At 57.9% G+C, this 57,671-nt stretch carries 51 protein-coding genes (2 of these 51 cut by a window edge); 23 read left to right on the top strand and 28 right to left on the bottom strand.

The features are described 5' to 3' along the window. Positions 1-2,204: the 3' portion of an AarF/UbiB family protein gene (locus ABIE13_RS01340; protein WP_354440469.1), read on the top strand. The gene continues 511 nt to the left of window position 1, outside the view; 2,204 of the gene's 2,715 nt are visible here — the last part of the coding sequence; its start codon lies beyond the left edge, outside the window; its stop codon occupies positions 2,202-2,204. A gap of 80 nt (positions 2,205-2,284) precedes the next feature. On the opposite strand, the gene ABIE13_RS01335 is transcribed toward ABIE13_RS01340, so the two are convergent. The 5 genes from ABIE13_RS01335 to ABIE13_RS01315 all read right to left on the bottom strand — a co-directional run bounded on the left by ABIE13_RS01335 (position 2,285) and on the right by ABIE13_RS01315 (position 8,516). Beyond that, on the bottom strand, positions 2,285-3,847 hold the full coding sequence (locus ABIE13_RS01335) for a DHA2 family efflux MFS transporter permease subunit (protein ID WP_354440467.1): 1,563 nt from the start codon (positions 3,845-3,847) through the stop codon (positions 2,285-2,287). Between the two features lie 28 nt (positions 3,848-3,875). Next, the gene (locus tag ABIE13_RS01330; protein ID WP_354440465.1) at positions 3,876-5,222 is read right to left on the bottom strand and encodes an efflux RND transporter periplasmic adaptor subunit; all 1,347 of its coding nucleotides are present in this window, start codon (positions 5,220-5,222) and stop codon (positions 3,876-3,878) included. 37 nt (positions 5,223-5,259) lie between these two features. Continuing rightward, positions 5,260-6,702: an efflux transporter outer membrane subunit gene (locus tag ABIE13_RS01325; protein WP_354440463.1), complete on the bottom strand. Its 1,443-nt coding sequence runs from the start codon at positions 6,700-6,702 to the stop codon at positions 5,260-5,262. After that, positions 6,699-7,295 (bottom strand): MarR family winged helix-turn-helix transcriptional regulator, encoded by a 597-nt coding sequence (locus tag ABIE13_RS01320; protein ID WP_354440462.1) that lies wholly within the window; start codon positions 7,293-7,295, stop codon positions 6,699-6,701. The genes ABIE13_RS01325 and ABIE13_RS01320 overlap by 4 nt, the downstream gene beginning before the upstream one ends. Before the next feature lie 525 nt (positions 7,296-7,820). Beyond that, positions 7,821-8,516: a Crp/Fnr family transcriptional regulator gene (locus ABIE13_RS01315; RefSeq protein ID WP_354440461.1), complete on the bottom strand. Its 696-nt coding sequence runs from the start codon at positions 8,514-8,516 to the stop codon at positions 7,821-7,823. Positions 8,517-8,551: 35 nt separating this feature from the next. On the opposite strand from ABIE13_RS01315, the gene ABIE13_RS01310 reads away from it, so the two are divergent. From ABIE13_RS01310 to ABIE13_RS01295, 4 genes are read left to right on the top strand one after another with little or no spacing between them, the layout of a single operon-like run. Then, positions 8,552-9,688: an aminotransferase class V-fold PLP-dependent enzyme gene (locus ABIE13_RS01310; protein WP_354440460.1), complete on the top strand. Its 1,137-nt coding sequence runs from the start codon at positions 8,552-8,554 to the stop codon at positions 9,686-9,688. Continuing rightward, on the top strand, positions 9,685-10,158 hold the full coding sequence (locus tag ABIE13_RS01305; protein WP_354440458.1) for a hypothetical protein: 474 nt from the start codon (positions 9,685-9,687) through the stop codon (positions 10,156-10,158). Before ABIE13_RS01310 ends, ABIE13_RS01305 begins: the two co-directional genes overlap by 4 nt. Before the next feature lie 20 nt (positions 10,159-10,178). Next, positions 10,179-11,162 carry a Bug family tripartite tricarboxylate transporter substrate binding protein gene (locus tag ABIE13_RS01300; protein WP_354440456.1) on the top strand — a complete coding sequence of 328 codons (984 nt, stop codon included), beginning with the start codon at positions 10,179-10,181 and terminating at the stop codon, positions 11,160-11,162. Next, complete coding sequence (locus ABIE13_RS01295; protein WP_354440454.1) at positions 11,159-11,590, top strand: RidA family protein; 432 nt, start codon at positions 11,159-11,161, stop codon at positions 11,588-11,590. The genes ABIE13_RS01300 and ABIE13_RS01295 overlap by 4 nt, the downstream gene beginning before the upstream one ends. Positions 11,591-11,741: 151 nt before the next feature. Here ABIE13_RS01295 and ABIE13_RS01290 read toward each other — a convergent pair whose 3' ends face one another. Next, a complete protein-coding gene (locus ABIE13_RS01290) occupies positions 11,742-12,305 on the bottom strand; it encodes a cupin domain-containing protein (RefSeq protein WP_354440452.1) in 564 nt (187 codons plus the stop codon). A gap of 96 nt (positions 12,306-12,401) precedes the next feature. Between ABIE13_RS01290 and ABIE13_RS01285 the strand changes: the two genes are divergently transcribed. The 3 genes from ABIE13_RS01285 to ABIE13_RS01275 are packed head-to-tail and all read left to right on the top strand — an operon-like array spanning position 12,402 to position 14,703. After that, a complete protein-coding gene (locus tag ABIE13_RS01285) occupies positions 12,402-13,388 on the top strand; it encodes a Bug family tripartite tricarboxylate transporter substrate binding protein (protein WP_354440450.1) in 987 nt (328 codons plus the stop codon). A 5-nt stretch (positions 13,389-13,393) separates the two neighbouring features. Continuing rightward, positions 13,394-14,362, top strand: coding sequence for an alpha/beta hydrolase (locus ABIE13_RS01280; RefSeq protein WP_354440449.1), 969 nt, complete (start codon positions 13,394-13,396; stop codon positions 14,360-14,362). After that, complete coding sequence (locus ABIE13_RS01275; RefSeq protein WP_354440447.1) at positions 14,359-14,703, top strand: cupin domain-containing protein; 345 nt, start codon at positions 14,359-14,361, stop codon at positions 14,701-14,703. The genes ABIE13_RS01280 and ABIE13_RS01275 overlap by 4 nt, the downstream gene beginning before the upstream one ends. A 175-nt stretch (positions 14,704-14,878) precedes the next feature. On the opposite strand, the gene ABIE13_RS01270 is transcribed toward ABIE13_RS01275, so the two are convergent. The 4 genes from ABIE13_RS01270 to ABIE13_RS01255 form a co-directional block, all read right to left on the bottom strand. Continuing rightward, positions 14,879-15,736, bottom strand: a complete 858-nt coding sequence (locus tag ABIE13_RS01270) for an alpha/beta fold hydrolase (protein ID WP_354440446.1) — start codon at positions 15,734-15,736, stop codon at positions 14,879-14,881. A gap of 165 nt (positions 15,737-15,901) precedes the next feature. After that, entirely contained in the window at positions 15,902-16,537 is a 636-nt protein-coding gene (locus ABIE13_RS01265; RefSeq protein WP_354440445.1) for a cysteine dioxygenase family protein, read from the bottom strand. Next, complete coding sequence (locus ABIE13_RS01260) at positions 16,534-17,529, bottom strand: Bug family tripartite tricarboxylate transporter substrate binding protein (RefSeq protein ID WP_354440443.1); 996 nt, start codon at positions 17,527-17,529, stop codon at positions 16,534-16,536. The genes ABIE13_RS01265 and ABIE13_RS01260 overlap by 4 nt, the downstream gene beginning before the upstream one ends. Before the next feature lie 92 nt (positions 17,530-17,621). Beyond that, on the bottom strand, positions 17,622-18,023 hold the full coding sequence (locus ABIE13_RS01255) for a RidA family protein (RefSeq protein ID WP_354440442.1): 402 nt from the start codon (positions 18,021-18,023) through the stop codon (positions 17,622-17,624). Positions 18,024-18,450: 427 nt separating this feature from the next. Here ABIE13_RS01255 and ABIE13_RS01250 point away from each other — a divergent pair, with 427 nt between their 5' ends. Continuing rightward, complete coding sequence (locus tag ABIE13_RS01250) at positions 18,451-18,825, top strand: hypothetical protein (protein ID WP_354440440.1); 375 nt, start codon at positions 18,451-18,453, stop codon at positions 18,823-18,825. 274 nt (positions 18,826-19,099) lie between these two features. On the opposite strand, the gene ABIE13_RS01245 is transcribed toward ABIE13_RS01250, so the two are convergent. Beyond that, positions 19,100-20,044: a LysR family transcriptional regulator gene (locus ABIE13_RS01245; RefSeq protein ID WP_354440439.1), complete on the bottom strand. Its 945-nt coding sequence runs from the start codon at positions 20,042-20,044 to the stop codon at positions 19,100-19,102. Positions 20,045-20,883: 839 nt separating this feature from the next. Between ABIE13_RS01245 and ABIE13_RS01240 the strand changes: the two genes are divergently transcribed. Then, complete coding sequence (locus ABIE13_RS01240) at positions 20,884-21,069, top strand: hypothetical protein (protein ID WP_354440437.1); 186 nt, start codon at positions 20,884-20,886, stop codon at positions 21,067-21,069. On the opposite strand, the gene ABIE13_RS01235 is transcribed toward ABIE13_RS01240, so the two are convergent. From ABIE13_RS01235 to ABIE13_RS01210, 6 genes are all read right to left on the bottom strand, one after another. Continuing rightward, entirely contained in the window at positions 21,042-22,721 is a 1,680-nt protein-coding gene (locus ABIE13_RS01235; protein ID WP_354440435.1) for a ShlB/FhaC/HecB family hemolysin secretion/activation protein, read from the bottom strand. The two genes, ABIE13_RS01240 and ABIE13_RS01235, sit on opposite strands and share 28 nt — an antisense overlap. 769 nt (positions 22,722-23,490) lie before the next feature. Further along, positions 23,491-24,546, bottom strand: coding sequence for a 2-oxoacid:ferredoxin oxidoreductase subunit beta (locus tag ABIE13_RS01230; protein ID WP_354440433.1), 1,056 nt, complete (start codon positions 24,544-24,546; stop codon positions 23,491-23,493). 129 nt (positions 24,547-24,675) lie between these two features. After that, entirely contained in the window at positions 24,676-26,505 is a 1,830-nt protein-coding gene (locus ABIE13_RS01225) for a 2-oxoacid:acceptor oxidoreductase subunit alpha (protein WP_354440432.1), read from the bottom strand. Beyond that, positions 26,502-28,331: an FAD-dependent oxidoreductase gene (locus ABIE13_RS01220; RefSeq protein WP_354440431.1), complete on the bottom strand. Its 1,830-nt coding sequence runs from the start codon at positions 28,329-28,331 to the stop codon at positions 26,502-26,504. The genes ABIE13_RS01225 and ABIE13_RS01220 overlap by 4 nt, the downstream gene beginning before the upstream one ends. Before the next feature lie 123 nt (positions 28,332-28,454). Continuing rightward, entirely contained in the window at positions 28,455-28,931 is a 477-nt protein-coding gene (locus ABIE13_RS01215) for a VOC family protein (protein WP_354440430.1), read from the bottom strand. 132 nt (positions 28,932-29,063) lie between these two features. Further along, complete coding sequence (locus tag ABIE13_RS01210; protein ID WP_354440428.1) at positions 29,064-29,936, bottom strand: LysR family transcriptional regulator; 873 nt, start codon at positions 29,934-29,936, stop codon at positions 29,064-29,066. Positions 29,937-30,023: 87 nt separating this feature from the next. On the opposite strand from ABIE13_RS01210, the gene ABIE13_RS01205 reads away from it, so the two are divergent. From ABIE13_RS01205 to ABIE13_RS01195, 3 genes are all read left to right on the top strand, one after another. After that, on the top strand, positions 30,024-30,398 hold the full coding sequence (locus ABIE13_RS01205) for a DMT family transporter (protein ID WP_354440426.1): 375 nt from the start codon (positions 30,024-30,026) through the stop codon (positions 30,396-30,398). A gap of 2 nt (positions 30,399-30,400) precedes the next feature. Continuing rightward, on the top strand, positions 30,401-30,730 hold the full coding sequence (gene mdtI / locus ABIE13_RS01200; RefSeq protein ID WP_354440424.1) for a multidrug/spermidine efflux SMR transporter subunit MdtI: 330 nt from the start codon (positions 30,401-30,403) through the stop codon (positions 30,728-30,730). A gap of 189 nt (positions 30,731-30,919) precedes the next feature. Further along, on the top strand, positions 30,920-32,662 hold the full coding sequence (locus tag ABIE13_RS01195) for a dipeptidase (RefSeq protein ID WP_354440422.1): 1,743 nt from the start codon (positions 30,920-30,922) through the stop codon (positions 32,660-32,662). A gap of 14 nt (positions 32,663-32,676) precedes the next feature. On the opposite strand, the gene pncA is transcribed toward ABIE13_RS01195, so the two are convergent. Continuing rightward, positions 32,677-33,303: a bifunctional nicotinamidase/pyrazinamidase gene (pncA, locus tag ABIE13_RS01190; RefSeq protein WP_354440420.1), complete on the bottom strand. Its 627-nt coding sequence runs from the start codon at positions 33,301-33,303 to the stop codon at positions 32,677-32,679. A gap of 14 nt (positions 33,304-33,317) precedes the next feature. Then, positions 33,318-33,608: a DUF167 domain-containing protein gene (locus ABIE13_RS01185; protein WP_354440418.1), complete on the bottom strand. Its 291-nt coding sequence runs from the start codon at positions 33,606-33,608 to the stop codon at positions 33,318-33,320. Between the two features lie 73 nt (positions 33,609-33,681). On the opposite strand from ABIE13_RS01185, the gene ABIE13_RS01180 reads away from it, so the two are divergent. Next, positions 33,682-34,029: an IPTL-CTERM sorting domain-containing protein gene (locus tag ABIE13_RS01180; RefSeq protein ID WP_354440416.1), complete on the top strand. Its 348-nt coding sequence runs from the start codon at positions 33,682-33,684 to the stop codon at positions 34,027-34,029. Positions 34,030-34,069: 40 nt separating this feature from the next. Here ABIE13_RS01180 and ABIE13_RS01175 read toward each other — a convergent pair whose 3' ends face one another. The 6 genes from ABIE13_RS01175 to scpA all read right to left on the bottom strand — a co-directional run bounded on the left by ABIE13_RS01175 (position 34,070) and on the right by scpA (position 42,266). After that, on the bottom strand, positions 34,070-36,130 hold the full coding sequence (locus ABIE13_RS01175; RefSeq protein ID WP_354440415.1) for an acetyl/propionyl/methylcrotonyl-CoA carboxylase subunit alpha: 2,061 nt from the start codon (positions 36,128-36,130) through the stop codon (positions 34,070-34,072). A gap of 24 nt (positions 36,131-36,154) precedes the next feature. Further along, complete coding sequence (locus ABIE13_RS01170; RefSeq protein ID WP_354440413.1) at positions 36,155-36,577, bottom strand: PH domain-containing protein; 423 nt, start codon at positions 36,575-36,577, stop codon at positions 36,155-36,157. Positions 36,578-36,586: 9 nt separating this feature from the next. Beyond that, positions 36,587-38,119 (bottom strand): acyl-CoA carboxylase subunit beta, encoded by a 1,533-nt coding sequence (locus tag ABIE13_RS01165; protein ID WP_354440411.1) that lies wholly within the window; start codon positions 38,117-38,119, stop codon positions 36,587-36,589. A 40-nt stretch (positions 38,120-38,159) separates the two neighbouring features. Continuing rightward, entirely contained in the window at positions 38,160-39,167 is a 1,008-nt protein-coding gene (gene meaB / locus ABIE13_RS01160) for a methylmalonyl Co-A mutase-associated GTPase MeaB (RefSeq protein WP_436278365.1), read from the bottom strand. Continuing rightward, on the bottom strand, positions 39,160-39,840 hold the full coding sequence (locus tag ABIE13_RS01155; protein ID WP_354440409.1) for a GIY-YIG nuclease family protein: 681 nt from the start codon (positions 39,838-39,840) through the stop codon (positions 39,160-39,162). Before ABIE13_RS01155 ends, meaB begins: the two co-directional genes overlap by 8 nt. A gap of 260 nt (positions 39,841-40,100) precedes the next feature. After that, on the bottom strand, positions 40,101-42,266 hold the full coding sequence (gene scpA / locus ABIE13_RS01150) for a methylmalonyl-CoA mutase (RefSeq protein WP_354440407.1): 2,166 nt from the start codon (positions 42,264-42,266) through the stop codon (positions 40,101-40,103). Positions 42,267-42,411: 145 nt separating this feature from the next. Here scpA and ABIE13_RS01145 point away from each other — a divergent pair, with 145 nt between their 5' ends. Next, positions 42,412-43,053: a GntR family transcriptional regulator gene (locus ABIE13_RS01145; protein ID WP_354440405.1), complete on the top strand. Its 642-nt coding sequence runs from the start codon at positions 42,412-42,414 to the stop codon at positions 43,051-43,053. A gap of 33 nt (positions 43,054-43,086) precedes the next feature. Here ABIE13_RS01145 and ABIE13_RS01140 read toward each other — a convergent pair whose 3' ends face one another. Beyond that, positions 43,087-43,593, bottom strand: a complete 507-nt coding sequence (locus ABIE13_RS01140) for a bacteriohemerythrin (RefSeq protein ID WP_354440403.1) — start codon at positions 43,591-43,593, stop codon at positions 43,087-43,089. Positions 43,594-43,888: 295 nt separating this feature from the next. Here ABIE13_RS01140 and ABIE13_RS01135 point away from each other — a divergent pair, with 295 nt between their 5' ends. Both ABIE13_RS01135 and ABIE13_RS01130 read left to right on the top strand, forming a co-directional pair. Further along, on the top strand, positions 43,889-44,740 hold the full coding sequence (locus ABIE13_RS01135) for a peptidoglycan DD-metalloendopeptidase family protein (RefSeq protein ID WP_354440401.1): 852 nt from the start codon (positions 43,889-43,891) through the stop codon (positions 44,738-44,740). Between the two features lie 22 nt (positions 44,741-44,762). Then, the gene (locus tag ABIE13_RS01130) at positions 44,763-45,932 is read left to right on the top strand and encodes an acyltransferase family protein (RefSeq protein ID WP_354440399.1); all 1,170 of its coding nucleotides are present in this window, start codon (positions 44,763-44,765) and stop codon (positions 45,930-45,932) included. Between the two features lie 38 nt (positions 45,933-45,970). Here the strand turns inward: ABIE13_RS01130 and ABIE13_RS01125 are convergent, their stop codons facing one another. Next, positions 45,971-47,761 (bottom strand): ABC transporter ATP-binding protein, encoded by a 1,791-nt coding sequence (locus ABIE13_RS01125; protein WP_354440398.1) that lies wholly within the window; start codon positions 47,759-47,761, stop codon positions 45,971-45,973. 70 nt (positions 47,762-47,831) lie between these two features. Beyond that, entirely contained in the window at positions 47,832-48,509 is a 678-nt protein-coding gene (locus ABIE13_RS01120; protein ID WP_354440397.1) for an alpha/beta hydrolase, read from the bottom strand. Positions 48,510-48,834: 325 nt separating this feature from the next. Here ABIE13_RS01120 and ABIE13_RS01115 point away from each other — a divergent pair, with 325 nt between their 5' ends. The 6 genes from ABIE13_RS01115 to ABIE13_RS01090 form a co-directional block, all read left to right on the top strand. Continuing rightward, entirely contained in the window at positions 48,835-50,016 is a 1,182-nt protein-coding gene (locus ABIE13_RS01115; RefSeq protein ID WP_354440395.1) for an efflux RND transporter periplasmic adaptor subunit, read from the top strand. A gap of 22 nt (positions 50,017-50,038) precedes the next feature. Next, positions 50,039-53,152, top strand: coding sequence for an efflux RND transporter permease subunit (locus tag ABIE13_RS01110; protein WP_354440394.1), 3,114 nt, complete (start codon positions 50,039-50,041; stop codon positions 53,150-53,152). 187 nt (positions 53,153-53,339) lie between these two features. After that, the gene (locus tag ABIE13_RS01105) at positions 53,340-54,512 is read left to right on the top strand and encodes a TolC family protein (RefSeq protein WP_354441220.1); all 1,173 of its coding nucleotides are present in this window, start codon (positions 53,340-53,342) and stop codon (positions 54,510-54,512) included. A gap of 104 nt (positions 54,513-54,616) precedes the next feature. Continuing rightward, positions 54,617-55,321 (top strand): response regulator transcription factor, encoded by a 705-nt coding sequence (locus tag ABIE13_RS01100; RefSeq protein ID WP_354440392.1) that lies wholly within the window; start codon positions 54,617-54,619, stop codon positions 55,319-55,321. Then, positions 55,321-56,742, top strand: coding sequence for a HAMP domain-containing sensor histidine kinase (locus tag ABIE13_RS01095; protein WP_354440391.1), 1,422 nt, complete (start codon positions 55,321-55,323; stop codon positions 56,740-56,742). The genes ABIE13_RS01100 and ABIE13_RS01095 overlap by 1 nt, the downstream gene beginning before the upstream one ends. A 127-nt stretch (positions 56,743-56,869) precedes the next feature. Then, positions 56,870-57,671, top strand: the 5' portion of a protein-coding gene (locus ABIE13_RS01090; protein WP_354440389.1) for an LLM class flavin-dependent oxidoreductase. The gene runs 233 nt beyond the window's last position; the window shows 802 of its 1,035 coding nt (coding positions 1-802); the start codon lies at positions 56,870-56,872; the stop codon falls past the right edge of the window.

The following is a 57,671-nucleotide window of genomic DNA, read 5'->3' as shown; positions in this document are numbered from 1 at the left end:
TTGATCATTTGAGCAAGGAAAAACTAGTTGCCTCCTGCATCATATTGGCGGAAGACCCGTCCATGCTGCAGGAGGTCAGAGACAGTCTGACTCCAAACGACAAAGCCATCAGAAGGGTCGTCGATCACGAGACTCTTGAACTCATTGAAGCTTGGAAGTCCAAGTCTCCAACAGAAACAGCAAGGGTGGACTTTGAGCCGGCAGTAGAGGCAATCAGTGCCGATAAAATCAACTCCACTCAAACCAGGGATGAGAAGCGAGTTCGAGCCCTGTTCGCTGAAATTCTCTTCCCTGAAAATTCGTGGGAAGCGGACACCAGAGAGGATGGCTCGCGGTTGAAGTCCACTCTAGTTAATAACTCTGCTCTGCTCGCCGAAATTTACGCCAAGCCCGAACTCATTGATTCAGCGGAACTCCCTCCCGAGCTCGCCAGCATGGTCAAGGGATACATCGACAACCTCAAACGCGACATCAAACTCCCGACAGATTTTGTAAACCAACAAAATCTCGCTAGAGCGCTGAACGCCCTTCCAGAAAAAAGATATAGCGAAATTTCGGCGGATATTGACCATAGAATTGATTCATTCGAATTCAAGTCACTGGACAGTGTGAAAATGCTTTCAACCATTTCCACAATGGGCGAAGGCAATTTTCAGACTTTCATGGCTCGCATATTCGAGAATTATTTCGATGCACAGCCCGTCATGGACAAACGAGCCATGATGGCTTCCTATCTCACCAATTCCAAGTCCAATGACATGGGCGAGATGAAATTGGTGGCGCTACTCAAGGCTGGGGGGCCTTATATACAAAAGCTGCTGCAGCTATTCGGAGACAAGGCTGAAGGTGACCTTAAAAATGCGCTTGATGCATTAAAAACGGATCTCAGCCCCATCAAGCAAACTATCATCGAGTCGGTTTTGAGCGGCATCGTTGAAAGATCAAATGGGCGTATTTCCAGAATCGAAGTAGAAAAGAACCTGGGGGCAGCATCCATTGGCCAGACGGTGCTGGCCAAAATGTATGGAGAAGATCCAGATAAATTTCAAGAGGTAGTTATCAAATTACTACGTCCTGGAATTCGCCTACGCGCCGAGAGGGAGCTTCAGTTCTTCACTGACGTAGCCACCGAAATTCCTGGAATGTTGAAAACATTCGAAGGCATTTCAGCTCAGATACAGGTGGAAATGGATCTCTCCAAAGAAGGCAACTACGTCGAACTGGCGCAAGTCTACAGCGGAGCATCAACCAACCTTCAAGCCATGAAGTTGGCGGGAAATATTCCGCCGACTCAAGGATACCTGGTACTGGAAAGAGCACCCGGAAGCACGGTTAAATCTAACTTTGAAGATTTGGAAAAACCGCTTGCCGATGAAGAAATTTACAGTATAGCCAACGATCAAAAAGGCGTCAAACTAGCCTCTGGCATTCGTTCTCTAGCCAAAACCTGGCTAGAAGAATCCTTGTTTGGCTCAGGCTTTTATCACGGGGATTTGCACGCCGGAAACATCATGTTTTCTGCCGAAGCTGGCGAGAATGGTATGACGACGGTAATTGATATGGGCAATGCCTATATTCTGTCCATTGATCAGAGGAGCGCCATATTTAAAATGGTACTTGCTGCCGGATTGCTGAAACCTGAGGTTTTTTCTAAAAACTTTGAGAAAATTTTGTCGGATGACGGAAAATTACTTTTCGCCGACAATAAAGAAGAATTCTTTACCAAGATTCAAGAGGCCATGCGTACTGAGGAAGACCCAGGCGCTGTCATCGTATCCATACTCAATTCTGCGAATCAGCTTGGACTGGAAATTCCTGCAGCGATATCCAATTTCTCTCGCTCGCAGATCATGCTGCAAAACGCGATCACACGAATTAATAATATCAATATAAAAACAAGAAAAGATCGGCGAAAACGCATCGTCGAGCTTCTAGATAAGCATATCTTCGGCACAAAAAGCCTGGCAGAAGCTCGTCAACAGGCCGAAGAGTTCATCAAAACATTTCGTCAAGCACTTCCGGAATCTCCGCTTGGGCCAGTACAGACCGAACTAGCAGAATTGATCACTTTGATTGATCGACACCAACCATTCGACGAAATCGTCTTCTCAGAGATCGTCAACGAAATTGTGAGCGACCATAAGTTGAACACCGCCTGGCTGGTAACTGGAGATATCTGGAACATCTTGACGGGCAGGGTTTGACGCTTTTGGCGACACCCCTGCCTATCGCGTCTTGACATCAATCCGCGCAACGCCCCACGCGCACAGGCACGGGGGCTTGTTCAATGCGCCCCTGCTGCAGCATCTGCCGCAGATGCGCCAGACTTCGGCCGCTTGGCCAGCCACACCAGCGGAATCAGCATCAAGAACAAGAATGCTGAACCATAAAAAATCTCCTGCGTAGACAGCATGTACGCCTGCTGAGTCGTGAGATTGTTGATATAGCTCAGTGCTTGTTCATGGCTCATGCCGCGCGCCTGCAGGCCCTCAAGGGTAGACATCGCCACCTGACTGCCGTGGTTGATGTTCTCAGCCAGGTTCGCGTGATGCATGGCCGCACGGTCTTCCCACATGGTGGTCGCCACCGAGGTGCCAATAGCCCCGGCCGTAATCCTCATAAAGTTCGACAAGCCAGAAGCGGCAGGAAGCCTGGAAGGCTCGATCCCCGAAAGCGTAATGGTCACCAGAGGGATGAAAAAGAACGCCATCGCCACACCCTGAATCAGGGTGGGAATCATGATGGTGCCAAAATCAGTCTGCGTGGTGAAGTGCGAGCGCATCCATAGGATCAACGCAAACACCAGGAATGAGAAAGTGGCGTATCTGCGCGGATCCACCTTGTGCAGCGTGAGGCCAACGATAGGGGATAGGACGATGGCGAACAGTCCCACCGGCGCCATGATCATCCCGGCTTGGGTGGCCGTGTAGCCCATGAATTGCTGTAACCAAAGCGGCAATATCACGACGTTGCCAAAGAACACTCCATAGCCCACCGCCGTCGCCAAGGCGGCGGACCAGAAGTTGCGCCGCTTGAAAAGCGATAGGTCCACTATCGGGTGCTCCTCAGTGAGCTCCCATATGAGAAAGAATGCAAAACCCACCACTGCCACCACTGCAAAGGCAATGATCTGGCCAGAGTGAAACCAATCCAGCTCCTTGCCTTTGTCCAGCATCAGTTGCAACGCACCCACCCAAATGACCAGTAGAGACAAGCCCACCGCGTCAATAGGCACCTTCCTGGTCATGGTTTCGCGTTCGCGGTAGAGCGCCCAGGTGGCAGCAGCCGCCAGCAGGCCTACCGGCACGTTGATATAGAAAATCCACGGCCAGCTCACGTTATCCGTGATCCACCCGCCTAACAATGGGCCCATGATCGGCGCCACCAGTGTCGTAATTGACCACATGGCCATCGCAAGGCCGGCCTTGGCGGGCGGGTAGCTCGACAGCAGCAGGGTCTGAGAAAGCGGAATCAATGGCCCCGCCACAAAACCCTGCAACGCCCGAAATGCGATGAGCATGCCCATGCTCGGAGCCAGGCCACAAAGCCAGGAGGTCAGCACAAACAGCAGTACGCTGGCCATGAAAAGCCGGACTTGACCAATGCGCTGAGTCAGCCAACCAGTCAATGGCACAGATATGGCATTGGCCACGGCGAAGCTGGTGATCACCCATGTGCCTTGAACCGGGCTGACGCCCAGGTCACCAGCGATGGCAGGCAATGAGACGTTGGCAATGGACGTGTCGAGCACGTTCATGAAAGTAGCGGCAGATAAAGCCAACGTGCCAAGCACGCGTGCGCTGCCGGTGAGTGGCGGATGCGCCACTTGAGCTGAAGGGGAACTCATGACTTGCTCGGGTGAAGAAGAGCTTTCTTCAGACCGCCTTGCGAGCCGGCTTCACCTGCACGTGTTGTTCTGCACTGCTGTGCTGACCAGAAGGCGTTGCAGTAGTGGCCTTGATGGGGGCGAGCGGCACCGGCCGGCCCATGTTCTTGGCAATGATGCTCCTCACCTGTGCCTCTGCACCTTCGTCAGCCTGTGCGTACACCTGGGTCTGGGCCAACGGATTGGTCCCTGTCGCCTCTGCCAGAGACAGGCCAGTCTTGTCTGCCACGTCCACTTCAGCTTCCATGGACAGGCCTACGCGCAGAGGATGCGCCTTGACCTGCTCAGGATTTAGAGCAATTCGAACAGGCACGCGCTGAACCACCTTGATCCAGTTGCCGGTCGCATTCTGTGCAGGCAAAAGCGCTGAAGCCGAACCAGTGGAAATGCCCAGTCCTGCTACTTTGCCTTCAAATTTCACCTTGCTGCCATAGGCGTCTGCGGTCAGGGTCACAGGCTGGCCGACCCGGATATTTCGCAACTGGTTTTCCTTGAAGTTGGCATCCACCCACAACTGATCCAGTGGCACGATGGTCATCAATGGCGTGCCCGGCGCCACGCGTTGGCCCAACTGCACACTGCGCTTGCCCACGTACCCACTGACCGGCGCAGGCAGAGCCATGCGGTGCGCAGCAATCCACGCCTCACGCAGCTTGCCCGCAGCTGCCAGCACGCTGGGGTGCTGTTCAACCGGTGTTCCGTCAGTCAATGCCTGATTGCTGGTGAGTTGTTCCCGGGCTGCAGCCACGGCAGCGTTGGCGCCTTGCAGCGCACTTTGTGCCGCAGTCACCTGAGCATTGGCGTGGCTCAATTCTTCACCGGACACTGCGCCACCAGCTACCAAGCCCTGGCGACGTGCCAGATCTTCCCTGGCCGTGGCCAATTGAGAGCGGGTGCGCTCTACCTCTGATTCACGCAGCTTGATCTGGGCACTGAGCGACGAGTTGTTCACATACAAGGTGCGAACCTGGCGAACCGCCTGACCCAGGGCGGCCTCCGCCTGAGCCAGCATCACGTTGGCATCTTGCGGATCAAGCTTGATGAGTGCTTGGCCAGACTGGACTCGGTCGGTCTCGTCGGCCAGTATGGCGGTGACGGTACCGCCCACTTGCGGCGTGATCTGAATCACGTTGCCCTGTACGTAGGCATTGTCAGTTTCTTCGAAATGGCTGAGCACCATCCAGTCGTAAGCACCCCAGGCCAGCCCGGCCAGCACGACAACGCTGGCCAGCGCAATCAGCGCCGGCTTGCGTTTGGAGTTTTTGGAAGGCGCTGCAGAAGGAGCGGCGGAATCATTTGGCGCGGTGTTGCCCTGCGCTTGGTTGTTATCGGCCATGGCTTTGTCCTGGGAAAAAGTTATCTTGGGAATGAATTCAGTGTGTCGTGGCTTGACTTTGCAAGACCACGTTCTCGGGGGTGGGCTGCCAGCCCCCACCCATGGCTTGCGCCAGGCCCACCTGGCTGAGCAAGGCCTGCGCTTGCAAATCCACCTTCTGGCGGCGTTGCGCCAACACGGCGGTCTCCGCAGAAAGCACGTGTAAATAGGTGCCCAGGCCCGCCTTGTAGCGCTGCTGGGCAATGTCGTAAGCGCCCTCTGCCGCACGCAAAGCACTGGCTTGCTCGCTTTGCTGCAAAGCCACTGCGCGCACCCCTTGCGACTGGTCAGACACATCGCGCATGGCGTCAATCACGGTGGCGTTGTAGCTCTCAATAGCGGTGTCGACATCGGCACTCTTGCCTTGCAGATTGGCCCGCAAACGGCCTGCTTCAAAAATCGGCAGCCTGATCGCAGGGCCTACACCCCATTGCATGCTGCCCGCCTTGAGCATGTTGTCAAAGCCAATGCTCTGGAAGCCGACAAAGGCCGCCAAGTTGATGTTGGGATAAAACTGTGCACGTGCGACCTGCACTTCACCGCGCGCCGCCTCCACACGCCAACGCGCCGCAACAATGTCCGCGCGGCGCCCCAGCCAGTCTGCGGAAAGTTCGTCCGGAACCGCCATGGCCTTGAACTGACTGAGTTGTGGGGGAGTAACCCCTTCAGGCAGTCGCGGCAGCCCCATCAGTGCGGCCAGGGCATTCCGGCTGGCTTCAACCTGCTGCGCCAGTGCAGCAATGCTGGTGCGAGTGTCGGCTCGGCCCGTCTCGCTCTGGCGGACTTCAAGCTGGTTGTCCAGGCCTGCCTTGACGCGATCTTGCACCAGTCCCAGCATCTGCTGGCGCTGAGTCAATGTGCGCTCAGCGACATCTTTCTGCCCAAGCAGGCGCGCCCATTGCAGATAGGCCCGCACGACGTTGGAGGTCAGCAGCACGCGGGCAGCATCGCGCTCAGCTTCTGCGGCCCTCACCTGACCGAGCGCAGAGGCCAACTCTCCACTGTGCTTTCCAAAGAAATCCAGCTCCCACCCCATTGACGCCTGGAGGTTGCCAATGTTCTGGACAGATCCACCCAAGGGGGCCGGGTAGATGTAATTGGAGGAAAACTTCTGCCGATTCAAGGACAGTTCGCCGTTGACCTGAGGCCAATCGGTCGAGCGCGCGAAAGCAACGCCTGCCTGGGCCTTGCTCACCCTCGCAGCGGCCACCCGGAGGTTGGGGTTACCCGCCACGGCATCTGCCACAAACCTGTCGAGTTGAGGGTCCCCGAAATTGGTCCACCAATCTGCAGCAGGACTCAGTGCTTGAGTGTCCGTGGAAGCAGCCAGACCCAACTCGCTGGCCTCACGCAGTTGTGCGCCTGGGCCCATGTTCTTCATATCCGCACAGCCTGCCATCAACAAGGCAGCAGCGGTCAATATGGTCAACGTCGTTTTCATTCACCCCGCTCCTCGGCGGCTTTGCCGCTCAATCCTTCAGCGTTTTCAATCAAGCGTCCAAGCAAGTGCTGAAACGTTTGCCATTCCTCTTGACTGAACCCTTCCAGCGCGGCGTTGTAGACACGGCTCAGCACCACGGGTACCTGTTCGGCTGCCGTCACACCCTCTGGGGTAAGCTCAATATTCACCACGCGCCTATCGCTTTCGGAGCGCACACGGCGACACAGCCCCTTGGTCTCCAACCGGTCGAGCAGTCGCGTCATGGCCCCGGTGTCCTGAGCACATTTACGTGCCAGTTCGGCCACTGTGTTGGCATGGCCCAAATGCACCTTATGAAGAGGCACCCATTGAGGAAGGCTGGTCCCGCCCAAGTCAGTCTGCTCGTTGACCGCCTGATTGATGCCAATCATGGCTCGGCGAAGCTTGTAAAGCAGGCTTTCCTGCGGGTCATAAGTCTCAGCCGAGAAAAAGCTGGGTTGCCCCCCCTCCTCCGCTGCTTTGATCTCACGGCGAACGTGATCCTGGGGCGGCGAGTGGACGACAGAACGCCCGTCGGACGGTGAGTCCGCGGGCGGAGATGGACGGGAAATCATCGGCAAACCTTGAATTAGTTGCCGTTAATTTATTTGCCTATGCAAATATTGTCAAAGCAGTGTTTGTAATGGCACTATTTTCACAAGGGTTTTCCCGGATTTCTCGGGAACAATCGAATGTTGCTTGAGGTGCAGCAGACACCATCGCGCGCAATTATTCCCTGGGAGCGTCAAAATCCTGCTCTGCACGACGGCGCCAGCAACAGCCTCGATGCTGGTTACGCAGATCGCGTACGGTTGTCGCTTTGCGGATGCAGCCTACTTCAGACTGGTGTTTCGCAAGCGCCATGGGAGTACGCCGCGCGCCTATGCCAGCGCTCATGCATCAGCCACACAGGGCGACGAAGCCATGGACAGGCGAGTCGCTGCTTCTGAGGTGAACACCCCATCGCACACGGTCGCACCTCTGAGAAAGGGGTCACCGCCTTTGATCAGCAAAAAATCCCTTGGCTTGTAAAGCCGTTGACATACGGCTTCGCACGGTCGTCCTAGACTGGCCCTCAGTACGACGCGTCCGCCAGCCATTCAAATGACAGCAGCGCGTTGCCTCAGTCCTTGCATGTCCCGGATGACACAATGCGATTTGTCCTTGTCGGTCAGTCCTTGTTCGTGAAGCTGGATCAGCACGTTCGAGACCATGACCCGGCTCAGGCCCGTGATGTTTGCCATTTCCTGGTGGGTGAAGGCGATGCCGATGCGCGTACCGCCTTCTTTCTTCGTCTCGCCATAGGTGTCGGCCAGCTGCACCAGGTGATGGATCACGCGCTGCGCGGCCGTGCCCTCGCTCAGCAGCAGGTTCTGGTTCGCAAGAATGCGCAGCTTCACGTTAACCAGCCAGAGCACCTGGCGCATGCACGTTGGGTGGCGAGTGATACCGTCGAGCAACTGCTGGTAGCCGATGGGCCGCGCCACAACGTCCGACGAGGCCACAGCCGTCACCGAATGCCGGCCGTCGAGGAACGCGCTGCATTCACCCACCATGCCGTGTGTGCCGACGATGGCCATGTGCTTCTCGTGGCCGGCGGCCGACAGCAGCAGCAACCTCACGCGGCCTTCTTCTACGACGTAGACCTGGCGCACCACGTCGCCCTGCGAGAACAGCGTCTCGCCCTTGCTGAAGCGCGCCGTCGGTGTGTCCTCGGCCATCAGCGGTCCCCAGTCGAAATGCGGCAACTCGATCCATGCAGAGGGAGACGCTGCCGCTTCGGTACTTTTATTCACCGTCTCAAGCCTTTTGTTTTGCGCAAGGCAGTCTCATGAAACATCCATTCTCTTCTTACCGAAAACTGTTCCCCATCCTGGAGCGAACGGCGCAACTATCGAGCTGCTCGCAGAGCGCGCTCAGTTTGCCGGTGCGCGGCGCCATCGACGACTACCTCGAGGTCTGGTTGCAGCGCGGCGCGGACTGGGGCTACTGGATGGAGCAGGTGGAGCTAGCCCGCGCCGAGTTCGCACGCATGATCAATGCCAAGCCCGACGATGTGGCAGTGCTGGGTAGTGTATCGGACGCGGCTTCCAGCATTGCATCAGCGCTGACGTTCGAGGGTGACCGACGCGAGATCGTCACCACCACGCTAGACTTTCCGTCGCTGTGCCATGTGTGGCTCGCGCAGCAGCCGCGTGGCGCGAAAGTGCGCTTTGTGCAGGCCGAGGCCGGCAGCACGCGCACCACGGCGCAGATTGCAGAGGCGGTCGATGCGCGCACCGCGCTGGTGTCGGTGTCGCAGGCCTGCTACTACGACGGCCAGATCATCGACATCGCAACCACGGGCCGTGCAGCGCGTGAGCAAGGCGCCGTTCAGTTCGTGGATGCCTACCAGTCGGCCGGTTCGATTGCCATCGACGTGCGTGCGCAAGAGGTGGACATGCTGGCCACCGGCGCGCAGAAGTACCTGCTGGGCATTCCGGGCATTGCCTTTCTCTATGTGCGGCCCGAGCTGGCGCAGCGGCTCACGCCGAAAGTCACGGGCTGGTTTGGCCGCGTGAATCCGTTTTCCTTCGATCCGGAGCATCTCGACTTCGCCGATGGCGCTGCGCGATTCAACACCGGTACGCCACCGATGATGTGCGCCAGCGTGGCGCGCGCGAGCATGAGCCTGCTCAACGAGATCGGCATTCCGTCCATCGAGGCCTACTTGGCAGAGTTGTCTGCCGTGGCCCTTGAAGAAGCCGCACGCCTCGGGCTTTCAGTAGCGAGCCCTGCCACACCTGCTGCGAAAGGCGCGAACACGGCCATCCGCATTCCGAATGCAGCAGAGGTCGAGGCCCGGATGCTGCAGTCGGGCTATGTGGTGTCGGCCCGCAACGACGTGATCCGCGTGGCGCCGCACTTCTACAACACGGCCGATGAAGTGGTTGGCGCCCTGCGCGAACTGACGCGGCTGACCCAATGACCGCGATGAATAACACCATGCACCTCAAAGCGTCGGTGCACTGCGCATCGGTTCTGTGCCGCGTGCCGGCCTCGCTGGCGCTGGCCTTCCTGGCCGACGGGCGCCAGCTTGGCCGGTGGGCACTGGGATGCTGGCAAACCGAACCAGCCGCCGAGGGTGTGGTGCGCGGCCACTCGCTCTTCGACGGGGAGCTGACCTGGGTCCGGCCCGTGGCCGATTCGCAAGCCCTGAGCGTGGTCTATCACGTCGGGAGCTCGGCGCAAGAGCTGTCGCCACGCATTCGCGCCACGGTGCAGCCCGAATCCGACGGTGCTGCCTGCCACATCAGCCTGCATGCCGAGCGCATGCCCGACATGAACGACGACCGCTGGCTGCGCCTGGTGCGTTGTCACGAGGTCGAGGTACTGCTGATCGACGCGCAACTGTGTGCGCTGCACCCCACCTCGCAGCCACCCATCGCCCCTCTTTGAAACCACCCGGAGAAGCCCCCATGAATCGACGCGATTTCAGCCAAGTCTTGGCTGCCACCCTGCTGACGCCAGCGTTGGCCGCGCCTCTGGCGGCCAACGCCAAACTCCACAATGGGCCAATCCGCGTGCTGGTGGGCTTTCCGCCTGGCGGCGCGACGGATGTGGTGGTGCGAGCCCTCATCGACAAGCTCAGCAAGGCGATAGACGGGCAGGTCTTCGTCGTCGAAAACCGACCCGGCGCGGGCGGACAAATCGCCGCGCAGTTGCTGAAGGCCGCGCCGCCCGATGGCTCTACCATCATGCTGTCCATTGATCACACGCAGGTGATCGTGCCGCTCACCATAGCGGCCGCGACCTACAACCCGGTGACCGACTTCACCGCGCTGGCCGGCGTGGCCACGTACTACAACGCGCTGGCTGTGAGTGGGAGCACAGGCATCAAGAACCTGTCCGAGTTGGGCGCCTGGGTGAAGGCCCGCCCGACCGAAGCTAATTTCGGTGTGCCTGCATCCGGCAGCGTGCCACAGTTCATCGGCGATATTGTCGGGAAGTCCTTTGGTGTGACGATGAATCCTGTGCCATACAAGGGCGGCGCGCCCATGGTTCAAGATCTGCTTGCCGGCCAAATTCCGATCGGCATTGCGTCGATGACCGAGCTCATCGAGTACCACCGCGCGGGCAAGGTCCGAATCCTTGCGAGTTCGGGTGCCGAACGCAGCCGCACTGCGCCGGATATTCCCACGTTTCTCGAACTTGGCTTCAAGGGCATTGACAAGAATCCCTGGCTCGCTTTCTTCGGGCCGAAGGGAATGTCGCCCGAATTCGTGGCGCAGTTCGACCGCGGCATGAAGACCGTGCTGGCCCAGCCCGACCTGCAGGAGCGCCTGGCCAAGATGGGCAACGAGGTGGCGCCCGTGTCGTCGAAAGAGGTGCGGCAATGGGTGGTAGACGCCTCGCTGCACTGGAGCCGCGTGATCCGTGAGTCAGGGTTCAAGCCGCAATGAGTCGTACCACAGACACCCAACCAAAGCCCGAGGTCCGCTTCATCCAGAGCGGATCGCGCTGGGAAGAGCTTGCCGGCTATTCGCGCGCCGTGGTCGACGGCGAATGGATCATGGTGTCCGGCACCATCGGCCAGGACTTCGCGACCGGCCAATTTCCACCCACGGCCGACGCGCAGTGCGAGCTGGCGCTCGACACCATTGCGGCGGCACTGGCCGAGGCGCAATCGAATCTAGGCGACGTGGTGCGCGTGCGCGTGTACGTGCCCGACCGCGCCGACGTGATCGCCGTCAGCCAAGTGCTGCGGCGCCGCTTCGACCCCAACCGCCCGGCCAACACCACCGTGTGCTGCGCGCTCGCGGTCGAAGGCGCGAAGGTGGAGCTGGAGGTGACCGCGCGGCGGCGCCGCGACGCTCCGTCCACTGCCTGACCACGCGCTTGCTTCTTTCATCCTCCTTTTTCTTCCTGAAGGGATCCCGGCGTTAGCAACCAACGTGCGTCGAACGTTGTGCACGCTGCCGGGTCAACCTAAATAGCCATGCGGATTCCCGCAGCCGCACCTGCGTTGCAACCACAGAATGTCAACCGACATTCACCCAAACAACCTCTGCAAGCGTATTTCCAACGTTTCTGAACGCGTGTGGCGTGGTGCTGGAAAACCGAAAACTGTCTCCGACAGCCAGCCGGTATTCCGTCTCCGCAATGTTCAGCACAATCTCCCCCGCCAACACGTAACCTGCCTCTTCCCCCTCGTGGGTATATAGCGCGTCGCCGGACGAGCCTCCAGGTTCGATCTGCATCACATACATCTTAAGCACGCCTTCGTTCCGAGGGGTCAAAACACGTTTGCGCGTTTGCTCTCCACGAAATGGAATAAAGCTGCGATCAGCGTCACGCCGCACCGGTGGGTGCGTATCCGCTGAAGGCGTGTCCGTCAGCAGTGACACCATGTCCACGCCCAGGACTTCAGAAAAAAGGCTGAGCTCTCTCAGCGTGGGGGAAGAGATACCCCGCTCCACCTGGCTGACATATCCGACAGATTTCCCGCTGGCCTTGGCGAGAGCCATCAGTGAGATCTTTCTCTGCTGACGCAGCGCGCGCAGCCGCGGGCCCAGGGTTATTTCCAAGTTTCGGGTGATGTCCATATCCCGATTATGCATTTCATGTACATGAAAATTCTATATCGTTTTCATGAAAACGCTGCTAGACTGAAGTCGTCTGCATACACACCAAGAAAAGCCATGTCATTCAGTCATCGGAGGGGTGCCTTGCGCGCCTTGATCGCAGCTACTTTCCTGGCCCTGGCCAGCGTGCCCTCGCTTGCGCAGGATTCATATCCCAATAAGCCTGTACGCATCGTCGTCGGCTTTGAACCAGGCGGGCTCACGGACACCTACGCTCGCCTGTTCGCCACGCACCTCCAGACCAAGTTCGGGCAACCCTTCCTCGTAGAGAACAAGCCAGGCGCGGCAACCATCATCGGCACCCAGTTTGTGGCCAAAGCACCTGCCGACGGGTACACGCTGTGTTTCTGCGTCAGCAACGTGTATACAAACAAGTTCTTCCGTGCGCAGCTTCCCTACAAGATGGAAGACCTCACAGCCATCGGTCTGGCTTTCCGTTCATCGTCCGTGTTGATCGTCCCAGAGACATCACCTTTTCAAAACGCCGAACAATTGGTTGATTTTGCGAAGAAGAACCCGGGCAAGCTGAACTACTCCACCACAGGTGCTGGAGGCGCCACGCACATCACAGGTGAGCTGTTTTCCTCCCTGGCCGGCATCCGCGCCACATCAGTCCACTACAAAGGGGCGGCACCCGCGTCCATGGCCGTAGGCACGCAGGAAGTCGATTTCGCCTTCTCAGCCATCGCAACGGCACAGCCGCTACTGAAACAGAAAAAGGTCCGTGCACTGGGCGTTTCAAACGACGTGCGCACGCCCGCCCTGCCCGATGTCCCAACCCTGGGTGAAGCTGGTTTCAAAGGCATCGTGACTGGCGTCTGGTATGGACTGATGGCACCTACGGGGACGCCAGCCTCCGTTATCAATCTAATGAACAAAGAGCTCAACGCTTTCTTCACCAGTCCGCCCATCAAAGAGCGCCTTCAGGTAGGCGGCGAGACCCCTATGGGCACCATGACTCCGCAGCAGATGACAGAGTACGTCGCCAAAGATACGGAAATGCTCCGTAAAGTCATTGAACCCTTGAACATCAAGTTGGATTGAGCACCATGAGCGTTGAATTCGAACCAGGGATCCAGGCCTATATCGACAAGATTCGGGAGACGGTGGCAATTCACCCCGTTCCCCGCAATATCGAAGAACGGCGGCGCAACACCGACCGCACCCATTCGGTATGGCGGCGCCCGGCACCAGAGAGCATCGACATCGTGAACTGGTGGGTCAATCTGCCAGGACGTGAGGTGCCCATCCGCATCTACCGCCGCAAGGACGTGACCGGACCAGCCCCGGTCGTGATCTACATACACGGTGGTGGCTTTGTGGCCAGCAGCTATGACACCCATGACACCATCACCTGGGGTCTGGCAGAGGAAACCGGCGCCATTGTCATCAGCGTTCATTACCGCCGAGCGCCTGAGAACCCCTACCCTGCCGCACCGGACGATTGCTTTGGTGTGCTTCAGTGGGTGCACCGCAATGGCGACTGGCTGGACGCAGATGTGTCCCGCATCGCCGTGGTGGGAGACAGCGCAGGTGGATGTCTGGCGGCCGCATTGACCATGCAAACGCGAGACCACGGAGGGCCGCCCTTGCTTTTTCAAGGCTTGCTGTACCCTGGCATCGACCCCATCAAAAACAGGCCATCGCACCAGCGTGGACTGGACCCAATGCTCCGCGCAGACATGATGGATTATTTCTGGGACGCCTACCTTCCAGGTCAAAGGCACACCAAGGACCCCATCGCCGCGCCCATACGCGCTACTCGCTTCGACGGCCTGCCTCCGGCGTTCATTGCGGTGGGTGAGTACGACCCCCTGCACGACGAATCAGTTGAATACGCCCGCTTGCTCCGTGAAGCAGGTATTCCCACTGAGTTTCAGGTGGTGCCCCGGTCTATCCATGGGTTTCTTCGAGCCCGCTTTGTGAGCCCAGGTGCTCGAGCAACTTTCGAAGCCCTGTCCGCCGCCATTCGCAACGCCTTGGGCTCCACAGCCCCTTCCAAACCTACGACACCATGAGCATCCAGCACGTTTCCAATACTGTCACCAGAACACTCAAAAGCATAGGGCCGGTCGGTGTTCCTCTGAGCGAACCCGCTTGCCAACTCACTGGCGAAGACTTCAAGATCCCAGGCAAAGAAGCCACCTCCACCGGCATCTGGGAATGCTCGCCAGGCCGTTTCCAGCGGCAGGTAGTGGCTGGAGAATTCATGCACTTTCTGGCGGGCCGCTGCACCTTCACACCGGATGACGGTCCTTCGATCACCATCGCCGCAGGTGACACCTTGTTCTTTTCCCCGAACACAACCGGGATCTGGGACATTCAAGAGACCGTCAGAAAAGTCTACGTTCTCCTGTAGACCGTATGCCAGGGATGGACCAGGCCCGCTGCGCCTGACCTGGTATTCCCCTGGGACCGCCGAGCTCCTGCTCGGCATGACAGCGCCAAATGAACCCAAGATGCCGAGCAGGAGCTCGGCGCTCCCAGCGGGCAGCCCTTCAAGCAAGACCGCGCGGACTTGGTCCAAGGACTCTTCAGGCCGGCTCGCCCACTGAATCCAACATCTCCACCAGCGCATTCGCCGTGAACTCCGGGTTATCGCCCCAGATCGAATGCCCCGCATTAGGCACGTCCACAATGCGCACCCCTTTGAATTCCTTCTTCAGCCGCTCCACGGTAGACGGAATCAACACATCGCTATCCGCCCCCCGCAGAATCGTGGTAGGAGCGCGCACCGCCCGAACTGAATCCCACATATCGCGCGCCGCGCAACGCAGTGTCTCAATCGCCGCGTCCTTCTCGTAGCGCCATTCCAGAGTGCCATCTGCGTGCTTCTGCAGATCCCCTTCCAATGTCAGCCGATGAATTTCATCAGTGAAGCGAAGCCGCTGAGGCAAGGTCTTGGAAAAAGCCACGGCCTCTTCAAAATTGGCGAATGTACGCGGGCGGGTAACGTGTGCATGCACCATGTGCTCCGATGCCGCTGTAGGCATCTCGAAGCTGAGATCCAGCAATCCCAGGGAATCCACGCGCTCGGGGTGCTTGGCCGCATAGAGCAATGCCACACGTGAGCCCAGAGAAGAGCCGACGATAGAGAAGTGATCCAGCTTCATGGCGTCAGCAAAGGCTTCCAGGTCGGCGCAGTAATGATCAACTGTGTACTCCCCAGGCTTTGCACGGTCAGAATCTCCGTGCGAGCGTTGGTCCAGGCCAATCAGACGGTATTCCCGAGGCAAGGCCTGAGCCAGCCAGTACCAGACCTTGCCATGCAGTGAAGTGCCATGAAGGGCCACCACCGTTTTAGGGCCGTTGCCCCATTGTTCGTAGTGCAACTTCAATGCACCCGCTTGCACATAGCCGTCGCTGTGTTGGTTGATGATCGAGTTAGTCATGTGGTCTCCGTTTAAGAAAAGTGAAATCTGACTGGCCGAGCTTCGCCCATGCCCCCGCTCCGAATTCGGTGCCGGGCCTGCTCTCTGCCTTGATGCTTGGTCTAATGCGTATTGCCAGCGTAAAAGACGCCTGGGTGAAATCTTTTAAAAAACGTGCTTCAGGGTCTACTTGATGCCCTGAATGGTGGGAAATGGGCGTCCTTCTCCCGACTCAAGATCAAAAATCCGTCTGTCGTTCAAATGAGCGAAGCCCTTGCCATACAAGTGAAGGTGCAAGGCTTCGTCCGGACCCAACACTTCAATGGAATGAACGTCATCAGGCCCCATGGCAATCACCCGGCCGTGATCCACGGTGATATCAATCAAATGCCGCACACGCGCATGAGGCTGTGCCGGCTCACGCACGTACAGCCTGTTTTGCTCGCGCCCCCTCACGCCTGCAATAGCTGCCCAGGTGGTGTGGTTGTGTGGAGGTTGCTGATGCCCCGGCTTCATGGCCACCGCGTACATGGCATAGGAGCCATCCGGTTCTTCGTGCAACTGGTACGCCTGCCAAAGCTTGTCTTCCGGCACCGGAAAATCATCGCTCTCCCACAGCGGTAGATCAGCCGCCAACTGGCCCATCAAGTCGCAGATGCCTTGAGAGGTGGCAATACCAATATGCTGATGACCCGAGACCAGCGCCTTGACCTGTTCAATCGTGCGCTGGACCGCTGCGGCCCTTCGAAGAGAAGGCGTGCCACTCAGCCCATCACTGCGCCGACTACTCAAGTCATGGATTGCTTCAACGCTGGCCATCATTCCACCTTCACATTTGCACTTTTCGCGATGCGTTTCCAGGCATCTATATCAGCACTCACGAGTTTCTGGGTTTCCTGCGGTCCCAGGTACATGGGAATGAAGCCGAGTTGAGCAAGGTGCTTGCGGAAGTCTGCAGAAGCAGAAAGGGTTTCAATCGTCTTGCTCAGGTTTTTGACCACTTCCTGATTGACCTCTGCTGGCGCAAACAGTCCAAGCCACGTGCCCTGATTGAACGGCACGCCTGATTCAGACAAGGTGGGAACTTGCGGAAACGTGGGGTGCCGGACGGGTGACGCCGTCGCCAGTATCCTGGCTTTGCCAGCCTGCACGTGGGGCGCCATGGAGAACGCATCCACGACACAAAAATCGAGCTGCCCGCCAATGAGGTCGGTCACCGCCGGTGCAGAACCCCGGTAAGGAATGTGCCGCATGGGCACGCCAAGCTCGGACTTCAGGACCTCCCCCGTCAGATGTCCAAAGGTGCCTTGGCCACCCGTTCCAAAAGTCAGCTCTTGTCTTTCCTTGACCAGGGGAATCAGGTCTTTGATCGTTCGGCAGGGGCTGTTTGCCGCGACAGCCACCACCAGGCCACCTTGCGCAAAAACGGCGATAGGCGCCAGGTCCTTCAAGGGGTTGTATTGCAGGTTTGGATTGACGGCGGTCTGTACAGAGATGGTGGCCGCAATCCCCAACACCAGAGTCTGCCCATCAGGTGCGCTTTTCACTACGGACTGAACCCCGATGGCACCACCCGCCCCGGCCCGGTTCTCCACAATGAAGCGTTCGTTCTGCACTTTGTTCAGAGCGTCTGCGAGCAGGCGCGCACTGGAGTCCACCGATCCACCGGGTGCCGTGGGCACCACGATTTTCACCACCTTGCCGGTGCCCGGCTGGGCTTGGACAACAGGTACCCACGTCACAGCTGCGGCAAGCGCGCCAGCCTGCTTGAACCATGTGCGCCGGTGAACCAAATGGCTTTTTCCGCTCTTCATGTTTGCTCTCTTCCAATGGTGAATGCAGTTGCGAATAACGTGGTGAATGCAACGCGCGGTGGACTATGTCTAACCATCTCGCGCCGTACGGCTCAGCCCGGCCACAAGGCAGAAATATCCACCTCAAGCCGGTAAGCGGGGTTGAACAGCTTGGACACCACCAGACCAGTGGACGCCGGCCTTGCGTTGCCGAGATATTTGGCGCGAACCTTGGCGTGAGCTGGGGCATCCAGTGGGTCAACCAGGTAAGTCACCACGCGGAAAATGTTGATGTAGTCCAGCCCTGCTTCTCTGAGCACAATCCCCACCCGCTGCCACACCAACTCCGCCTGAGCTTCTATCCCTTCGGGAATGGACCCATCTTCTCTGAGCGGCGTCTGCCCAGACAGTTGCAGAAGTTGACGTCCGGCAGGCACGATCACCGCCTGGGAGTAAGGTCCGAGCGGGGCACCCAGCTCCTTCGGATTGATGCATTCAAATGGATACGCACTCATGGGTTCAGAACCTGTTGGGAAACCAAGCCGTGCTGCTCAGCCCCTCCCGCTCCGCCCACGCTCTACGTGTTGAGAAAAAGGTCTGCCTTGCAACACCAATGCCCGCAGCTTAGGCCTCTTCCCTGATTCACCATAATGCTTTTTTTTGTGATCTATATGCCAAAAATGGATCACCTGATGAAAGCCGCCAACCCGGAGGTAAAACCTAGGGAACACAAGGCCGCCGCACAAGCCGGACCCGATAGGACGCCTTTTGAAATGATCAACCCAAAGCTGCCATCCCAACTTGGAACGAATCACATGGGGGTGTTACCAATGCCAAGGCTGGCTTGCAAGTTGGCGCTCAAAGGCTTCTGGCTCGCGGAGCGGCAGGCACGGCATTTCCCGACTCGCCCTCGGGGCCTCATAAAAGGAGACTAGACAAACCATGCAAAGACCGATTCCACCAGGAGCTTCACCTTCTCCATCACTGGCTTTTTTTCTGGCTCAGGCTCAAGATGCCGATGCGCATCTGCAGCACACGGACGAGGAGAGTCGGCCAATCCAAGTGGGAAACTCGCAAACGAGCAGCACAATCTTCCACGGCAGAAGCTTCAGTGAGTCGGCTATCGGCTACTCCAGCGCTGATTCACAAAGCCCCATCATGGAACGGGTGCACCATTTATTCCCGGCGGGCGGACAGATCCCCCACTCGTACGACGCCGATGCCACCCATCAAGGGGTTGATTCCGAATCGTGGCAGTCGCAAGCCGACTCCCAGCCAGATTCCCAAGCAGAATTGATGTTCCGCATGGAGCCTTGAAAGATTCTTTGGCGAGGGGCTGTCTCCTGGGAGCGCCAAGCTCCAGCTTGGCAATTCGGCTTTTGTGGATGCCCAGAGTTGCAAACTGGAAACTGGCGCTCCCAGGAAGGGCCTATCCACCATCCCATTTTCTAAGCTCCGGTTGACCGCAGCTCTCGACCCAAGCGCCGGCTTGCAGGCCTGCGCACGTCGCAAGGGGTCGCCACGCCGCCTCGTCGTGTGCCCTACCGCGCCGGCCCTCCAGGCGGTGTCTGGCAAAGCCGATTTCTCTGCTTCACTGGACCAGACCCGTCAGAGTCTCCAAAAATGCCGTCATCGCGGGTGAGCGGCTTCCATCCTTTCGCACAGCCACCACGTGCGGCCCCAGAGGACTTCCGAGCGACATCGGCAGAATACGCAGCACCCGCCTCTGCTCATAAGTCTGAGCGACCGTCCTTTGCATGAAGTTCAGATAACCGTAGTGCTCAATGAGCATCAGATTGGTCGCGAGCGAAGTTGTGGACTCCACCACGTTGGAAGGAATGCGGCCCGCCTGCGTTAAAAACAAGGCGCGGACATGCTCATACAGAGCGCCACTGGAGTGCGGCAACACCCAGGGCGCGTCGATGATGTCGCTCATCGCAACAGTTTTCGCTTTCGCCAACTTGTGCGTACGCCCGCAAACCAACACAAAGTCATCATCGAACAACACCGTCTGCACCAAATGATCCGCGTCAGTCGCATTGGTCACGACCCGGCACAAAATGACATCAAGACTGCCTTCCCGTAGCCGGGAGATCAAAGGTGGCTGGGGCAGTTGTTCCAGAGATATTCGCAAGTTGGGGTGCTTGCGCTTGACCTCCCCAATGGCCATAGGCAGCAACTTCACCGCCGACGATAGCAAAACCCCGACCCTGACCAGCCCATGCGAGCCTGACCGCAATGCTTGAACCTCTTCATGCGCGCGCTGAACGTCAAACAGCAACTGCCGCGCATGACGGATCACAGCCTCCCCGAACACGGTGGGCGCCATGCCGCGGTGAGAGCGTTCAAACAGCAGAACGCCAAATGCAGACTCGAGCTCTGAGATCGCCCGCGTGGCAGCCGGTTGAGTCAGATGGGCGACCTGAGCAGCCTTGCGCAGCGACAGAGATTCCCCCAGGGCGTCGAGCAGCACCATGTGCCTGAACTTGAGCCTGAAAGGAAGCGCGGCAACGTCGGGGGATAGATTGGAATCCATAAGTCATCGCAATCTAATTCAAATACGGCTCGCTCGCTCTCTCACGTCCGTAATGCAAGGCTCAGCCCCAAAAAAAAGGAGCGGATGGAGCTTGTTCAATCCCCCTGCCTTTCGGTTGTGCACAGAATCGCTCCAAACGAAGAGCGCCTCCATTAAAATAACACTTTAGATTTATTTAAAACGCCATATTGAATGGCCGAGTGCACTTTTTTACCGTTCGCTATGCAGAAACCCAATTCAACCAGCAGCACCCCTGTGCTGCCCATTCCTCCCTCCGCTTTCACCCCCTCCACTTCTTTGGATTCATACCATACGGCAACTCCGTCCAACGGAGACAGGCATATCGTCATCGGAGATTCGAGCGCCACAGACTCACTGCCTTGGGCACTGAGCTTTCACAATTTCGACCTTGAAGACCTTGACTTCGAAGACCTTGAGCTCCAAAACCTGGATGAAGGGCAACCATTGGCCCATGGCGATCTGAATGCGCCACACCCAACTCAATCAGTCATGCCACCGAGGCTTCTGGTGGGCACATTGCAGTTCCCTTCTCTTTCCAACTCTCTAACGCAAGATTCTTGCAACGGGGCCTCCAGCGCTGAGCCCTCATTAAAACCAACGCCTCCCGAGCTGAACAGATCCGGTCGATAAGAATCTATGGCGGCGTCCCAGACTCCTCAGCAAGGCGCCGCTCACCTGATACCCAGCATCGATAGCCGTTCCCCCGCCAAACGGACGCCTTAGCGACGTGCGCCTCATGCGCTCATCTGCATCACGATACCTATAGGGAAAATCCATGAAATATCAACTTTAAACACCATAAATTCGTTGATATAAAGATGAAAACCCTTACTACCGGCAAACACCAGGTGCGGATGGTCCAGCGCTTTGACAGAGCTCGCAATCCATTCAAGCCAACGCGCAAGCTCTACGCCAGCGCCCACACAGTATTGCGTTTGCGTCTTGATGCAGTCAAAGGGGACCCGGAGCGCTCAACTCAGAACACGTACGACAACGACAGATAGGGGGACAGACGGGCGCTTCTATAACCTGAAGGCTTGGAAAGCGGCTTTGCCAGGGAAGCGTCAAAATGAAATTGACGCCATTGCGAACGAACACCTAGAGCAGCGCCAGCCAGGCGCTTTCCGGAGAGCTGGCCACTGGAAGGCCCCCAGACCCGGCCAAGGTCGACAACCACGTAGCCGAGAGCAGGCAAGCTAGCGATCTGCATCGGCATGGTCCACTCGTTACGCCAGGCAAAGCCGTTTTCTGCGAGCAATGAAGCGGTGCCATCGAAACCGCGCACAGTGCCTCGGCTGCCGATGCTGAATTGATCAATCGTGAGCGTGGTGTCTTTGGTGTACTGAAGCCGGATGCTGCTGCGCAAACCTATCGGGCGCACTGCCTGCCCGGGTTGTGCGCTTGCGCGCCGATTGAACACGTCAGGCGCATCTACCGCTACGCTGGCATTCCAGATCTGTGGACGCAACGTGAGCCCCTGCGAAACCTGGGGGTCGTAGTCTGGCTCTGCGCCAAACCAGCCCAAGCCTTGGCGCAGCGACAGTTCACCATCCAGACTGGCGCGCTTGAAAAGGTGTTTGTAGTGAACGCCCAGATTAGCGAAGCTGTTGCGTCGTTTCTGCACGAGCAACTCAACGTCACCCAGAAAGCTGTTTGAACGGCGAATCGACGCACCGGCAAACACACCCATCTTGCTGGATTGGTTACGCCAGACGGTGCGGTCCCAGCGCAATTCAAGACCCTGGCTGCGGCCGCTAGAGACCACCGCTGCCGTGGTAAGTTGTATTTGCTGTGCGAACCGAGCGCTGTAGGCGCTGAGTGTGAACAAGTTGTATCCCCACGGAATGCTGTAGTTCGCAGACAGCGATTGGCTGCGGTGGTCCGCGGCCAAGCCTTTCAGATTGGTGTTGATGCTGGCGCTGATGAGATCGTTCAGGCCGGTTGGGTCATCGAGCGCCATGTTGGCACTCAACTGAGGCCGACCGAGACTGGGAGAACCGGAGTTATCAAACGTGAAGCCGCCACGTAATCGGGAACCAGACGGGTTGCTTTGAATGCGGACGATGCTGGTGTCAGGCTCTGGGCCAGGGGCAAGCTGAGTCTGAACCGTGCGGCTGGGCAGCCGGTTCATCTGCTCTACGCCTTGGTCAAGGTCTCGAACGTTAAGCAATTCGCCGGGACCCATAGGGAACGCACCGGCCCACAAAAGGCCAGGCGTGCTTTCGACGGCGGCGATGCGCCCCGCATGCAAGTTGATCTGTAGCGTGCCGTCTGCCAGGTTTTGCGGGGGAAGGGTTACTTTGCTGGTGACAAAGCCAGCCTCCAACAAGGCGGCATCCAAAGCAGACGTGAGCTGGCCAACACCTTTTACGCCCAAACAATGGTTCATCCAGGGCTCGGCACGAGCGTGCAACCAGTCAAACTCCTTCGCCATGGCACCCAGCAAAGCGATGCGCTGGACGTTAAAACAGGGGGTCTCCTGAGGAATCTCAGTTGAAACTGCTTGCGACTCAGCCGGACGCAGAGCGTCACGTACCGGATCAGCGGCTTGCTCCTGCAGGCGCTGGGTTTCCCGTCTCAATCCTTCTTCGATGATTCGAGAAGGAGGAAGAGGCGGAGCTTCTTGCGCGAAGGCAGGAGTCAGGAACCAAGCCATCGCCAAGAATCGGATAAGCGCAGTCAGCGCTTGGTTTGGCGAAGTTTTGGGATGTGACCACTGATCGGTGGTAAAGGGGCAGCTTCTAGAATTCAAAATCAAAAAAGAACGAACTTGTGATTTCTGTACGGAGAAGCTGCTCCTTATTCCATTGATATGAATACTTTTTTTTATTTTATTCAATCAGCTTCAGAAGATTAAGTAACAATTACTACCAAAGAGTTCAAAAAAATTAGGGCACGTGAAGTTCTGCCAAGTGAAACGGGAGTTGCACGTAAACAAGCCGCCCCTGGAGCAGGCGGTTCCTCCTGGGAGCGCCAAGCTCCAGCTTGGCAATTCAGAGCTTGCAGAGACCCCCGAATTGCCAAGCTGGAGCTTGGCGCTCCCAGGAAATACCAGATGCTTCCAGCACGCGTAGGCAAGTGCGCTGGGATGCGCGCCAAAGTCACATTACGCGCGGCGGCCAACGATCACATGGCGATGTTGGAGCCCCCCCCGAGCGCGTCATGAGTTACTTCAAGGGTGGCCGCAGGCGCTATGTTGGTTAGAAACTCACAGGGCAGGATGAAGCCGGAGTCGCGCGCCAATAAGCCGTGCCTTGAGCCGGCTGTTCCTCCTCGGAGCGCCAAGCTCCAGCTTGGCAATTCAGCGCTTGAAGAGACCCCCGAATTGCCAAGCTGGAGCTTGGCGCTCCCAGGAAATACCAGATGCTTCCAAGAAGCGTAGGCAAGCGCTTTGAGGTGCGCACCAAGGTCAAATTTGGTTCGCTCTAGCGGAACCCAGCGTTGATCTTCTCCAGCGCCGCTGCGCCTGGACAGAGATCCGTTGTGCCTAATCCATTGAGTGGTTTGGCGGAGGTATTCAAGGAAGCATGCAGATCGTCGGTCTGGCCTTCAACAAAAAGCAGGCCGGTCAGTAGTTCGCCTTCTGCGGCTCTGGCGTTCATGTAGCCCATGGCGCTCACCCGATCAGTGGGATCGTAGTCAGCGTGCAACTTGCGCAATCGCAGCACGGTGCCGTCATGTTGCTCCACATCCCTGACCTCACCTGGTGCAATGGTGGCGGTGATCTCCTCGCGCCCGGTAATGAAATCGATGCGGCTCACAGCCTCGTTGTGCTCGCGCACCCAATCGTAGCTACGCGTGGAACCTGCGTGATTGTTAAAGGTCACGCAAGGACTGATGATGTCGATGAACGCGGCGCCTCCATGGCCGATGGCAGCTTTGATGAGCGGCACCATCTGCGCCTTGTCTCCAGAAAAGCTACGGGCGACGAAGCTGGCGCCAAGCTGCATAGCTAAACCGACAAGATCTACCGGGCTATCGTTATTGACCACGCCTTTCTTGCTCTTGCTTCCCTTGTCTGCCGTTGCCGAGAACTGGCCTTTGGTCAAACCATAGACACCGTTGTTCTCGACGATGTAGACCATGTTCACGTTGCGCCGCATGGCATGTGCAAACTGGCCCAGGCCGATAGAGGCGGAATCACCATCGCCGGAGACCCCCAGATACAGCAGATCGCGGTTGGCCAGGTTGGCTCCTGTGAGCACGCTGGGCATGCGCCCATGTACGGTGTTAAATCCGTGGCTCGCGCCCAGGAAATAGTCTGGCGTTTTAGAAGAGCAACCTATGCCCGATAGCTTGGCTACGCGGTGCGGCTCTATGTCCAGCTCCCAGCAGGCTTGAATGATCGCTGCAGAAATGGAGTCGTGCCCGCAGCCGGCGCACAAGGTAGAGACCTTGCCCTCATAGTCGCGGCGGGTGTAGCCCACCTTGTTGCGAGTGAGCGATGGGTGATGCAAGCGGGGTTTGGCAATGTAGGTCACGGCTGAACCTTCATACGAGAATTGATCGCGCGCCCAGGGCTACGCGCCCCGGACTATAGTGAGAACCGCCTGAGCGGCGTGAATTCGCCTTCCTGCAGTCTTGATGAAGATGAGCTTCTGTTGGCCGCTTCAAGATTTCACCTCCTGGGGAGCCACCACGGCTTCATGTACATGGTCGGTGATCCGAGTGGTAATGAAGCGCGCCGTGATCGGAGTGCCGTCGTAGTGCAGCATCTTCTGCAGCTTCGCCGGGTTCACCTCCAATTCGTTGACGAGCAGGGAGCGCATCTGCGCGTCGCGGTTTTGCTCCACCACGAACACCAGTTCGTGCGCGTCTATGAACTCTTTCACCGAAGCAGGGAACGGGAATGCGCGCAGGCGCAGGGCATCCACATGGATGCCCTGGACAGCCAGGTCGTCCAGCGCTTCGTGCATGGCCGGGCTGGTGGAGCCGAAGAAAATCACCCCGAAGCGCGTACGCTTGGCCGCGGGGCGCGGAACGGGCTGAGGAACAAGCGTGGCTGCAGTGGCAAACTTGTGCAGCAGGCGCTGCACGTTGTAGATGTAATCTGGTCCGCGTTCTGAATACCTTGCATAGGCGTCCCGAGTGGTGCCACGTGTGAAATAGCTTCCTCTTGTGGGATGCGTTCCGGGCAGCGTTCTCCAGGGAATGCCATCACCGTCCACATCCTTGTACCGGCCGAAATCCTTTTGCTCCAGATCTTCGGCCGTCATCACCTTGCCGCGGTCATAGCCGCGGGCGTCGTCCCAGGTAAGCGGCTCACACAAGCGCTGGTTCATGCCGATATCCAGATCGGTCATCACAAACACCGGCGTTTGAAGACGATCAGCCAGATCAAGTGCCATGGCCGTGTGCTCAAAACATTCACGCGGGTCTTCCGGCAGCAGCAGCACATGCTTGGTGTCGCCATGCGACGCATAGGCACATGCAGTGATGTCAGCCTGTTGCGTGCGCGTGGGCATGCCTGTGGAGGGGCCGCCGCGCTGCACATTGACGATGGTGACGGGTATCTCCGCGAAATAGGCCAAGCCAATGAATTCGGTCATCAGCGATATGCCGGGGCCAGAGGTGGCAGTGAATGCGCGGGATCCATTCCAGCCGGCGCCCACCACCATGCCTATGGAGGCCAACTCATCTTCACCCTGCACAATGGCATAGTTGTGCTGGCCTTGCGCGTCTACTCGGAACTTGGCGCAATACGACATGAAAGCCTCGGCCACGGAGGTGGACGGTGTAATGGGGTACCAGGCACACACCGTGGCTCCCCCGTAGACCGCTCCCAGACCAGCTGCGGTGTTGCCGTCCACGAAGATCCTCTCTCCCACGCGGTTCGCCTTCGCTATCTTGATAGGCAGCGGGTGAGTCAGGTGTTCTTTGGCAAAATCGCGCCCAAGGTTGAGTGCTTGCACGTTGGATGCGAGAAGTTTTTCCTTGCCCTTGTATTGCTCCGCCAGCAAGTTTTCAATAACCTGCGCATCCATCTCCAGCAACACGGAAAGCGCCCCCACGTACATGATGTTCTTGAAGAGCTGGCGCTGGCGCGGATCGCTGTAGACCGCATTGCAGATCTCAGTGAGTGGCATGCCAATGACTGTGATGTCATCCCTGAACTCCGAAGCCGGCCTGGGGCGCGTGCTGTCATAAAAGAGGTAGCCACCCGGCTCGATTTCTTCCAGATCAGCCGCCCAGGTCTGCGGGTTCATTGCCACCATCAGATCGATTCCACCGCGTCGGCCCAGGTAGCCTTTCTCACTCACCCGCACCTCATACCAAGTGGGCAAGCCCTGGATATTGCTCGGGAAAATGTTTCTTGGGCTCACGGGGACACCCATGCGCAAAATGACCTTGGCAAACAGCTCGTTGGCACTGGCTGAACCAGACCCGTTGACGTTGGCAAATTTGATGACGAAGTCGTTGGTAGCTTCAACCTGCTTCATGCCAGCATCCTTTCTGCCGTAGCGGCGATGGGATTGGCCTGGCTTCCAGCCTTCGCCGTAATCAGCAAGAATTTCTGCATGTCCCACGCGCCGGTTGGGCATCGCTCTGCGCAGAGCCCGCAGTGCAGGCACACATCCTCATCCTTGACCAGCACCCTCTGGGTTTTCAGCTCAGGAGAGACAAACAGCGCCTGATCCAGGTTGTCTGCCGGAGCGTTCAGCTCCTGGCGAAGCTGGGGCTCGTCGGCATTGCCAGTAAAGGTAATGCAATCCATGGGACAGATGTCTACGCAGGCATCGCATTCAATGCATAGCTTGGGCTCGAACACCGTCTGCACATCGCAGTTCAGGCATCGACTGGCCTCCTTCAGCGCCGTGCGCGCGTCAAAGCCCAGTTCCACTTCGATCTTGATGCTGGAAAGTGCCTTCTCCGCATTGGCCCATGGCACTTTGTAGCGCAGGTCATTCGATGGGTCCTGGTCGTAGCTCCACTCATGAATACCCATCTTCTGCGACATGAGGTTGGTGCGCGGACCAGGGCGCGCGCTCACATCCTCGCCGTTCAGCATGAGATCGATCGAGACCGCCGTTTCATGCCCTTGCGCCACAGCCGTGATGATGTTCTTGGGGCCAAAAGCGGCATCGCCAACGAAGAATACCTTGGGCTGCGAAGACTGAAAGGTACCCTCGCCAAGCACAGGTAGACCCCATTTATCAAACTCGATGCCGCAATCTTCCTCGATCCATGGAAACGCATTTTCCTGACCCACGGCGATCAACACTTCATCGCAGGCAAAGAACACTTCCGGCTCGCCTGTAGGCACCAACTGGCGCCTGCCCTTCTCAACATGCTCAGCGCGCACGATCTCGAAGGTCATGCCGGTCAACTTGCCGCCTTCGTGCACGAAGGCTTTAGGTACATGCATATTGATGATGGGAATGCCTTCGTGCTGCGCGTCTTCCTTCTCCCAGGGAGAGGCCTTCATCTCGTCGAACCCAGAGCGCACGATGACTTTCACATCTTCTCCGCCCAGGCGCCGCGCCGAGCGGCAGCAATCCATGGCGGTATTGCCGCCGCCCAGCACGATCACGCGCTTGCCGACTTTGCTCACGTGTCCGAACGACACTGACGCCAACCAATCAATGCCAATGTGAATGTTCTCCGCGGCTTCTTCGCGGCCGGGGAGTTCAAGATCACGTCCACGCGGCGCGCCACTGCCCACCACGACGGCGTCATAGCCCTCGGCCATCAACGCCCTCATGGATTCGATTCGATGGCCCGCCTTGAACTCAACTCCAAGCGCGAAGATGTAGCCGGTTTCCTCATCGATCACGCTCTCAGGTAGGCGAAATCGGGGAATCTGCTGGTGCATGAAACCGCCGGCCTTGTTGCGGCTGTCAAACACTGTAACGTGGTAGCCCAACGGCGCCAGATCCCGGGCGACGGTAAGCGATGCGGGGCCAGCGCCCACACAGGCTATTCGCCTGCCGTTTGAGGCAAGGGGCCGTGGCATGCGGGGCACCACATCCTCCTTGAGGTCGGCTGCGACTCGCTTCAAGCGGCAAATGGCAACGGGCTCGGGTTTCTCTGCGTTGTGCTCTTCCACCCGGCCACGCCGGCATGCGGGCTCGCAGGGGCGGTCGCACGTGCGCCCAAGAATGCCTGGAAACACATTGGACACCCAATTGACCATATAGGCATCGCCGTAGCGGCCCTGGGCAATCAGGCGTATGTATTCAGGAACGGGGGTATGCGCTGGGCAGGCCCATTGACAATCAACGACCTTATGGAAATAAGCCGGATCCGCAGTATTGGTTGGCTGCAAGTCTTGTCTCCTAGCCCCGTGGGAATCGCCGCGTTAGCGCGGTCTATATTGGCGGAGCAAGACGTAGTCTACGCCTAACAGTTCAGATTCGACGCGGGACAGGAGACGATTGCGGGAAATCCCTCAGTGCTTGGCAATGACTGCAAACGCGTCCACGACCTCTGCCGGCGCTTGCACAAGTTCAATCAGAACGCCCTCTCCGGCAATCGGAAATTCATCGTTGGACTTGGGGTGCAGGAAGGTGATGTCGTAGCCTGCAGCCCCTTTTCTGATACCGCCTGGTGCGAACCGAACGCCCTGTCCAGTCAACCATTCAACGGCCTTCGGCAGATCATCAATCCACAAACCAATGTGATTGAGCGGCGTGGTGTGGACGGCGGGTTTCTTTTCTGGATCCAGTGGCTGCATAAGATCCACCTCAACCTTGAATGGGCCCGAACCGATGGCGCAAATATCTTCGTCCACATTCTCACGTTCGCTCTTGAATGTGCCGGTTTTTTCCAGACCCAGCATGTCGACCCATAGGCGCTGAAGCTTGAGTTTGTCTGGGCCGCCAATGGCGACTTGCTGTATGCCGAGAACCTTGAAAGGACGGGTCATTAAAGCTCCTGAATTTGATGATTGAGTGTTCGTCACTTAGTACTTTAACGCTGATGCGCCCCAACCCGGACTCGGCTGTTTCCTGGGAGCGCCAAGCTCCAGCTTGGCATCTTCCAATCTCCACAATCCGCGCTAAGTCAACTCACGAAGCAATTGCCGCAAGCGGTTTTCCACCCACTCTGCTGACCTGCCCAAGGAGCGCCCTTGCGACCAAAGCATTCGCACCGACAGCAGAGGCAATGCCAATGACGAACAGACAACTTGCTTCAATGGCTTGGAATGACCATCTGCGGCGATATTGACGGGCAGGATGGCCCAGCCGAGATCGTCTGCAACCATCTCAGCAATGGTGTAGAAACTGTCAGAGCGCCAAAGCTTGGTGGACACCACAATCTCTTGTATGTCTTCGGCATGCATGACCAACTGGCGATAGCGCGCCAAGTCAGTGCGCCGAACCACGGCTTTTTCCAAGAGTGGATGTCCGAGCGGAACAAAAACTCCTTGGGCCAACACCCCCACATGTCGTTGATCAAAACTGTCTTCCAGCGGTCCACGGTCCAGGTGGAAAGCCACGTCCGCGTGTTCCTGACGAACGTAATCGGTAACTTCAGTGGCGGTTCCATTGAGCAGGGTCAGCTCAAGGTCTGGAAAATTCGCCGCAATATCGCGAATCAATGATTTGATGGCGCTGAACGGCAGGGCCTCATCCAGGGCCAAACTCAGCTTGGCTTCGCTTCCTTTGGACAAGGATTGAGCACGCTGGTCCAGCGCGTGAGCCTGCCGCAGAAGTTCTCTAGCCTCTAAAAGCATGAGATGTCCTGCGTCTGACAAGGTCGCCCTGTGCTTTGAACGGTCAAACAACTCCAAATCCAGGTCTGCCTCCAGCAGCGCAACGGCGGTACTTACCGCGGATTGAGCCTTTCCGATGCGCCGGGCAGCCGCGCTGATAGACCCCTCTTCCGCAGTGATCACGAACTGGCGAAGTTGATCAAGATTCCATTGCATAAACAACTCTATCAATAAATCAGATAAATATCGACTTTATAAATCAATAGTTCAGCTAGACAATCCAAAAAACACCGAAGAAAAACAATGCAACGCCGCCCCTGGATATTTCTCTCAGCCGCTGTCGCCTCCGAAGTGGCTGGGCTCACCGTGATGAAGATCGCTTCTGATACCGACTCGCTCTTCGCCCTGCTTTTCATGTACACACTGATCGGCTTGTCGTTCTGCTTTTTCTCCGTGGCTGTCAGGCGCCTTCCGCTAGCCCTGGCCTACGCGACCTGGGAGACGCTTGGTCTTGTCAGCGTCACCGCAATAGGGTTCCAGTTCTTTGGTGAGCACATGACCCCGCAGCGATTACTCGGCGTATCAGCTCTGTTAGCCGGCGTTTTAATGCTCAATTTCAGCCCTGATCCCCCTGATGCTGAGGGTAGGAACCGTGGCGCCGCGAAGCCCGGAGAATAAGCATGCAGAACGCTGAATTAAGTCACTACGTATTCATGGCTATTGCCATCGCACTGGAGGTCGCTGCCAACCTTTTCATCAAATACTCAGATGGATTCCGCAAACGCGCCATCGGTGTAATGGGCATCGTCTCCATCTTGGCGTCGTTTACAGCGCTGTCGCAAGCCGTAAAGGGAATCGATCTTTCCATTGCATATGCACTCTGGGGGGGTACCGGCATCATCTTTACCGCTTCAGCCGGGCGCGTTCTCTTCAAGCAACGCTTGAGCCGAATGGGTTGGTCTGGGATCCTTGTGATCGTGCTTGGAATGATCACACTCAAGCTTTCATAAGCTGCGTTGACAGGGAGCGCCCGCCCTACCCGGTTTCCACGCACCCGAGCAGATCAGAATGCGCTAGGGATCCAACTGATTGGCAGTGGAGTTCAAGGCCGTCTGATACGAAAAAAACAGGTCTCCCGTAGCTTGGGCTCCAGCAAAACGACTATTCTTTTCGTTTTTCAAGAATAAGAGATCGTGCCCATGAAAGCCAAACTCCACCACACCGCGATTGCCATCAGCATGGGACTGGCCATGGCAGGCGTCCAGGCTGATACGCTTAAAAAGCCCGCACTCGATGCGATTGCTGCCCAAGCAGTCAAAGCGCAGTCCACCTTCCCACAGTTTTTGAAGAGCGTCGCCGAGCAGGACGCGAGCGTAGCGGGTGCTGTCAGGCGCTATGTGGCGGGCGAAGCGCTGCAGGGGGATGACCTGACCAATGTGGCACGCTTACTTGGTCTGTACACACGGCTGACCCAGGAGACTCACGTGGTGCGCAGCATCACGGAAATGGTGGCCCTGCCCACGGTGCGCGACGCCAAAATCCCGCCCCATGAACACAAAGCCATCATCGACTTTGGCGCCATGGTAGAAAAAATGGCCAAGGACTTTGGCCTGAAGTACCGCAATGTGGACAACCGCGTTTTCGAAGTCACGTTGCCGGGTACTGGCGCAGATGAGTTCGGAATACTCACCCATGCCGATGTGGTGCCGGTAGTACCCTCTGAATGGATACTGGAAGGCCAGCAGCTTGATCCTTTCAAAGTGACCCGTGTGGGCGACAAGCTCTATGGGCGCGGCACCATCGATGACAAGGGCTCGATTGCCACCGTGCTGTATGCGATGAAGGCCGTAAAAGAAGCCAGGCTGCCTGTGCAGCGCAGTATCAGGCTGATGATCGAGACCACGGAAGAAACCGGTGGCGAAGCGATGAAGTACTACCGTGAGAAGACTCAGCTGCCTGAGTACAACATCGTGCTGGACAGCAAGTACCCCGCCGTTGTGGCCGAGAAAGGCACAGGTGCAATCAAGGCCTTTTTTGCAGATATGCACACGGATGCGCAGCGGCCCATCATCACCGCTTTGGCGGGAGCTGCATCTTCCAACGCGATCGCACAGACCGCCACTGCTTCCATCGAAGCTGGCGACGCGGCCATGCTGACGGCCGTGATGCAAAAGCTTCAAGCAGCCAAAGATGGCTTTGTGGCGCAGCACCAGAGTTCTGGCAAATTCGGGATTGACGTTCTACCGAGTGCAGGCAAGATTGAGATCAAGGTGACGGGCAGCTCCGCCCACGGATCGCGCCCGGAGGAAGGTGTGAATCCTGTGCCACGCCTGAGTCTGTTTCTGCAACAGACCCTGCAACTGGATGGCAGCCAACCCATGGTGCAGGCCAATCAATACAGCCGGGCGCTGCGCTACATCAACGGCGTCTATGGGGTGGATTATTTTGGCAAAGCTTTGAACGTAGCTTATGCCGATGATTTCATGGGGCCACTGACCATTTCACCCAACTTCATCAAGGCAGGGAATGGCCAGCTGGAAGTCACGGCCAACGCCCGCATGCCACGCGGAAAATCGCCAGAGCAGTTGAAGGCTGAAGTAGAAAAGGGTATTGCCAGCTGGAGCGCGGCCACCCAGGTTCCGGTGAAGATTGAATACACCCAAGGCAACTGGATGGCACGTGACCCGAAGGGCGCCTGGCTCGCCACCCTGCTGAACATATTTGGGGACACCACCGGTCTTGACGCTAAGCCCGTGCCCACTGCGGGCAGTACTACCGCCAAGCTCATGCCTAATGCGATCAACTTTGGTCCTGCCATGCCGGGCAAGAAATACACCGCGCACAACGCGCTGGAGTACAAGGAGTTGCCAGATTTGCAGGCCGATATGCAGATGTTTACCGAGATGCTGGTGCGTATTGGGAATCTGAAGCAAATGCAATAGACGTCTGACTAGGTTCAGGGTTGCATAAGCTCACTTGAGCTGATGCGCCCTACCCCCGCGTCAGCCATGGTGACCCACGCCTTTTGAAGCGAACCGTTGAGATCTATGGCCCGGCACGCGTCTTCAATTAAGGTGGCTTCAAATCCCGCAGCGCGGGCATCGAGTGCACTCCAGGCTACGCAGTAATCAGTGGCCAAGCCGCACAGATACACCGAAGTGATATTTCGCGCCTTCAAGTAGGCCGCCAGACCAGTAGATGTTTTGCGATCAGCTTCCATGAACGCCGAATAGCTGTCCACACTTCTGTGGAACCCCTTACGAATGATCAGCTGCGCCTGCGGTACGTGAAGCTCATCGTGCAAGGCTGCATCGCGCGTGCCCTGTACGCAGTGCGTAGGCCATAGCACCTGCTCTCCGTAGGGCAAGTCTATCGTCTCAAAGGGCTGACGCCCCGGATGGTTTGCAGCAAATGAAACATGATCGGCTGGATGCCAGTCCTGGGTAAATACCGCGTTAGTGAAAAGTGGTGCAACCCGATTGATGACAGGCACCACGGCATCACCGTCTATGACGGGCAAGCCTCCGCCCGGCATGAAGCCGTATTGGACGTCAACAATGAGCAGTGCAGTAGAAGGATTCATAGTTGAGGCGCGTTCTACGCTTTCATCCAGCCAGATAGAAGGCTCTGTGATGCGGCCAATTCTGCCTCGGTCTCAAACACTATACCCAGCAGCTTTTGCCTGCTTGTTTCGCCGCGGAGCAACTGAACGCGGCTTTTTGAAACTCCGAATGCTTCCGAAGCCCAATCGATGAGAGCCGCATTGGCTTTGCCGTCTACTGGCGGGGCGGCTAGGCGCACGCGCAGCGCCTGAGCATGGGCCCCCGCGGCCTGCGTACGCTTGGCACCAGGTACGGCGTGGATTGAAATTTTCAGTTCGTGGGCCATGCAGAAAAGTAAGCTAAAGTGTCGGCTCGCTTCTCTCGAGTTTTATGTAGCGTCGCTTATCGCGGTCTGAACCATGCAAATTTTCATCAGAATTATTGTCGGCGCGGATCAACTCAAAACCATCGCAATTGAGGTTGAAGGCAGCGACTCCGTCCAGCAAGTCAAGCAAAAAATACAGGACAAGGAAGGTATTGCGCCGGACAAACAGCAGTTGTTCTTCGCCGACCAACCATTACAGGACGGCCGGACCCTGGCTGATTACAACATTCAGAGGGAATCTACCCTGCAGTTGGTTTTGGCATCACCTTCGAGTGTCAATGCAGTGCCCGCATTGTCGCCTGCGGGGTTAGGGGTCGCAGCGGCTCTGGTAGGCCTGGGGGCGGTGTTGATCCGGCGGCAGCGGATCGAAGGGCGCCGCTAGATCTACGCACCCCATAGATAGCCCCCTTCAGGCTTTCAGATTATTCAAACTCCACAATGACCTGATCCACGGAAAGGCTGTCGCCTTGCTGTGCTTTGATCTCCTTGACGACACCATCCGCGCTGGCAAACAACACGTTCTCCATCTTCATGGCTTCAATCACGGCCACGCGCTCGCCTGCTTTGACCTCTTGACCGTTTTGCACGGCCACCTGGACCAGCAGGCCCGGCATAGGAGAAAGCACAAACTTGCTCATGTCGGGCGGTGCCTTGTAGGGCATGAGCTGGTGCAGTTTGGCAGTATCCGGATGCATCACGATCGCATCCAACTGGGTGCCGTTGTGTACCACGCGTGTGACCAGCGGATTGCGGTTTTTGCCGCGCTCCATCTGCGCCGTGAACGCTTCACCATTGGCTACACCGTGAATGCGAGCATCACCCATGCCCTGTTCAACGGCGAGTTTGTAAACCTTCTCTCCGTCAGGCGTTTGCACTGTCACGACCATGGGTTGCCCGGGAACGTCTTCTCCCACGCTGGCATTCACGTATTGATTGCCGCCTTCCTTGCCCAACACGCAAACCGTGAAGTCACGCTTGTGTACGCGTTTGAAGCCTTCCCAAAACTGGCCGCCCAGCCCCTGCGCCCGATCTCGATAGCGCATATGCAGGCTGGCAACCAGAGCCACCAGGAAATGAGGGTCCTGGTGCGGGACATCCTCCGCTTTGAAGCCTTGTGAGTAGTGCTCAGCGATGAAGCCGGTGTTGAAATCTCCAGAGACGAATTTGGGGTGCGCCAGCAGCGCAGCCTGGAATGGAATGTTGCTCTGCACACCCTTGATGACGAAGCCATTGAGAGCTTCACGCATGCGGGCAATGGCGTCCATGCGGTCCTTGCCGTGCACAATGAGCTTGGCGATCATGGAGTCGTAGTGCATGGGGATTTCACCGCCATCGACCACTCCGGTATCCACACGCACGCCCTCATCCGTCGTGGCCTGGCCTTGGAAAAGTTGCTGCGTGGGCGGATCAAATCGCACCAGACGCCCAGTGGAAGGCAGAAAATTGCGGAACGGATCCTCCGCATTAATACGGCACTCCATGGCCCAGCCGATTTTTTTCACATCCGCTTGAGTGAAGCTCAGCTTCTCGCCAGCAGCCACCCGTATCATTTGCTCCACCAAGTCCAGACCGGTGATCAGTTCAGTTACCGGGTGCTCCACCTGCAGGCGCGTGTTCATCTCCAGGAAGTAGAAGTCCTGGTTCTTGCCAACAACAAACTCGACGGTACCCGCGCTCTGATAATTCACCGCCTTGGCCAGCGCAACAGCCTGTTCACCCATGGCCTTGCGCGTGGCATCCGTGATGAAGGGTGATGGCGCTTCTTCGATCACTTTCTGATGACGCCGCTGAATAGAGCACTCGCGTTCATTCAGGTACAACACATTGCCGAAGCCATCACCCAGCACCTGAATTTCGATGTGGCGTGGTTGCTCGACGAATTTTTCAATGAAGACTCGGTCATCGCCAAAAGAGTTACGAGCTTCGTTGCGGCAGGAGTCGAAGCCTTCGTAAGCTTCCTTGTCATTGAAGGCCACGCGCAGGCCTTTGCCACCGCCGCCGGCGCTGGCCTTGATCATGACGGGGTAGCCAATGCCTTTGGCAATCTCGACCGCGCTTTCCGCTGATTCAATCGGATCGTTATAGCCGGGAATGGTGTTGACCTTGGCCGCATTGGCCAGCTTCTTCGAAGCGATCTTGTCGCCCATGGCAGCAATGGCAGCGTGCTTGGGCCCAATGAAGACCAAGCCCTGCTCTTCCACTTTGCGTGCAAAGGCTTCGTTCTCGCTCAGAAATCCGTAACCAGGATGAATGGCTTGCGCGCCGGTTTGCTTCGCGGCCTCGATGATCTTGTCACCCAACAGATATGACTCACGCGACGGCGGTGGTCCTAAACGAACGGCTTCGTCCGCCATTTGGACGAAGCGCGCTTGTGCATCCGCATCGGAGTACACCGCCACGGTGGCGATTCCCATTCTCTTGGCGGTGGCGATCACTCTGCACGCGATTTCGCCACGGTTGGCGATGAGAATTTTGTTGAACATGGAAGATACCTTCTAAGAATTCGGTCAGAAACCTTGCACTCGAATGTGCGAGTTGCGTTGCTGAAGTGCTTGAATAAACGCCTGCTTCTGTTTGGGTGAGACAAGTGTCTGCCCTGCTCGGCCATAGTGAATGCGCAGCCTGTCGAGAGAGAGCGCCGGTGCTGATATCCAGCTTCTCGACGGCTCTACAACGCGAATGCTCTGCACCGGGATGCGCCAACGCAGGGGGCCGCTTTGGATCATGAGTTCCGTTTCATCAAGCCGATACGCTGTGCTCAATAGCAACCACAGCGGAAACGCCACGCCAGGCACCAGCAGGGCAAGCAGCACGAGCTTCCCGACCAGCCCTGTGGCCACCGGCCATGCCAATGCGACGGACCCAAGCACTGCCAAAGCACTGATCACAAGCAGTGCTGCGAGCCATAGGTCGACCTTCGAGCGGAACACATCGTGCCTTTAGAGCGGGATATTGCCGTGCTTGCGCCACGGGTTTTCCAGCTTCTTGTCTTTCAGCATGGCCAGGCTGCGGCAGATGCGCTTGCGCGTTTCATGTGGCAGGATGACGTCGTCAATGAAGCCTCGGCTTCCGGCCACGAAGGGGTTGGCAAAGCGGGCTTTGTATTCGGCCTCTCGGGCGGCGAGCTTCGCGGGGTCGTTCTTGTCCTGGCGGAAAATGATCTCGACCGCACCTTTGGCACCCATCACAGCGATCTCGGCGTTGGGCCAGGCCAGGTTGACATCACCGCGAAGGTGCTTGGAAGCCATCACGTCGTACGCCCCACCGTAGGCTTTGCGTGTGATGACAGTGACCTTGGGCACTGTGCACTCCGCGTAGGCATAGAGCAGTTTGGCGCCATGCTTGATGATGCCTCCGTATTCTTGCGCGGTTCCTGGCATGAAGCCGGGCACATCAACGAAGGTAATGACGGGGATATTGAACGCATCGCAAAAACGCACAAAGCGCGCGGCCTTGATGCTGCTCTTGATGTCCAGGCAACCCGCCAGAACCAATGGCTGGTTGGCAACGATGCCCACCACTTGCCCATCCATACGTGCCATGCCGATCACAATGTTGGCCGCGTAGTCTGGTTGCAGTTCGAAGAATTCGCCGTCATCCACCACCTTGGTGATGGCTTCCTTGATGTCGTAGGGCAGGTTCGGGTTGTCGGGCACCAGCGTGTCCAGACTCATGTCGACCCTATCGGCAGGATCTTCCGTGGGGCGAGATGGCGCTTTTTCCCGGTTGCTGGCTGGAATGTAGTTGAAGAAGCGCCGCAGCATCAGCAGCGCTTCCACATCATTTTCAAAGGCCAGGTCGGCCACACCGCTGCGTGTGTTGTGGGTCAGCGCGCCTCCCAGTTCCTCAGCTGTGACCGTTTCATGCGTCACAGTTTTAACCACTTCAGGGCCGGTGACGAACATATAGCTCGTGTCTTTGACCATGAAGATGAAGTCTGTCATGGCGGGGCTGTAGACCGCACCACCTGCGCAGGGGCCCATGATCATGCTGATCTGCGGAATGACGCCGCTGGCCATGACATTGCGCTGGAAGACGTCTGCATAACCTCCCAGTGAGGCAACGCCTTCCTGAATGCGCGCACCGCCGGAATCGTTCAAGCCGATCACCGGAGCGCCCACCTTCATGGCTTGATCCATCACCTTGCAGATTTTTTCTGCATGCGCTTCGCTCAGAGCGCCGCCGAATACGGTGAAATCCTGGCTGAAGACGAAGACCAGGCGGCCATTGATGGTGCCATAGCCAGTGACCACGCCATCGCCTGGAATATGGGTTTGGTCCATGCCGAAATCCGCGCAGCGGTGCTCGACGAACATGTCCCATTCTTCAAAGCTGCCGGCGTCCAGCAAGACCTCAATACGCTCACGCGCGGTCAGTTTGCCTTTGCCATGCTGGGCCTCGATGCGCTTGGTGCCACCGCCAAGGCGGGCCGCTGCACGCTTTTGTTCAAGTTGTTCTAGGATCGGTTTCATGGTCCGGTGTTCACTTCCTATGTTGATCGGTCTTGATCGTTCAAACTGGATGGGGAGGCATCGCTGCCAGATCCAGCAATCGGCGCGCTGCGGTGGAAGGGGCTAGCTGCCCATCTGCCACGGCTTGTGTAGTGCCAGCGAGCGCATCGCGCACGCCAGCATGTTGACGAAACGCCGCTCTCAGTCCCGCATGGATGCGTTCCCACATCCATGCAAGCGCCTGTTGCTGGCGGCGCTGCATGAGACGGCCGTTGGCCGTCTGCAAGGTTTTGAATTCCGTCACGGCATTCCAGAAATCATCCAGTCCCTGACCCTTTAAGCCGCTGATCTGGATCACGCGGGGATGCCATAGCTGTGCATCATGAAGTGCGTGCTCAGGATTGCCGTGCATACCGAAAAGGCGCAGAGCGGATTGAATCTGGGTGCGCGCACGCAGGGCGGCGTTGGGATCGATGTCAGCTTTGTTGATAACCACCAGGTCAGCCAGTTCCATCACGCCTTTTTTGATGGCTTGCAGATCATCGCCCGCGTTCGGCAACTGGAGCAACACGAACATATCCGTCATGCCGCTGACTGCGGTTTCACTCTGCCCCACCCCAACGGTTTCGACCAGCACGACGTCGTAGCCAGCGGCTTCGCAGACCAGCATCGCTTCGCGGGTTTTCTCAGCTACACCGCCTAAAGTGCCGCTGCTGGGGCTGGGGCGGATATAGGCGCCATCCAGCAATGAAAGACGTTCCATGCGGGTCTTGTCCCCAAGAATGGACCCGCCTGATACCGTGGAAGAAGGGTCGATCGTCAGCACCGCCACACGGTGACCACGATCGATCAGGTAAACGCCCAGCGTTTCAATGAAGGTGCTTTTGCCAACGCCAGGCACGCCACTGATGCCCAGCCGCAAGGCCTTGCCCGTATAAGGCAGCAAGGCGGTCAGCAGCTCGTCGCCCTTGGCGCGGTGGTCTGCGCGGGTCGACTCAAGCAAGGTGATGGCCTTGGCAATAGCGCGGCGCTGCCCCATGGGCGAGCCGTTGATGATGCCTTCAATCACATATCACCTCGGGTTGAAAAACATCGGCTTGATGCTCCGCAGAAGCTCGGATTGACGCATTTGGACTCTTAGGCTTGGCCCTGCCTTTGACAAGCTCAGGTCGAACGGGCAGTGAGTGGGGCAAGGGGTGTGCAAGCTTAAGCTCTGCACTGCCTTCGACAGGCTCAGGCCGAACGGGGTGTGAGGGGGACGTGGGATGTACAAGCTTAGGCTTGGCCCTGCCTTCGACAAGCTCAGATCGAACGGGCGGTGAAGTAGCGACGCGGGATTGAGATCTTGAACCTGAACTTTCAGTGCTTAGCGCCGCCCGAAAACGCCCCCCTACGTTAGGGCCGGAATTCCCCCCCTCCCGTTCGGGCTGAGCCTGTCGAAGCCTTGGCGCAGAAGTCACCTCATTGCGTGACCGTGCAAGTTGTCGAACGCGCTTCCAATCGCCCTCTATCAATGCCTCTTTCTTTGCTCGAGACCAGCCTTTGATCCTCTGTTCAAATGCGAGCGCGCCCTCCCTGGTTTCGAACTCTCCTTGCCAAACCAGTTCAATTGGCTTGCGCGAGGACGTGTAGCCAACCGGGCTGCTTTCATGTTGGCGCATGCGCTCCACGACGTCATCGGTATGCCCGATGTAATAGGAGCCATCTCCACAGCGCAGGATGTAAACGTAGAAGTAGCGCATGGTCAGTTGACCGTCAATCCCAAAAATTCTTAGTAACAGTAGTTAAAGGCTTCGACAAGCTCAGCCCGAACGGATGGGAGTGAGCTGAGGCCCGACGGGTGGGGGTGAACCTGTACCCTGAATTGACCGGGCTTAGCTTCTGGACTCTGGCGGAACGGAATGACGGTCGTCATAGGTTTAGACAAATTCAAGCCGAACGGATTGGGTTGGGTTGGGTTTGGTAAGGGTTGGATTTTTGTAGGCGCACGAAGAGGGAAAACTCAGACAGAGCTGGGTATGGCCTTCTTGATCTGCTCCAGAACATCTTTTGCGCTGGCCGGAATCGGGGTGCCGGGGCCATAGATGCCCTTGACGCCTGCTTCGTAGAGAAAGTCGTAGTCCTGCCGGGGAATCACGCCGCCTACGAAGACGATGATGTCGTCAGCACCCTGCTTTCTCAACTCGGCAATGATGGCCGGCACCAGAGTCTTGTGGCCGGCAGCCAGGGTGCTCACGCCTACGGCGTGCACATCGTTTTCAATGGCCTGACGGGCGCATTCCTCAGGGGTCTGGAAAAGGCTGCCGATGTCTACGTCGAAGCCCAGATCGGCGAACGCAGTGGCGACGACCTTGGCGCCGCGGTCATGGCCATCCTGGCCCAGCTTGGCGATCATCACCCTGGGGCGGCGACCCTCAGCCTCAGCGAAATCGCTGATCTCCTGCTTGAGTTTGTCCCAGCCTTCCGCACTGTCATAGGCTGCTGCGTAAACCCCTGTGACCTTTTGCGTATCAGCGCGGTGGCGCCCAAAGATTTTTTCCATGGCATCTGACACCTCACCCACAGTAGCGCGGGCGCGAATGGCATCGATAGCAGCGGCCAACAGATTGCCCTGCCCGGTTTCCGCAATGTTTGTGATGGCTTCAAGTGCCTGCTGCACACGCTCGGAATCTCGTTCTTTCTTGATGTCGTTCAAGCGGGCAATTTGCGAATCACGCACCTTGACGTTATCCACCTCCAGGGTTTCGATGGGGTCTTCCTTGGCCAACTTGTACTTGTTGACACCCACGATCACATCTTTGCCCGAATCGATACACGCCTGCTTTTCAGCCGCGGCGGCTTCGATCTTGAGCTTGGCCCAACCCGAATCAACAGCCTTGGTCATTCCGCCCATAGCATCGACTTCTTCGATGATGGCCCAGGCGGCATCAGCCATGTCCTGGGTGAGCTTCTCCATCATGTAGCTGCCAGCCCAAGGATCGACCACGTTGGTGATGTGTGTTTCCTCCTGAATGATCAGCTGAGTGTTGCGCGCGATGCGAGCTGAAAACTCCGTGGGCAGAGCAATGGCTTCGTCGAAGCTGTTGGTGTGCAGGGATTGCGTACCGCCAAACACCGCAGCCATGGCTTCGATGGTGGTGCGCACCACGTTGTTGTAGGGGTCTTGCTCGGTAAGACTCCAGCCGCTGGTCTGGCTGTGCGTGCGCAGCATCAAGCTCTTCGGGTTCTTCGGATTGAATTCTTTCATGATGCGGCACCACAGCAGGCGGGCGGCACGCATCTTCGCAATCTCCAGGTAAAAGTTCATGCCCACGGCCCAGAAGAACGAGAGCCGCCCTGCAAAAGCATCTACGTCCATTCCTTTGGCAAGCGCAGTCTTCACGTATTCTTTGCCGTCTGCGAGTGTGAACGCCATCTCCAGCGCCTGGTTGGCGCCGGCTTCCTGCATGTGATAGCCAGAAATGGAGATCGAGTTGAACTTGGGCATGTTCTGCGCCGTGTACTCGATGATGTCGCCAATGATCCGGATACTGGGCTCTGGTGGGTAGATATAGGTGTTGCGAACCATGAACTCCTTCAGGATGTCGTTCTGGATCGTGCCTGCGAGCTGGTCTTGAGCCACGCCCTGTTCCTCTGCGGCCACGACATAGCCAGCCAGGATAGGGAGCACAGCGCCGTTCATGGTCATGGATACGCTGACCTTGTCCAGCGGAATGCCGTTGAACAGGATTTTCATGTCTTCCACGCTATCGATGGCCACGCCAGCCTTACCTACATCGCCCGTAACGCGCGGATGATCGCTGTCATAGCCGCGGTGGGTGGCCAGATCGAACGCTACGCTGACGCCCTGCCCGCCTGCAGCCAGTGCCTTTCGGTAGAAGGCATTGCTCTCCTCCGCAGTGGAGAAGCCAGCGTACTGGCGAATGGTCCATGGTCTCACGGCATACATCGTCGCCTGAGGCCCACGCAGGAATGGCTCAAAGCCCGGCAGCGTGTTCGTGTACGGCAGGTCTTTGACATCTTCAGCGGTGTAGAGCGGTTTGACCGTGATGCCGTCCGGTGTACGCCAATTGAGCGCTTCGACGTTGCCAGCAGGCGCTGATTTTGCAGCGGCTTTTTCCCAGTCAGCCAAGCTGGCGGGTTTGAACGAAGGTGTATTGGAACTCATGGCAGATCCAGAAGCAGACAAATGAACAGAAGGCAAGTCGCCTGATGACCGGATCGAACGCCCACCTTGTGGCGCATTCGAACATCCGTAATTATTAATGCAAAACCGGGTCTTATGCGTACAATCGGCAAAAAATGATTGCTCCATGACCCCAGCTTCCGCCCGCCTTTCCCCCCGAGCCCTCTACGAAGAAGTGGCCGAACTGCTGCGCCAGCGCATCTTCAGCGGCCAGTTGAAGCCGGGTGACTGGATAGACGAGCTGAAAATTGCGCAAGAGTACGGAATCAGCCGCACCCCCCTTCGCGAAGCGCTCAAAGTTTTGGCCACAGAGGGGCTGATCACGATGAAAGTGCGGCGCGGCGCCTACGTGACCGAAGCTACGCCCAAGGATCTCGCCGATGTCTACCACCTTCTGGCATTGCTGGAAACCGATGCCGTGGACACCGTGGCCCGCCATGCCTCGGACGCAGGTTTGGCGGAGCTAGCCGCCCTGCACCAGGAGCTGGAGGCAAGCTTGCCAGACACCGCGCGTTTTTTCGCGCTGAATGAGGCATTTCATATTCGCGTACTGGAGTTGGCAGACAACCAGTGGCAGTTGCAGATGGTGCAAGACCTGCGCAAAGTCATGAAGCTGCACCGCCAGAATTCGCTGCAGAAAGCCGGCCGTCCTGAGCAATCCTTGGCAGAACACCGTGAGCTGATGTCGGCGTTGGCCGCGCGCGACGGCGACAGAGCGGCCGCTTGCATGCGCATTCATATGCAAGGCGGCCTGGAAGCCGCCAATTGAGAGGTCAGCCGCTAGTGGGTACGAACCTGATCATCATGCGTTGAACAGGCGAGACAGCCAACCCTTCTTCTTTCGCCCGCTCAACTCCTGCAGGACCTCGGCGCGCATGCGCTCTTTTTCCATATCCCGCTTGTGCGTGACCATGCGCAGATAGGTGTTGACTGAGTCAATGTAGCCGTGGTCCTCATTGCGAATATGGTTGAAGAGCCACCGTGACAGCATTCCGTGCAGTTCATTTGTCACGTCCTCACCTGCATCAAAACGGCTTTGCATTTCAGCCACCTTACGGGTAAAGAGTTCATGCACCTTTTTGTGCGGCCCTGCAAACATGTAGCCCGCGTTCTCAATCATGCTCTCTTCGAAGGCAAAGTGTGAAATGGTGTAGTCCACCGTCTCGGCAATCACATCGCCCAGGACTTCCCTGTCATGAGTGCCCTTGAGTTCATGCAGCTTGTTGATGTAATCCACGATTCGCTTGTGCTGAACATCAATCTCGGGAATACCCGTGTCCAGTTCCGGAACCCAATGAAGAATACCCATGGTGCTGACCTTTTTTTAAGATGAGCTGAGTATCAAGGCGTCACAGATAAAACGTTTTGACTCATGTCAAGAACTGGTTACACCAAGACTTGAGACCAAAACATTCCAGGAGCGGTCAGCCTCCTGCCCCGGTTTTAGAATTGCTCGGATAACTCAGTCACCAACAGCAACTTGTTGTGCCTCTGAAACACCGATACTCCGATACTTCTTGTGATCCGCGTTTCTCCCTGGCTTTGACAATTGCAAATCTCAATGCGGTGCTGCACCAACATGTGCAGTCCCTTGAAAAACTGAAATGAACCCACCCCAGGATCTTTGCCCCAAATCCATGCGCCGCCTTGTGTTGTTGGGGGGATTGAGCCTTGCCCTGCCACGCCCTGCTCTGGCCATCGATCCCCAGATTTGGCCGCGGCACTCGGCCGTTCCCGGAGGGGTTGCGCGGATTGATCTCGGTCCTGCCACGGAACGCCCAAGAGCTACGGTTGACGGCGTGCCTCTCCTGGTGGTCGGTGACCCGATTGTCTGGACGGCACTCGTGGGGATTCCGCTGTCTGCCTCTCCAGGAAAAGCCAGCATCGATGTGCACGCTGGAACGACGCGTTCCGAGGCCTACATCATTGAAAGCAAACGCTACAGCGAACAGCGATTGAAGGTTTCGCCCAAGACGGTTGATCTTTCTCCGGAAGATTTGAGCCGCCATGAACGCGAGCGAGCGCATCAGGTCGGAGTGATTGCCACATTTACAGAGCCCTTACCGAGCACTTACAAGATGGAGCAACCTACGCCCGGCAGGCGCAGCGGTTCGTTCGGTCTGAGAAGGGTCTTCAATGGCCAGCCTCGCAATCCCCACAGCGGGATGGACATTGCCGCTCCCACAGGAACGCCTGTGGTGTCACCTTTGCCCGCTACGGTGATCGACACGGGTAATTATTTCTTCAACGGCAACACCGTGTGGCTCAACCACGGAGGCGGCCTGCTCAGCATGATGTGCCATCTGAGCCGCACCGATGTCAAACCCGGTGACAAGCTTGCAAGCGGTCAACGTATAGGAGCAGTCGGAGCCACCGGACGCGTCACAGGGCCACACCTGCATTGGTCCATCAGCCTCAACAGGGTCATGGTTGATCCGGCGCTGTTTCTAGCCTGATTGCCCGGTTCAGTTTCAGGTCATGCCCATTCCCGCTCGTCAGGCCCCTCTACCCTGGATCACCTGGGGTAAAGCAGGTGCCTCGCAACTTATCGTCTGGCACCACCTGGTGCACTACGGACCACTGGTCGATCGAGCAGAGCAGGTCGTACCGGATTTCGTGAATTGGCTTGATACCCAAGCCCTCATGGCGGTACAGGTATTTCTGGTCATCGCCGGTTTCCTGGCCACCAGGAGCCTCTGGCCCCGGCCGGATGCTCCCAGCGTAGTGCTCTCTGAATGGCCAAGACGGGTATGGCAGCGGTATCGAAGGCTGGCGCCGCCTTATCTCGCTGCATTGATGGTGGTCGTAGTTTGCTCAGCGATGGCACGCGGACTGATGAAAGACGTCGACACTCCTGCGGCGCCCACCGTAGCTCAGGCATTGGCGCACGCGCTCATGTTGCAGGACGTCCTGGATCAGCCAGCGCTGAGCGCGGGCGTTTGGTACGTAGCCATGGATTTGCAGCTGTTTGCCTTGCTGGCTTTGCTAGCCAGTTTGATAGCCAGGAAAACCAGTCCGACCACAAGCAAGGTGCCAAGCAGGCGGTCTTTTTTGACCTATGTCCCGCTCATTCTTCTGGTCAGCGCTGCGCTGACATCACTCTGCATATTCAATTTGAACAGCAGCGGCGATATCTGGGCGCCCTATTTCTTTGGCGCTTATGCCTTTGGGGTACTGGCTGCCTGGGGAACCAATAAGTCATTGCCTGGCAACAAGACTGGCGCCAGCTTACTGATTGGCGCTCTTTTAGCTCTCGCGTTGACACTTCAGTGGCGTGACCGCATTGCTTTGGCAGGGCTGACCGCGCTTATCCTTCTTTGGCAACCAGGACGGTGGGCTTTGGTCCGCTCGCCTATCAATCCATTGATGGAGTGGCTGGGCAAGATTTCGTATTCCGTTTTCTTGATTCACTACCCTGTGAGCCTTGCCGTGAATGCCCTGGTGGTACGCCTGCTGCCCGATTCCACGCCCATCCACGTAGCTGGTTTGCTCATCGCCTGGCTATTAAGTCTGGCTTGCGGTTGGTTGCTTTGGCGGGGCGTTGAGTCGAACATGTCCAGCGCACGCAGTCCAGCTTCGCCCCATGAAGCATCGCCCGGCCTTGGAGCGATCTTGACTTCATCTGCCAGGCAGGAAAAAGCAGGTTAACCGCTTGAGGGGGTGAGCCACTCCGGGTTGGCGGGTTTTCAGTCAGGAATCTCTTGCGCCAGACCCGGCGTTGGGGCGGGAGCCATGCTTTGGCGTTCCCCAATTTGCTGGCGCCACATGGCGTAATACAGGCCCTTTTGCCCGACCAATTCGTCATGGCTTCCGCTTTCCACAATGCGGCCACGCTCGAGTACGTGGATGGTGTCCGCATGCATGATGGTCGAGAGTCGGTGCGCAATCATGATGCTGATCCACGAGTGGCTGTTCGATAGCGCCCGGACTGTTTCGGTGACCTGTTGCTCGGTGAGAGAGTCCAGCGCCGAAGTGGCTTCATCGAATATCAGGAGGCGAGGCTCACGCAGCAAGGCGCGCGCAATGGACAGCCTTTGGCGCTCGCCGCCTGAAAGCTTGTAGCCAGATTCGCCTATCAGCGTGTTCAAGCCTTGCGGGAGCCGATCTATGATCTGCGCCGCTTCAGCCCGCGTCAGGGCCTGCACGATCTGTTCGTCGCTCGCCTCCGGGCGTACAAACTGCAGGTTCTCGCGCACGGTACCGGCAAAAAGCGTGGTTTCCTGCGTCACATAGCCGACCTGCCTGCGCGCCTCGTTGTAGCGCAGGCGCCGTGCGCTGATTTCATTGAATAGCACGGCGCCCTCGTCTGGCCTGTAAAGGCCTAAAAGCAGCTTGATCAATGTGGATTTTCCAGACCCGGATGGCCCCACGAAGGCCACCGTGTCCCCTCGCCGCGCGCTGAAACTTACCCCATCAATGGAGTTCTCCAGGGCTCCGCGGTGGCGAAACACGACTTGCTCAAAGCGCAAAGACTCTATGGGCCCCAGTTGCACCGCATCGGGCGGACGGCGCTCTACTGGCTTGGCCATCAGTTCTTCAAAATTAGTCATTGAGGAACTGGCCTCGCGCCAAGTGAGAATGATCGTACCCAACTCCTGCAAGGGCGCCAAAATGGCCACCGAGATGAACTGCATGGCGATCAGTTCGCCCGTAGAAAGCACGTCTCGAAAGATCAGCCACAGGAGCGTGAACAACACGGACAGCTTGAGTATGCTCAGCGTGGAGCCTTGCAGAAAGCTCAGCCACCGGATGCGCCTGACCTTGGTCATCTCGAGCGCGAAAATTTTCTCGGTCTCTGCCTGCATCCGCCGGATCTCCCTATAGGTCAGACCCAGGCTCTTGATGAGCGCTACGTTGCGCAGTGATTCTGTAATGAAGCCCGCATTCTTCGTGGTTTCCCGGTTGATCGAGCGTTGTTGCGTACGAATCTGCCGGCTGAGCAGACCGCTCAAGCCGCCCAGGACCAACAAGCCCACCAGGAACACGGGCACCAGCAACCAGCTTTTGGTCACGGCATACCAAAGAAGAAACCCAAGACCCACCACCGAGGCGTAGAGCACGTTGATGAAGGCGTTGATGAACCGTTCTGTGTCCTGGCGCACGCGCAGCAGAAGCGACAAGGTTTCACCAGATCGAACGTCCTCATACTCCTGAAAATTCAGGCGCATGGTCTGGCGCAGCCCATCATTGAATATCTGCGCGCCAAAGCGCTGAACCACCATGCGAGTGACATACTCTTGCAACGCTCGCGCGGCTCGTGAGGCCAGCGCTACGACGACTGCCAGCGCCAGAAGCGCCAAGGCACCGCGTACCAGTTCATCGTCGGGTTTGATCCCTTTCTGCGTCGCGTACTCATCGATGAGCTTGCCAAAGATAATGGGGTCAACCAGCGCAAGAATTTGACTGAGGCCCGCGAGCAGCAAAGCCATCGCGGCCAGCCGCCACTGAGGTTTGAGGTACTTCCATAGCATTCGCATGGCGTGATCATCCACGCCTTTGCGCGCGTGCGCTGTCAGACAGCGGAGTGTCCCTCGCGCTCACGACATCTCAGCTCTTGGCCGCAAGCACTTTCAGCAACCAGTCGTTGAGATCGCTCACCTCTTGAGCGCAAACGGAATGCGGCATGTTGTACTCATGCCACTCGACAGAGTAGTTCAGCGCCTGCAAGGCATCTCGCGAGGCCATAGCGCGCTGGGGGACGACGACCTCGTCTTGACGGCCATGTGCCAGAAATATGGGCACATCCGCATTCGCGCTGCTGCGCTCCGCAGACAAGCGGCTCGCGAGCGGCAGATAACCTGAAAGACCCGCAATGCCCGCCAGCCGCTCGGAGTAGCGCAGGCCGGTCAAAAGCGCCATGGCGCAACCCTGCGAAAAGCCTGCGATGACGATGCGTTCGGCAGGGATACCCCTTGCCGTCTCACGTGCCAGCACCGCCTCAATGGCGACCCGGGAACGGTGCAGCCCTTCCACGTCTTCCGTGGAGCGATCAGGAAATATGTCGTACCAGGCGGGCATGACATAACCGCCATTGATAGCCACGGGAATTTGCGGGGCGTTGGGGAAAATCCACCTCACCGGCCCCACCGCACTCAGATCGATCTCGCTCACGAACGGCGCGAAATCATTGGCGTCAGCACCCAGTCCGTGCATCACCACAATGGCGGCGCGAGGCTCTGGACCTGTATCGAACTCAAGGGTATGCAAGGGTGAAAGGTCTGTCATGGTAAATAGATTAATACCTATTGGTTTTCAAGGATGCTGGCCGTTCGCATTGAGGAATGGGTGGACGGCCAGCATCCCTTGATGGCAAGAGGGCAAAAGAAAAAGCAAGGGCTGATATTACGGGTGAACGCCGAAATGAATGCGCATTACTACCTTGGCATTCATTCATATCAGTCCCCTCGAAGAGTCATCCTCTCACATTACCAAACCGTAACCTAAGCGTCACCCCAAAACCTCATCCGCCTTTCTAGCATCGCACCCTGTCATCAGAGCTCGAAGCCACGCGCGCTTCGGCGCAAGAACAAGCCAGGATCAAGGGGATGCAATGAACAAGCGTATCGAGAGTGAATTCCGCACCGAGCGGAAGGGGTCATGCTTCTACAGTCGACCATGGGCCACCGTACTCGGAGCATGGCTGTCAGCTTCCGCGCTACTGGGTTGCGGTGCGTCCGACTCCCCTCCCCCCGTGCAACCCAAGACAACCGCAGCAGCGGCAGGTCACACAGACAAAAACGAAGTCAAAATTCAGGCGGCTTCAGCCCGCATGTTGGACATTGCGGCCGTCTCGGATCCGCAAGGCGTTCAAATGGCATGGGCGCCCGCACGTGTCGCCTTCAAGGAAGATCGCGTCACTTCCATTTCCGTGCCTGTGGCGGCCCGGGTACTGACCATTCAAGCGCACGTGGGAGACGTCGTCAAACAAGGTGATGTGTTGGCCACCTTGGTCAGTTCTGATGCATTGCGCACGCGCCACGAAATGGCTGCGGCCTTGACTGCGCAGGACGTGGCTGCAGCTGAAGAGCGACGCCAACAGACCATGGTCGACAAAGGCGTGGGAGTGGACGTTGAGCTTCGCGCCGCACAGGCACGCCTGCGTGAATCGACACAGGAGCTGAGCCGCGCAAGAGGCACCGCAGCCTTGCTTGGCGAAGGAGGCGGCGACAGGCTGGTGGTCCGCGCACCCCGTGCAGGTGTCGTGGCCGAAAGAAAAGCCATCCTTGGCGGGGCAGTTGAACCCGGCGCGGAATTGTTCTCAGTGGGGGATCCACAAAGCCTGAACGTCGTTGCTGAGGTGTTCGAAAGCGACATGCCAGGTATTCGCAAGGGCAGCGCAGTGGAGGTGATCGTCTCCCAATTGCCTAAGCCCCTTACAGGCAAAGTGCTCTACCTCGGAGCCACCATGGACAAGGATTCACGGCGCGCCAACGTGATCGTAGGTCTTGATGCGCAGGACGCAGCGCTTCGCCCCGGCATGCATGCACGGGTAGGCATACAGGTGTCCAACCAGAACCAGATGTTGATTCCCGTGACGGCAGTGCTTATCAAGGACGAGAGCCGCAGCGTGGTGTATGTACAGCGTTCAGAAGACGTGTTTGAAGCCCGCACCATTGAGCTGGGCCAGCCCACGCGCGGTTTGGTGCCCGTGATCTCCGGCCTCAAGCCAGGAGAAAAAATAGTGGTTAAAGGCGGCATGCTCCTCGACGGTGCAGCCGCTCAGTTGCTCTGAACGTAGCGAAGGAATTGACGGAATGCTGCGTTCTCTGATTGCGTTCGTCGTGCACAGGCGCATGGTCGCCTTGTGCGCCACCCTCGCCATAGCTGTCTTCGGCGTTTACGCGTACTTGCATACGGCCATCGAAGCTTACCCTGACGTCACGAACGTCCAGGTCGGCGTGATTGCCCAGGCACCCGGCCTGGCCCCGGAAGAAGTTGAAAGGCAGATTACCCAGCCTTTGGAACGGGCGCTCAATGGGACCCCAGGCCTGGCGTCGCTTCGTTCGGAGAGTTACTTCGGGCTCGCCATGGTGAACCTGGTCTTCGATGACCACGCCAAGAGCTTCACGGCACGCGCCGAAGTGGCCCAGCGCCTGCCGCAAGCCGATCTTCCGGAGGGTGTGACGCCTGAGATGGCACCAGATTACACGCCGCTTGGCAAGATTTTCTACTACCAGCTCAAAAGCGACCGCCACACCCTCGCCCAACTTCGAACGGAGCAGGAATGGCATGTGGTGCGCGTGCTCAAGCAAGTCCAGGGCGTGGCAGACATTGTCAGCATAGGCGGGTTTGTCAAGGAGTTTCACATAGAGGCTGACCCAGACAGGCTCTATGCGATGGGCCTCACATTGGACGACGTGAGCGAAGCGATTTCCAAGTCCAACCGAAACGTGGGTGGCGGCCTGATGCGACGTGGAGAGCAGTCGCTCATCATCCGCGGTATTGGACTGCTTCGCACGCCGCAGGACATACAGACGGTAGTGATTGCTCTGCGTGGCGGTGCGCCCGTGACCGTGGGAGACGTGGCGCGCGTATTGCAGTCACATACACCGCGCCAAGGCTCAGTCGGCCAGGATGAGCACGATGATGTGGTGCAAGGCATTGTGCTGCTCAAACGCGGGGAGAACCCTTCTGTCGTGCTTGATGCCATCCACCTCAAGGTCGATGAACTCAACAGTGGCGGCTTGCCCGAAGGCATGAGCATGGTCACCAACTACGATCGATCCGATCTGGTCGGCCACACTCTGGCCACTGTGCAGCACAACCTCTTGTTCGGTGCCACATTGATCGTGGGCGTGCTTTGGCTCTTCCTGCGCAGCCTGCGTGGTTCGCTGATTGTGGCCACGGTGATACCACTTTCATTGCTGACGGCATTCATAGGGCTCTACCTGCTGGGCATGCCTGCCAACCTCATCTCCATGGGCGCAATCGATTTCGGGATCATGGTCGACGGAGCGGTGGTTCTCGCAGAAAACATCATTCGAAACGCGCGGCTTCGCAAGCCTACCAACCGACGCGAGATGAGAGAGATCATCATCGACTCTGCGGTCGCGGTGGCCAAGCCAACCTTGTTCGCGATGGCTATCGTGATTGCCGCTTTGATTCCCGTGTTTTCTTTGCAAAGCATCGAAGGCCGCATCTTCCGCCCGCTGGCCATGACCTACAGCTTTGCATTGCTGGGGGCACTGGTGTTTGCATTGGGCCTGGTGCCGGCGCTGTGCGCCATCTTCCTCAAGCCCAAACACGTCATGGTCGATGAGCCCAAGATCTTTGACAAAGCTCATCACGGCTATCAGCACTGGATAGGCGCTGTACTGGGCACGGGGCGCAAGCGTGCCGGCGTGCTCATCGCATCCTTGATCATTCTGCTCATAGGTGGCGTTTCAGCCAAATTCCTGGGTACAGAATTCTTACCCGCACTTGATGAAGGCGACGCCTATGTGCTGGTGCAAATGCCGGCATCCATTTCGCTAGAAAAAGGCCAGGAAGTGCTGCGCGATGTGCGTATGCGCCTCAAGGCTTTCCCGGAAGTGATCTCGGTCACCACCGAGCAGGGCCGTCCTGAATCCGGTACAGACAACGAAACGCTCAATCTGGCCAAGGCACTGGTGCGGCTGAAACCGCATGGGGAATGGCGCAAAGGCATGAGCAAGCCCGAGCTGATCGAGCAAATGCGCGAAACGCTGGGCGAGATCCCAGGGGTGGCGTTCAACTTCGCTCAACCTATCCGTGACAGCGTGGAGGAATCGACGTCTGGCGCACGCGGACAAGTGGTGCTGAAGCTCTTCGGGCCCGACATCACGCAACTGCGCCAGATCCTTCAAACCACCTTGGCCGTTGTCAAGAATATTGAAGGGGTCGTGGATCTGGATCTCTACCGCGATGCCCCTGCCCCGCAGGTGCATGTGGAATTTGATCGCCGTGCCCTGGCACGCCAGGGTATTGCCATGGAGACCGCCCAAAAGACACTGGCCGGCGCGTTGGCAGGCGATTTGGCTACCACGCTGTGGGAAGGTGAATACCCCGTGCCGGTGCGCGTGCGCCTGCCCTACATAGACCGCATGGACGAGGAACGCATACGCAACATCGCCATACCTCTTCCTGATGGTGGCTCCGTGCCCCTGCATGCGGTTGGAACGGTCAGCGTCAAGATTGGCAACTCTTCCATCTTCCGTGAAGGCAACGCGCGCTACATGGCGCTCAAATTCAACGTGGAAGGTCGCGACATCGGTTCGGTCGTCAAGGAAACCTTTGCCTTGTTCAACCAGAACGTGAAGCTGCCTGAAGGCTATCAGGCCGTCTGGGGCGGTGAATGGGAAAACCAGCAGCGCGCTGCTGCGCGCCTGAAGGTGGTGGTGCCGCTGTCCTTGCTGGTCGTGTATGCCTTGTTGTTTGGCGCATTGGGTCAAGCGCGCAGCGCGGGTGTCATCTTGCTTTGCGCTCCCTTCACCATGGTGGGCGGCCTTGCCGCACTACATCTGGCGCGCATCGACCTGTCCATCAGCGCGGCCATTGGCTTCATTGCGCTGCTGGGTCAGGTAGCGCTTGCAGGCTTGTTGGTGATTTCCGCCGTCGAGGAGCTGCGCCGCCAGGGGATGCCCCTGATGCAAGCCCTGGTGGAAGGAACGGCAGAGCGCATGCGTTCTGTAGTGCTGGTGGCTTTGCTGGCACTGCTGGGACTGTTGCCAATGGCTCTGTCTACAGGCGTGGGCAGCGAAACACAGCGCCCCTTCGCCTCCGTGATCGTAGGTGGCATGGTGATCCTGCCGATAGTCGCGCTTGTGCTGCTGCCCGTGCTCTACGCCATGTTGGGCCCCCGAAACATGATGACGCAAGAAGAACGTGATGAGGCTGCTCAGAATGATTGAAACTCCAACCCCCATTGCAAGAAAGACCCAGTCTGAACACAGCAGATTGGCGCGCGCCAACCAATTGTTGGGCGTGTGCGCAGCGGTTGTCGTGGCCTGGGGCTTGAGTGCCCCCACGAGCTTCGCGCAATCTGCCCAATCTCCGCAATCACCCCAAGCGCCGGCCACGCTGCAAACAACCTCTCTCATGGCCGATCTGTCACCGGCACCGCAACATCCGGTGACGCTGGAGGAATACCTGCGTCTGGTCGTGCGCAATCAGCCCACGCTGGCCGCGGAGCAAATGCAAATAGGCCTGGCCCGCGCGGACTCCAGAACCGCGCGGGCATTCCCTAATCCGTCTGTATCGGTGTCCAGCAAGCCCGGTGAGCGGGAATGGAGCGTGCAGCAGCCCTTGCCTATCTTTGGACAACGCAGCGCCCGTATTGAAAACGCGCGAAGGGGCGAGGTTTCCGCCGCTGAACATGCACGTGCGGCGGTGGCCACCACCTTGGATGATGCCGCGCAGTCCTTCAATGACCTGCTGATAGCGCAGCGCCGCCTCGTCATTTGGCAGGAAGCGTCCGAGGAGCTGAACAAGGCCGGACGCATTGTGCGCGGCCAGATAGAGGCAGGCGCGCGTAGCCGCTACGACGGCGCGCGCCTCAGTCTGCAGCAAGCCAGAATGGCCATGGAAGTGGCCAAAGCAGACGCCGGCATGCAGGAAGCGGCCTCTCGCGTGGCAGCGCAGGCGGCTTTGCCCGGCTGGATCCCCCGCGTTGAAGGCAGTTTGCATTCCGGCGATTTACCCCAGGCCAATGCATTCGATAAATTGTGGGAAACCGCAAGGCTGCAGTTAGCGCCCTTGCGCGCGGCACAAGCAGATTTGGACCAGGCCAGACACAAGGTCGAATTGGCTCGTCGTGAAGCCTTGCCCACACCTTCAATAGGCGTCACCAGGGTCACTAATCGCTTTGATGGCAGCTACACCCAACTGGGAGTATCCGTCGAGATCCCCTTGTTTGATCGTCAGCGCGGAGCAGTAGACCGCGCTTCAGTGGAAGCAGAACAAGCCAGTTTGCGCCGAGACGCTGCCGTATTGGCCGCGCAGTCTGAGCTTCGCACGGCCTTGCAGCAATTGATACTCAGGCACGCCAACGTAACGACCTACGAGCGCGAGGGCCTGGCTCAAATTGCACCGCTGCGCCAGATGGCACAGGACGCTTATCAGCTCGGTCGAGGCGGCATCCTGGATCTCATCGACGCGCTGGAGTCCATTACCGAACACCGTGTGGAGTACCTGGATCTTGTCAAGGATTTGCTGGACGCAGAGTGGAAACTTCGCGTGGCCAGTGGCAATTTGCCCGACATACGCCCTTGAGTCGCGACACAGGCTTAACGCAGGCAAGGCAAGATGTGCTGGATCTTGGATATAGTGGCCGCATACCACGCGCTTTCTCCGCCTTACGCTCTACGTCTCGCAGCATGTACCGTTACCTGATCATCGAAGACGACGTCCTCAACGCACGCTACATCGCGGAAGGCCTGCGCGAACAGGGCGCGCAGGTAACTGTATGCGGCGAAGGCGTCCAGGGCATTGCCCTGGCTGTCGGAGAGCAATGGGACGTCATCATTCTTGACCGCATGTTGGCCAACGGATTCGATGGCCTGCAAATTCTTCAGACCTTGCGCTCGCTCGGAAAACAAACTCCTGTGCTGGTGCTAAGTGCTCTGTCAGCCACTGACGAGCGAGTCAAAGGCCTCAAGGCGGGCTGCGACGACTACCTGACCAAGCCATTTGCGTTCTCGGAACTCTCCGCGCGCTTGGAGGCGCTGATGCGGCGGGCGCGTATTCCCGCGCCCGAGCGCGATTTGCGCGTCGCCGACCTGCGGGTGAACCTGATGGCCCGCAGTGCCGAGCGCTCGGGCCAACCCCTGGCACTACAGCCACGAGAGTTTCGGCTGCTGAGTTTTCTGGTGCAACACGCCCATCAGATTGTCACGCGCACCATGCTGCTTGAGTCCGTATGGGACTACCGCTTCGATCCTCAAACCAATGTGATCGACGTTCACATCAGCCGATTGCGAGGCAAAGTGGACAAAGGATTCCAGCCCTCTCTTATCCATACCGTGCGCGGGGTGGGCTACAGCTTGACCGACCAGCCTCAGTCATTGCCTCTGGGTGTTTGATGGCACGTTTGCGTCCCTGGAGTTCGCTGGCATTCCGCCTGGCCTTGAGCTACAGCGCCTTATTGATTTTGACGCTGACGACTGTACTGGCGGTCTTTTATGTACAAACCGTGGGCGTGCTGCACCTGCGCGCCGACAGGCAAGCTGAGAATCATCTGCGCCGCCTGCTGGATAAGCACACACAATACGGCCAGTCTGCACTCGAAGACGAGATCCGCTGGATGCTGCAGGACGGCCAGGACACAGACACTGAAATTGTGATCTTGTCCGACGCACAAGGCCAAGTTCTCATGGGCAACGCCAAGGCCGAACCCCTGCGCAAACTGAGCAGCATGGGCGTACGGGACTTGAAAGTGCGACGCGGCGCGGAGGTGGCATTGGCTCGCGTAGCCGTGGCCGAGCTTCCCAATGGCCAAGTACTCGCCGTGGGCAGCGACCTGCAGGCTGTGCACTATATGGAAGAGCTTATCAGCCGTGCATCCCTCATGGCAGTTTGTGTGGCTTTGATCCTGGCGGTAGCCGGAGCGCGCATCTTTCGGCGTTTGGTGGGCGACCGAGCATCCGAAATCCGCTCTACGATGGCCCGGGTCGCCGCAGGAGATCTGCGCCAACGCATTCCTGAGGGGGGACCGGAAGACGAGTTTACCCAGCTGAATCGCGATATCAACAGCATGCTGGACCGGCTGGAACAGCTCATGGAAGGTATTCGCCATGTATCCAACACCATTGCACACAACCTGCGAACCCCGCTGACCCGGATGCTGCTGCAACTGCGCAACGCGCAGAACGCGCCAGCATCCGAGCAAAGCGCCACCGTGCAACGCGTTGCGCAGGAAGTCGAAGAATTAGGCGTGATCTTCGAAAAGCTTCTGCAAATCGCTGAAGTGGAAAGCGGAACCAGCCGCAACAGCTTTGCGCAGGTAGACGTGCGAGCACTGCTGGTAGATCTGGTCGATCTGTATGCACCTGTCGCGGAAGACGGTGGCGGCAGTTTGCGTTCGGAAATTATCGGATCCCCCGTCGCACTGGGCGATGGAGACCTGATTGCCAGCGCGGTGGCCAATCTTGTCGACAATGCGCTCAAGTATGGAGGAGTGCAAAGCGCCCACGCTACGCAGGCGCCTGCAGCCGACATCGTTCTCAGATCCGCGCAAGCTCCTGAGCAAGGGCCTGGCAGCCCTCTTGGCGTGGAAATCGTGGTGCGCGATCACGGAGCCGGCACCGATCCGCAGGTGCTGGAGAAAATGACCACCCGCTTCTATCGGGCCCGATCGGACCAGCAGGGGTATGGCCTGGGGCTCTCCAGTGTGCAGGCCATCGTGCAGCTTCATGGAGGTCGTCTGGAATTCCAGAACGTTTACCCAGGATTACAGGCCAGAATCTGGCTTCCTGCCGTGCCTGATGCCCACCCTTCCAGCTGAATACCCCTCCGCCATCCGCACTTCTTCGGTGGGAACCAAGCCGCCATCGCACCTATAAAACCGTTGTCTCAAACGGCCACTGTGATGCTGTGCTGAAAAAATTGGCTACTCAGCGCAAAATCCCCTCATGACAAAACCGCTGAAAGACATCGCTTTTTCCATGCTCGACCTGGTGGCCGTGCGCGAGGGAGGCACGGTTGCCGACGCCTTGGCCGTGGCGCTGCGAACCGCTCAACATGCAGAGCGCCTGGGCTTTACGCGCTATTGGCTGGCCGAGCATCACAACATGATGGGGATTGCCTCATCGTCAACCGCTGTGTTGATCGGACACATAGCCGGAGGCACCAAGACCATTCGTGTGGGCTCAGGAGGCATCATGCTGCCCAACCACGCGCCCCTGGTCGTCGCTGAAGCATTTGGCACGCTGGCAGAACTCTATCCAGGCCGTATTGACCTGGGCCTGGGAAGAGCCCCCGGGACCGATCAAATGACCATGCGCGCACTGCGGCGCAATCGGGTCGAGACCGCAGACGACTTCCCCCGCGAGGTCACTGAGCTCCAGCATTTCCTGGATGTTCCCGCGCCCAATCAGAAACTGATTGCCAACCCCGGTGCAGGCACTCGGGTGCCTCTCTGGATTCTGGGCTCAAGCCTGTTTTCAGCGCAACTGGCTGCGGAGCGTGGGCTGCCGTATGCCTTTGCTTCTCACTTTGCACCCGCACTGCTCCTGCAGGCCGTCGATCTTTATCGGCGGTACTTCAAACCTTCGGCGCAGTGCGAAAAACCTTACGTCATCATCGGTGTGCCGCTGGTCGCCGCGCCTACGGACGCCGAAGCCACCTATCTGGCGAGCAGCGTGTTCCAGCGCGTGCTGGGTATTTTGCGCGGCGCACGAGGCAAATTGCCCCCACCCATTGAGCACTTTTTCG

The sequence above is a fragment of the Ottowia thiooxydans genome, from assembly GCF_040548795.1.
Taxonomy (GTDB): Bacteria; Pseudomonadota; Gammaproteobacteria; order Burkholderiales; family Burkholderiaceae_C; genus Ottowia; species Ottowia thiooxydans_A.
The sequence above is the reverse complement of the archived record's forward strand: the minus strand, read 5'-3'. Positions and strand labels throughout refer to the sequence as shown.

Coding starts and splice junctions, on each gene's coding strand:
- ABIE13_RS01335 (WP_354440467.1), bottom strand. CDS start 3,847: ATGAGTTCCCCTTCAGCTCAAGTGGCGCATCCGCCACTCACCGGCAGC.
- ABIE13_RS01330 (WP_354440465.1), bottom strand. CDS start 5,222: ATGGCCGATAACAACCAAGCGCAGGGCAACACCGCGCCAAATGATTCC.
- ABIE13_RS01325 (WP_354440463.1), bottom strand. CDS start 6,702: ATGAAAACGACGTTGACCATATTGACCGCTGCTGCCTTGTTGATGGCA.
- ABIE13_RS01320 (WP_354440462.1), bottom strand. CDS start 7,295: ATGATTTCCCGTCCATCTCCGCCCGCGGACTCACCGTCCGACGGGCGT.
- ABIE13_RS01310 (WP_354440460.1), top strand. CDS start 8,552: ATGAAACATCCATTCTCTTCTTACCGAAAACTGTTCCCCATCCTGGAG.
- ABIE13_RS01305 (WP_354440458.1), top strand. CDS start 9,685: ATGACCGCGATGAATAACACCATGCACCTCAAAGCGTCGGTGCACTGC.
- ABIE13_RS01300 (WP_354440456.1), top strand. CDS start 10,179: ATGAATCGACGCGATTTCAGCCAAGTCTTGGCTGCCACCCTGCTGACG.
- ABIE13_RS01295 (WP_354440454.1), top strand. CDS start 11,159: ATGAGTCGTACCACAGACACCCAACCAAAGCCCGAGGTCCGCTTCATC.
- ABIE13_RS01290 (WP_354440452.1), bottom strand. CDS start 12,305: ATGGACATCACCCGAAACTTGGAAATAACCCTGGGCCCGCGGCTGCGC.
- ABIE13_RS01285 (WP_354440450.1), top strand. CDS start 12,402: ATGTCATTCAGTCATCGGAGGGGTGCCTTGCGCGCCTTGATCGCAGCT.
- ABIE13_RS01280 (WP_354440449.1), top strand. CDS start 13,394: ATGAGCGTTGAATTCGAACCAGGGATCCAGGCCTATATCGACAAGATT.
- ABIE13_RS01275 (WP_354440447.1), top strand. CDS start 14,359: ATGAGCATCCAGCACGTTTCCAATACTGTCACCAGAACACTCAAAAGC.
- ABIE13_RS01270 (WP_354440446.1), bottom strand. CDS start 15,736: ATGACTAACTCGATCATCAACCAACACAGCGACGGCTATGTGCAAGCG.
- ABIE13_RS01265 (WP_354440445.1), bottom strand. CDS start 16,537: ATGATGGCCAGCGTTGAAGCAATCCATGACTTGAGTAGTCGGCGCAGT.
- ABIE13_RS01260 (WP_354440443.1), bottom strand. CDS start 17,529: ATGAAGAGCGGAAAAAGCCATTTGGTTCACCGGCGCACATGGTTCAAG.
- ABIE13_RS01255 (WP_354440442.1), bottom strand. CDS start 18,023: ATGAGTGCGTATCCATTTGAATGCATCAATCCGAAGGAGCTGGGTGCC.
- ABIE13_RS01250 (WP_354440440.1), top strand. CDS start 18,451: ATGCAAAGACCGATTCCACCAGGAGCTTCACCTTCTCCATCACTGGCT.
- ABIE13_RS01245 (WP_354440439.1), bottom strand. CDS start 20,044: ATGGATTCCAATCTATCCCCCGACGTTGCCGCGCTTCCTTTCAGGCTC.
- ABIE13_RS01240 (WP_354440437.1), top strand. CDS start 20,884: ATGAAAACCCTTACTACCGGCAAACACCAGGTGCGGATGGTCCAGCGC.
- ABIE13_RS01235 (WP_354440435.1), bottom strand. CDS start 22,721: ATGGCTTGGTTCCTGACTCCTGCCTTCGCGCAAGAAGCTCCGCCTCTT.
- ABIE13_RS01225 (WP_354440432.1), bottom strand. CDS start 26,505: ATGAAGCAGGTTGAAGCTACCAACGACTTCGTCATCAAATTTGCCAAC.
- ABIE13_RS01215 (WP_354440430.1), bottom strand. CDS start 28,931: ATGACCCGTCCTTTCAAGGTTCTCGGCATACAGCAAGTCGCCATTGGC.
- ABIE13_RS01210 (WP_354440428.1), bottom strand. CDS start 29,936: ATGCAATGGAATCTTGATCAACTTCGCCAGTTCGTGATCACTGCGGAA.
- ABIE13_RS01205 (WP_354440426.1), top strand. CDS start 30,024: ATGCAACGCCGCCCCTGGATATTTCTCTCAGCCGCTGTCGCCTCCGAA.
- mdtI (WP_354440424.1), top strand. CDS start 30,401: ATGCAGAACGCTGAATTAAGTCACTACGTATTCATGGCTATTGCCATC.
- ABIE13_RS01195 (WP_354440422.1), top strand. CDS start 30,920: ATGAAAGCCAAACTCCACCACACCGCGATTGCCATCAGCATGGGACTG.
- pncA (WP_354440420.1), bottom strand. CDS start 33,303: ATGAATCCTTCTACTGCACTGCTCATTGTTGACGTCCAATACGGCTTC.
- ABIE13_RS01185 (WP_354440418.1), bottom strand. CDS start 33,608: ATGGCCCACGAACTGAAAATTTCAATCCACGCCGTACCTGGTGCCAAG.
- ABIE13_RS01180 (WP_354440416.1), top strand. CDS start 33,682: ATGCAAATTTTCATCAGAATTATTGTCGGCGCGGATCAACTCAAAACC.
- ABIE13_RS01175 (WP_354440415.1), bottom strand. CDS start 36,130: ATGTTCAACAAAATTCTCATCGCCAACCGTGGCGAAATCGCGTGCAGA.
- ABIE13_RS01165 (WP_354440411.1), bottom strand. CDS start 38,119: ATGAAACCGATCCTAGAACAACTTGAACAAAAGCGTGCAGCGGCCCGC.
- ABIE13_RS01155 (WP_354440409.1), bottom strand. CDS start 39,840: ATGCGCTACTTCTACGTTTACATCCTGCGCTGTGGAGATGGCTCCTAT.
- scpA (WP_354440407.1), bottom strand. CDS start 42,266: ATGAGTTCCAATACACCTTCGTTCAAACCCGCCAGCTTGGCTGACTGG.
- ABIE13_RS01145 (WP_354440405.1), top strand. CDS start 42,412: ATGACCCCAGCTTCCGCCCGCCTTTCCCCCCGAGCCCTCTACGAAGAA.
- ABIE13_RS01140 (WP_354440403.1), bottom strand. CDS start 43,593: ATGGGTATTCTTCATTGGGTTCCGGAACTGGACACGGGTATTCCCGAG.
- ABIE13_RS01135 (WP_354440401.1), top strand. CDS start 43,889: ATGAACCCACCCCAGGATCTTTGCCCCAAATCCATGCGCCGCCTTGTG.
- ABIE13_RS01130 (WP_354440399.1), top strand. CDS start 44,763: ATGCCCATTCCCGCTCGTCAGGCCCCTCTACCCTGGATCACCTGGGGT.
- ABIE13_RS01125 (WP_354440398.1), bottom strand. CDS start 47,761: ATGCGAATGCTATGGAAGTACCTCAAACCTCAGTGGCGGCTGGCCGCG.
- ABIE13_RS01120 (WP_354440397.1), bottom strand. CDS start 48,509: ATGACAGACCTTTCACCCTTGCATACCCTTGAGTTCGATACAGGTCCA.
- ABIE13_RS01115 (WP_354440395.1), top strand. CDS start 48,835: ATGAACAAGCGTATCGAGAGTGAATTCCGCACCGAGCGGAAGGGGTCA.
- ABIE13_RS01110 (WP_354440394.1), top strand. CDS start 50,039: ATGCTGCGTTCTCTGATTGCGTTCGTCGTGCACAGGCGCATGGTCGCC.
- ABIE13_RS01105 (WP_354441220.1), top strand. CDS start 53,340: ATGGCCGATCTGTCACCGGCACCGCAACATCCGGTGACGCTGGAGGAA.
- ABIE13_RS01100 (WP_354440392.1), top strand. CDS start 54,617: ATGTACCGTTACCTGATCATCGAAGACGACGTCCTCAACGCACGCTAC.
- ABIE13_RS01095 (WP_354440391.1), top strand. CDS start 55,321: ATGGCACGTTTGCGTCCCTGGAGTTCGCTGGCATTCCGCCTGGCCTTG.